The following is a 52,818-nucleotide window of genomic DNA, read 5'->3' on the forward strand; positions in this document are numbered from 1 at the left end:
GTCGTTAACGACCGTCCAGATTTGACCGTCTTTATTGAAGATCCTACTAAATTTTGCAGCAGGAATGGAAATATAATCTCGATTGGGCTTGATATCTAGCGCAACGTTTAGTTCTTTTCCATTGGCAATAAAGCTGATGTTGCCCCTTTGTTTATTGTTGCCCGTTTCTTTATTGACTTTATCCCAATCGATACTTACCCATATCCGCTGCTCCCTTTTACCCAATTCGGGCTTTAAAGTCCCTTTGCATTGAGATAACTTGATCCAAGGCTCAGTTTTAGCGGTCCAGTTTAGGCTTTCAGCTGCGCTGAGGAAAACATCAATAAAGTAGGATGGATTGGTTTGTGGGTTAAATGCGGGTAAGGTAAAACCAGTGGCGGGCCTAGTTACCAATGAGGAGTCTTTACTTACAAAACCCTCTGGGGCAATACTCCAAACACCTGATGGATCAATTATTGTTGCTGACAAATCTGGTGCTTGATAAACCGGTAAATTACGCGGATTCATAGACATCATGTTCTTCCATTTACCTGCGCTCAAAACTGTATTGTAATACTGCGTTTCCTTTACAATATCCTCATAAGCTTGTTTAGATAACCTTGCATAATCTGCAGCACTTGCCCTATTCTGTTTGGCATACAGCATTGCTTTGTCCCGGTAAAGAAACTTCATATTCATCAGTGAGGCCCCTACTACTGGATAATACACCAATTGATAAAAAGCGTCTACATCTTTGCCCCTGATTTTTGTACGTAACGCTTTCACCCTTTCCATTAACTGTTCGTAATTATCTATCCTACGTTGGGCTTCATCTCCATAATAAAAATGGTTGTAGTTTGTATAATTAATTTTGGTGGTCGGTTCGGTTTGGCTCCAACCCATAAATTCAGGCTTACGCTCAAAGGCAAATTGGTAGTACTGCCACAATATCTCAGCTATTTCAATAGCCTTGTCGGCACCAAAAATATCAGCCGCCCATTGTTGCATATAAGTCTTCGAATAATTGCTGTCCTCGAAAGGCTTGGCTTGATAAGCCATATCCAAAAACAGCTGCATATTGTATTCAGCAGGTTTAATATCCCCTACATTTAAAACCCATAAACGGTTTGACTTTGTTTGATAGGCCTTCATCATTTCTTCGCGGATCAGGCCCGGATGCGTCGTGCTCAGCCAAAGGTAATCGTGCGGTCGCCCCCAGTAAGAAGCATGGTAATAAATACCAGAACCGCCAGATCGTCCATTTTCCTTTTCATTATTTAGGCGTTGTATATAACCGTAATTGTCATCTGGCCAAACTAGCGTAATATCTTCCGGCAACTTAATTCCACCGTCGTAAATATCCAATACCTCTTTGTACACCGTAAACACTTGTGGAATAGCTTTCACATTAGGGTTGATATAAGTTTGAAGCAACTGACGTTGATCCCCGATAATCCTTTCCAACAAAGGGATAGCCTCCTTTACTGTTTTCACTCCTTCCATTGCCCCATCGTGCATACCGCGCATCCCTACTGTATAAATCGCATCGTTATTCTTGCTCTCTTTTACCCGCGTTTTCCAATAGTTGTATACCCCATCTCGGTTACTCAAGTAATTAAAATCACCCATGGTTTTCTTCCATTCGCCCACATTATTCCTTAACATAGGTTCAGCATGTGAAGAGCCAACTACAATCGAATAATCTGCAGCAGCCTTTTCATTACCCGGATAATGATAAAAGGCTTTGGTGCTGGGATGCATAGCTGGCCAGATCAGATTGGCTTTCAGCCGAAGTAACAATTCAAAAATACGTGCATATGTTTTTGGGCCGATATCCGCAGTTTCAGGTTCAAAGGTTTTTGCCGCCCATGGCTGTAAGCCCCAATCTTCATCATTTAAAAATATGCCCCTGTATTTTACTGATGGGGGTTCTGAAACGATAGCCCCTTTTATAAAAATATCCTTTTTAAGTACCGGATTAACATCAGCCCACCAATACCAGGGCGAAACACCAATTAGTTTAGACAACTCAAAAACACCAAAGGCTGTACCTCTTGGATCACTTCCTGCAATCACTAAAGCCTGCTTTATACCTGGCTGTGGATCATCAACTACCGAAATACTAAAAGTTTCCCATTTGGCAGTCAAACCATCTACTTTTATCCTTTTACGGAGTACCAGTTGGTCTATCAGCTTTGATTTCCCAAGGGTTCCGATCAAGACAGCAAAAGAAACACTTACACTCCCGGTTACATTTACCTCAGGTAACAAACCAGTAACCAACTTCAGATCATTTTTTAACGCATTGGCCGCGATGTTTACAACTGTTGCATCTGTATTATCTATATAAATCCCAGCAGCTTTACCATTACTTACCAAAGGGAAGCCCCCTATCATGGCTTGATCTGAAACTTTGATTTTTATATCAGGATTAAGCTGAGCACTGACCGAATAATGGATCCATAGTAGACATAGAATGAGGTAATATTTTCCAGAGCAGACTATTTCCATTTAAATGGCAAATACCAATTATCCATACTCATTAGCTTTGCTCTTACTGTAGAAGCTTCCGGATTGCCATCTCTTAACAATTTCTGATAAACACGTTCCGCTAAGAATGAAGGATCATTTCTACGTCTTGCCACACGTACAAGATCGGCCCAACGGTTACCTTCAAATGCAAGCTCGAGTCCACCTTCATCCACAAGTTTCGCCTCCAGCCCTGTCATATCAGTTTGGTAGCTTACATTTAGTGCGACCACGCCAGAGCGACCTCTAACACCCGCATTTTTATGGTATGGACCACGGTAAGCAGTATTTGAGGCGATATATTGAGCATTAAACTTATAAGGCTCCTCATACGGAGTGATCATAGTAGCTAGATAAGCCGCTGTATTGGAAGATGATGCCAGAGAAGCATCGGCAAAAGTATTTGCAATTCCGGTATTCAATAAAGCCCAGGCCAACTTGCCTTTTCCATCCCTATTTGCAGCTTCTGCATAGTGTAAATGCAAACCAGCACCTCGCCACAAGTACCACATTCCATTTCTGGTTAATGGGACCAATGGATCGTAGTTGTAAATATACTTCATCACTACAGGTTGACCGTTAGAAACTGCATAGCTTAATTTACCACGTGCATCGTAAGGAATACCATTAGCTTGAGGATTACTGGCCCATGCATCGATGGTAGTTTGTGATGGTTTAAGCATATATTTTCCTGCACCCGTATTAGCAAATAATTCAACAAATGGGTTTACAGGATTAAATCCTGAATTATACGGCATAGCCCAGATCCACTCGTGATTCCAGTTTGCTGCCGTATTGCCCAGACAAAACATAGATTTAAAACCATAAGTAGTACTATAGCTTAAAGCAGATTCCGAATGTAGACCTCCATAATTAGTTCCACCATCCGTATACAATACGCCATTTCCATACGTACCATCATTATAGTTGACATGAAAGGTATTGAACATAAAATTGGTATTTGTATTGTTAATTTCGGTCTCCATCACATTTTTGTAGTTTCTCGCCGCTTCCAAATAATTCCCCTTCCACAGCTGCAATTCGCCTAACATGTAATACTTATTAATAAACATTCGCTGAGTATTACTGCCGTCGGTTGCGATAACTAATGAAGAACCTGTGGGATAACTATAGCTACTGATATATGGAATTGCGCTCATATCAGCGATTAATTTATCCAGCAAAAGATCTAAGCTCAGTTTTGGAAACAACGATTCATCTTTCAAATCGTTTACATTGACCAGCGCATCGGTAACATAAGGCACGGCCCCATACTGAATACCCAATTGCAAATACAAAAAGCAACGTAAGGAAACAATATCAGAGTACCGTTTCTGATAATCATCTACACTCATCAAATGCTTCTCATTCATAACATTAAAGTTTTTTAACACATCATTACAATTCAAAATGACTTCATAAAATGATCTCGGATCCGCGTAGGGATTATCAACCGTTACTGAATGTGTATTTAATTGCTTCAAATAAGGGTCAGCATTATTGGTTACATCCAATAGATCAGCACGCACTTCATTAAGTAATAAATATTGCTTGGCTAATCCCTGAAATTTCCCATAAACACCTATTACCGCAGCATCTGCGTCAGCCACAGTTTTGTAGGCATTTTTAATATCCAGCTTATCTTCTGGCGGTACATCAAACATTTTTTTACATCCTCCTAAACTAATCGCGGCTATGACTATTAGAAAAGCTAGTTTGTTGTATAGTATATTTTTCATTCTCTGTTATTTTATAATTCCTAAAGTCAACTTTACTTATAAACCTATCCGTACTCCTAATTGAAATGACCTAATTTGTGGCTCAACCGGCACATCTACTCCTTGAGTATAAATACTTCCGGTAGCACTAAATTCAGGATCATACCCAAGGTATTTGGTAAGTACAAACAAGTTATTCCCAGTAGCATAAACCTTAACGTATTTAAGTGCTTTAGTTTTTAAAGGAACATTATACGCCAGGCTTAACATCCTCAATCTAAAATAAGACCCATCTTCAATCCAACGATCTGAAAATCTGGAATTCCCCATAGGATCGTTTAATGTTGCCTTTGGGATGTCGGTAACCTGTCCATCCATTTTCCACCGGTTTAAAATGGCTATACTTTGATTGTTGTAATTTTTTTCGGACTCCAAATTAGCACGGGTAAAATTGTACAAATCATTACCGTAACTAAAGGTAAACAAGGCATCCAACGACCAGTTTTTATAACTAAACTGGTTACTAAAGCTTCCGGTGAAGTCAGGATTAGGATTACCAATAACGACACGATCATTCTCGTCAATTACTTTATCCCCATTTACATCAGTAAAACGAATATCACCCCCACTAAAGGCTACAGGATTACCCAGAGCTGTTTTAATTGAATATCCTGCAGATGCAGCTTCAGCATTGGTTGCATAAACTCCGTTTGTTTTATAGCCGTAGAAAAGATTAGCTACTCTTCCTACTTGAGTAATATAGCTTGCATCTGCATAGGAATTGATCAAACTTCCATTGTTATTAGGAAGTGATAAAACTTTATTCTTATAGGTACTATAGATAAGACCTGTATTCCATTTAAATACCCTATTAAGGATTCGGGCATTTATACCAACATCAACACCATTGGTACGCATTGCCCCAGAATTTGTAACCGAAAAACCAAGTCCACTAACAGTTTGTGTTGGCTCATAAATAAGCATTTTTGAAGTTCTGTTGTTGTAAACATCCACGGAAAAAGATAAGTTCTCATTTAAAAATGAAGCATCTATTCCGAAATTTGCTTTGGCTACTCTTTCCCATTGCAATTCAGGATTACCAAAATTTCCTCTTACTAAACCAGATAAACCGAGCAAGTTTTGTTTTACATAATATTGACGTGCTGTATAATTTCCGATATCATCATTAGCCGTAAGTCCATAGCTTGCCCGAACTTTTAGCAGTTCGATAAATCCCGCGTCAGACATAAATTTTTCTGAAGATACCAACCAGCTTGCAGAAACAGAAGGAAGCACAGCGAAAGGTGCTCCACCAATTTTAAATCCTTCAGTTGCCTCGTTACCAAATCTGGAAGAACCATCAAGCGATACATTTACATTCAAGAAGTATTTGCGATTATAATCATATTCTGCCGTTAAGTAATTATTTAACCACCTATACTTCCCAATTTCTCCACCTAATTCTCTTAAAGCAGCAGAACCATTTCCAATACTGATCAGCTGATCCGTAGCAGAATTATAAGTTCTGGCATAATCACTTTCCGTATTGCTAGAGATGTATCTAAATCCAGCTGTTGCAGAAATGTTATGCTTATCAAAAGTTTTGCGATAACTTATTCGGGTATCACTATACAAACTATAAATTCTTTGGACCTGAGCAGATAAGCGACTATCCGCTATTGCACTTCTAAGTGTATCATTTGAAACACCTTTCTTTGGAATGAAGTAGCTTTCTCTTTGCTTATCATAAGTAACCCCAATTAAAGAAGAGAAGTTTAAACTCTTGTTAAATTGATAATTAAAATTAACAGATCCAAAAAATCTATAATTCTTTGTAACAGCTTGTGCTGTATTAATTAAAGAACGTGGATTACTGACCCCAAAAATATCTGCGTCACTTAGACTCGGTGAAACATTATTACTTGCATCTACCTCATTTGCCCTTAAAAAAGGTGACTTTACCAGTGCGGAATAGATTGGACTTGTCTTCGTAGAAAGCCCTTGATCCTTTAAATTCTGTTCGGCATATGTAAAAGCAAGATTAGCATTCGCTGTAAGTTTTTGAGTCAATTTAAATTCAGCGTTGAAGCGGGTATTGTATTTAATTAAATCAGTACTATCTACAACTCCTTTATTTTTCAAATATCCTATAGAGAGCGCATATTTCGCAATATCATCTCCACCGGTGATCTTTAAGAAATAATTTTGATCATAGCTTTTTCTAAAAATTTCTTTCTGCCAGTTTGTATTGTTATGATAGGTATAATAATTTGAGTTCGGATTGTCATTCATAAACGGTAATGCAGATATCTGTGCACTCGTATAGCCCCCACTTTGCAGGAGTTCCGAAAGATATAGTCTATAGCTATCAGACTGCATAACAGGTAAACGCTTAGGTTCAAGATTTAAACCACCATACATGGAAAAATCAATCTTTGTTGCTAATTCTTTAGCATGATTGGTATTAATGAATATGATGCCATTTGCAGCTTTGGTACCATAAATTGAGGCCGTTGCATCTTTAACTATCGTGAAGTTATCAATATCTTTAACATCGATATACTGAAGCGGATTGTTAACATGACCTCCAATCAGACTCGAACCATAGCTATTGTTGTCATAAATCATCCCATCGACTACAATTAACGGCTGATTTGTCGAATTAATGGAGTTAAAACCTCTTATCAATAAATTAGCTCCAATACCCGCTGTTCCTGATCGACGAATCGCATTTAAACCAGACACACGCCCTTGAAGGTAAGTATCCGGCGTTTCTGAATTTAAATTCCAGCCTCCCTGGGTATTAACAGTGTTCACAGCTCCAGTAATATGGCTTAGTCGCTTCGAACTAAATGCAAATGCAGCTTCATCATAAAAAGAAGTAAAAGAATCTTCGTGCAACCTAATGTTTAGTTCTTTACGACCTTTTAATGAAATTTCCTTTTCCTGAAAACCGATTCCAGAAACCAAAATGATGGCATTATAATCGGGAACAGTCAAAGAAAATCGGCCCTTTTCATCCGTCAGCGCAGCAGAGTATCCCTCTACCCGAACATTTAATGCAGATAGCGGTTTTCCGGTAGATGCATCTATAATTATCCCCTTAAGTTTTGGACCTTTAGCTTTTTTATTTAGAACAACTTTTACAGTATCTCCGGGAATATGAAGTGAATCGGATTGCTGCGAGAAACCTACTGATGATACAGCCAATAACGTCAGCATAACCGGTAAACTTTTAAAGAGTGTGATTGATTTAAACATAATATAGTTTATTTGGAATAGCCGCGTCTTAATTATTGGATTACTGGAACTAATTTTACATAGTCTAACAGCAAAGTATTTACGTTCACAGATGTACTCGCTGCAGCAATAAGTGACATGGTTACATTGCCATATTTACTAACCACGCAATCACCTAGATAACGCTCTGAATAGGCTAATGCATTAGCAATCGGGTCGGTAGAGGCAACTGACACAGGTTTATAGCCTAGGTCTGTCAGAATATTAGAACTATAAAAGGTGACCTTTTGGTTAAAAGTTACTGCCTGAGGGTCTCCGGTTGTACCAGCAATGGACCTCCAATAAACTTTATAGGTAGCGGATGGAATATTTCTTAAACGGTAATTAGCTGTAAATCCAGATATGGATAACCTGTAAACCTCTAAACTCTTATAAGATACTCCATTGTAATCTGATCTGATTGGATAAAATATATTTCCGGACGCCCCACCTGCACTAAAGCTACTCACATTTTCACCTTCCACTGTAATTGGTGGAATTTTTTCTGATACAGCGAAATTCATACTGTTCATGACATACACCCAACCGTTACTCGCTTTGTAAGATGCAACAATTGCATTTTTATCAATTGGAATCTTTACATTATTTACCGAAATCAATTGTGAAGGTAAAGCGTTTAAAGAATAAGCTCCGCTAACAGCCAGGTCTTTCACTAAATTCCAGGAAGTTAAGTTAGCTGTCGTACTATCTACGTCAAGACTGGTTGTATAATAATACTTATTGAGCTTAGCTTGCTCTGCGGAATAAGCTGCATCAGTTAATAGGAAAAAAGTATACTGCTTTTGTTCATTACTTACGTTTTGTACACTAGTTAAAAATCTATTTGTCGTTACCAGTCCGGTACCAGGTTTTAAAATTGGTTTCCCTGTTGCCGGATCATAACCTATTACTGTTGCCAATGTAGTATCCTGCCCCGTTTTGTTCAGTGATAATAGATAATTCTTTTGGTTTAAGCCTGAAGTAGTACTATTTAGATATTCCCAAATACTTAAACGTACGGGAACAGCAGCACTAATCACATGAAGTATACCATTTTTGGCGTACTGATTTGCAGTGCTGATCGTTGCATCATCGAAAGTAGTTTTGGTAAATGGGATGTATTTGCCGTTAAGCATTAGTATACGCTGAGCAGTATCGGCCGGGACACTGGTAGCATAGGTCAGGTTACTGATGTGGTTCGCTACAAAACTTTTAAGTTTCAGACTATCGTTTACTATCGAAGCATCCAGGTTTTGTAAAGCAGCATTAGTAGGTGCCCATATCGTATAATTTTTAGAAGAATTTATAACCTCGGCATAACCGGTTTTGGTTAAAAAAGCACTAAACAAGGAAAGATTTGCATCGGCATTGATTCTATCCATCAAGCTCAAAGTCAAGCCTTCACCGGAAACCATCCCTCTTTCCTCCCAGGAATCTTTACAGGCGGTTAATATGCTTAAACTAACAAGCATCATTATTAAAAATCGGGTAGTATTACCTATCATATATTTTTTACTTAAGGTCATTTAATTTTTGTATTAAGCGGCTGAAAATTCAACCATCAGCCGCTGAACGGTTTCTTAAAATCCGCAAATTTTTGCATCTGAACTTGTCTTTTTGAACCTGCAGCCCTTTTGATCCTGATCGATTGGGATGAAGTGAATCATATCCAACCAGGTAAGGGCCCCGTATGTACCATTCACACAGGTGAAGCGTATGGTTTGATAACCAGTAGTAGTGATATCTGCTACCCCTAATAAACGCCCAGCGTTATTTTTTGTTCCATTGGGCTGTTCGAAGGAATACCGTTTATACCCCTGAGCTAGCATGAGATTATCAGAGTTAGGATCACTTAAACTAACCCCTGAAGCATCCAGATAGGAAATCATGGAGGCTATATTTGGTAATGTCTGTTCATTTGCAGTTCCTACATTCATTGTTGCCTGTAAATTGGGGGCCTTAGAGCTTTGCGCTCTATAACACAACCACACTTTATACTTACCCTTCACCAACATTGGGGTTTTAAACTGTACCCAAGTATGCCGACTCGAAACCTGACCAAGTTGAATTGCCAGGTAGTCGTTGTAAGCAGTATAAAAAGTTGTTCCTGTTAACGAACCATCAACAACATAACTTGAAACTGTTGTAGCACTTGCATTTTGAAATGTAATTCCGGCACATAGGCTTTTATTTCCAGAGGTATTGATATCTACGATTTTACCTAACTGACGAAAAAATGATGTTTGTGCACGCAACTCTGGCTGCTCACCCAGATCGAAGTATACGGCATCAGGATTACGTACCTTAATTTTAAAATATTTAGAAGCATCATTTACCACCCCATTTTTCGCAGAAATATCACTATGGTTTCTGATCAAAGGCACTCCTACTTCTGTAACATCATTAAAAGTAACTTCATTCAGTATCACATCCTGGCTACTTTTTTTGGTAACAATTACTTCATTCGGTGCTATTGTAGGAAATGACTCTGCACTCACCAAATCAGCCATATAATTTGCTCCCGGTAAAACATGGTAAGCCACATATAACCATAAACTATCGGCATGATCTTTCGGATTATTCTTTGTGGACAGCTTTAGCCGAAGTTGTTCGTAGCTCGTAAACCCAGCTACTCTTAAAGCGCTATCACTTTCAGCAATCGCAGTTAAAAATCGGCGAGTGGTATCAATATTATTGATCGTATTTAATGTATCGTATAACCCCGTAGCTTTCAAAGCCTGGGTAAAAATAGAATAGCGAGAATTGCCTTCAATAATTTGAGCAACTGTTTTGGATGCCGGGACCAGAACATGATCTAAAACATGGATGATCCCATTTCCAGTTCTTATGTTGGCTTGCAATATATTAGATTGTTTATTAATTGTATACCTTGTAACTCCTCCTGTATTAGACGCACCAGTAATTAAATACTGCCCGTATTCCGTAAGGCGCAATTTGCCATCAGTAAATTTTGATGTTGAAATGGTATCTGAGATCAGGTGAAACTTTACCATATCCTTCAATGCATTTACATCAACCTCTGCAACAGCTGATTTATTCAATGTTTTTAACCACAAATTTACAGCGTCGTTAGTAGGCGCAAAGATGGTATACGAACCATAAGCACCCAAAAAACCCGACGAACCTGATTTCTTAATGATCTCTGAGAATAAGGAGAATTTTTCAGGATAAAGATCCAAGTAGCCGGTAATATTCACATCACTAGTAGTAGCCAGTGTCATGTGCTCCCTTTTACATCCTAACAAACCAACAACAAGCATCAACAAAATGCCAATCATCGTGTACATTTTTTTAACTGTCTTTTTCATAATCTTTATTTTTGATTATTTATAAAAATTGTTTTGTTCCAATGCTGGATCAGTATTAATTTCATTCTGGAAAATAGGGAAGTAATGGCTGTCCACATCTTGGTAAATTGCTAACGCGGACTGTTGTCTCGCTGCGGGTACGGAACGTTCAACTACTCTTGTAAAAATTTCATTTAGTCTTTGATAGTTACTTCTTTTTGCATTTCGCAGTAAGTCAAACCAACGTTTTCCCTCAAAAGCAAATTCTCTAGCTCTTTCATTGAGTATATAGTCAGAAATACCAGTAGCGTCTGTGACATCAGGCGTTTCTTGAGTTATATTTGGCGCGGTAGCTCTGGTCCGTATTTTAGCAATGATGTCCAAAGCATCCTGCCCCCGATTAACCTGAGCACAAGCCTCCGCTTTCATCAGCAAAATATCAGCGTAACGATAGGCAAACCAATGTACATAGGATGGATTATCAATAGAGTACTTTGTGATACTCGAAGAAGTAGGATTATATGCAGCATCCTCACCTCTGATATCCACTACAGGATTAGCAGATTCATCAGGAGCAAAGAATTCAGCTGAAGTGGCGGGACCAGCAATAAATTTTTTCTTTGAAGCTGTTAAGAAACTATAAAAAGGATTTGCAGCCCCCAATGCATCAAACTGGAATTCAAAAATACCTTCCGATGAATTTCCATTATAGAATAATATATCAGCCCATCCACTCGAATGTGGCACTAATGCGAACTGACCTGAGTTAATGAGCTTATCACATTCTACAATGCTATTATCATATTGTTCCATCCACAAATAGACATCAGCAAGAATAGCCTGAGTAGTATATTTAGTAACCCTTCCTTTATCGGAAGCACGCGTACCATAAGTGTTTACTGCATTGATTTCTGCTGTCTTCAAATCTGCTACGATCTGAGCCAAGATAATTGAAGCAGCACTTTTAGGCAAATTTTCAAGCTGAGCATCGGAAGAAGTTGATTTCAGCTTTAAAGGCACATCTCTAAAAGCACGTACTAAATAAAAGTACATTAGACTCCGAACAGTAAGCGCCTCCGCCACGTAAGCATCTAGACTACTTTGGGTAAATGTTTTATCCTGACTCAATACCTGTGGAGCAAAATCAATTACGGTATTACAATTATTAATGACCCTATAAACAGCGCCCCAATTTGTTAAAGTATTGGTTGGAAGAATATTAACATTAATGATATCCTGTTCATCGGTATTAACCCCTGCACCTGCCGCAATCATGTCACCCCGAATTTCTCCCCAAGTAAACAAGTTGTAAATCAACCCCGCATCTAATAAGGAGGAATAACATCCTATAACAGCAGCTTTCACATCTTCTTTAGTTTTCCAATATTTTTGACGGATAATACCATCCTGAGGCTCGAGGCTCAAATATTTTCCGCAGGATGAACTGATAAGTATCATTAGAACTATCAGTGATTTGTAAACATTCGTTTTCATTTTTTCCTTTGTTTATTGCTTAAAATCTGGCAGATATACCAATAGTCATTGTTTTAATAGGAGGCGTCATTGAATTATCAATAGCTACAGAGAAAGGTCCACTGATCTTTGTCGTCACTTCCGGATCCTGCCCTGTGTACTTAGTTAAAGTGAGGATATTTTCTGCAGTCACATAAACACTAAGTCCTTTCATGTTAACACGCTTCAAAAAGTTCTTCCCCAAATCGTACCTTACAGTAACCGTTCTCCATCTAAGGAATGAAGCATCCTCTACATATCGGCTAGAACCTAGCCAATTGTAGTTATTCGTAGAACCATATACAGCTCTCGGAATATCGGTTATATCGCCCTCGGCTTTCCATCTTCGCAATACAGCAGTACTCTGATTGTCGTAAGAAGACATATTTGTGGTGGCCATTTTAGTTCCGTTAATAAGATCGTACCCGGTACGGAAACTAAAAAAAGCACTGACCTTAAGATTTCCATTAAAAGTAATACTCGGGCCAAAACCGCCGGTATACCTTGGATTGCTATTACCCAGGTAAACAATATCTTTATAATCAATACTTCCGTCGTGGTTGATATCTTCGTAAATAGCATCACCTGCCTGAAACTGATAATTGATAGAAGCATTATTTGCGTAAAACTTCATATACTTCTTCTGGCCATTTAGTCCTACAATATCATTTCCATCTGCGTCTTTGGCTACTGTAGCCTCAGTGGTTGCATACACTCCTTTAAATTTAAATCCATAAAAAGACCCGAAAGGATTACCTACCTGTAGGTATTCTTTGTAAGTCCCATTTGTAGTGATTTTTCCATTATTTTCAGCCGGATACAATGGAGATATTTCACGGAGCATATTTTGATTTTGTGCAATATTAAAAGCAAAATCAACACGCCATTTTTTGTTTTTAATTAAGGTACTGTTCAAGCTAAATTCCCAACCTTGATTATCCATTGTTCCCACATTCATATCTACTGAATTGAAACCGGTATAGTTAGATAAGGCAAGATTTTCATAAAACAAATCTGTGGTCCTGTTTCTATAAACCTCCACATCTATATTTACCCGATTATCGAACATGTTCAGATTCAGTCCAATATTTTTACCAGTAACTGTTTCCCATCGCAAATTGGTTAGCTCCAGATTAGAGGAAGAAACACCTGTCTCACCCAAATAGGTATAATCATAAGTATTATAAGTATTGTAAAAACGGTAATCCTTTTTTGGCGCATTACCTGCCTGCCCATAACTGGCCCTGAAACTCAAATCGTCTATAAATTTAACCCCCTTCATAAAAGGTTCTCCAGAAAGTCTGTACCTTGCAGACACTGAAGGAAATAATCCATATCGATTATTGGGACCGAAACGAGAGTTACCATCACCTCTTAAACCAACATTGATCAGGTAACGATCTAAGAATCCATATTGTGCACTGATCAAGGCACCCACGCTGCGTGTTTGCGAAACTGAAGAATAGAGCCTCAAATCGAAATTTGCTGTTCTCCCCCCGCTAGTTACATCAGAAAGTTCAGAAGAGGGCGAATTTGCACTCATTGCCTGTTGACTTACATATCTACTATCGTTACTCTGAAGTGATAACAGCCCCTGAAAAGTATGTTTACTACCAAGTACCGGCGTATAAATTAAATTTGTTTTGGTAGTAACTGTAAACTGGTCACCATCTACATCTGAAGCACGGTTAGAAATGGTCTCCGTAACTGGCCTTCCTGTAACAATTTGAGGTAAAAAAGTTGTAATCTTTGAGTTATTAATATCGAACTGAACATCCGAAGTAGCTGTTAATACCCCAGGAACAACATTATATTGAACATTAAAGTGAGGAGTAACGCGATCTCCCAATTGATAATTTGAAGCTTGTAGGGCCATAGATACTGGATTATAGGTGCCCCCCAATACATAATTCCCACTTCTCAGGTAATAATAAGCGAAGCCCTGGGCTGTTGTTGCTGGTGTAAAGTAGTTATCGGTCAGATTACCATATTCATCATATTCGTATATACTTTGATTGGGCATTTTAATATAAGCAGCTTGTCTCACCCCCAAATCTTTGGACCCGGTATAAAGCTGATTATTGGAAATATGCGTATAAGAGACATCGGTTCTGAATTTTATTTTTTCTGACACGGTATAATCAAGGTTGATCCGGGCAGTAATACGTCCCAAATCGGTTCCCTTTGTAGTACCTTGCTGATTGAAATATCCCAGGGAGCCATAATAACGAGCGCGTTCTCCTCCACCTGAAATAGAAACATTATGATCCTGCAGATAACCAATCCTTGTAATTGCATCTACCCAGTTTGTATTGTTGCTAAAATTGTAGTAGTTGTAAGGATCATTCTTATCATATTGAAATTCTTTAGCAAATTCTGTAGTCGAGAAAATCTTGCCAGCATTGTAATATTCTTCAGATATTAAGGTAGAATATTGATTACCATTAAGCAGAGGAATTGCACTTGGTTGCTTTGAATAGGATCCTTTAAAGGTGTATGTAATATTAGGTTTACCGATTGTACCACGTTTTGTAGTAATAATCAACACTCCGTTGGAGGCTCTTGATCCCCAAACAGCTGTGGCAGCTGCATCTTTCAAAACACTGATTTCCTTGATATCTGAAGGAGCAATATTTAACAGTTGCGCATAATTATTTTCATCGGAACTGGCGAAATTAAAATCCTCAGGGATCTCTGTTTCATAAGGCATTCCATCAACTACAATCAATGGATTGGTAGCTCCATTAATTGAAGAAGTCCCACGGATACGAATTTGCATCCCTGCCCCTGGATCTCCTGAAGTTGCAGCAATATCCACACCTGGTAATCGACCTTGTAAAGCTTGATCAATAGACGCTGACTGCATTTCCTCCAATACCTTGGCGTCTATTGTTGCAACTGCGGTTGTTCGATTACGCTCATCCACTCGCATACCTGTTCCATTGTCCGTACCACGTTTACCACCTATCACAATTTCATTAAGTGAGTTATTACTTGGTTTAAGAGAAACATTAATCGTTGTTCTCCCGTTGATTACAATACCTCTTTGGGTTTCATATCCAATGAAGGAAACCATAATTTTATTAGCTGGATTCGATATTTTCAGTGCAAAATTCCCTTCTATGTCTGTAGACACTCCACCTACTGTCCGGTTATCTTTATCAACTTCTACTACAGAAGCGCCAATAACCCCAGTTTTATCCTTCGCGTCGGTTACTTTTCCTCGGATGACAACAGCTGTCTGCACCTGCGCGAATGATGATCCTGCCAGTATTAAAATAAAAGCAAAAACAAGGTAAATGTTCTTAGTAAAAAATCTTTTCATATATCTGCTATTTCAGGATAATTAATACTCAAATTTTAAATAACGATCCAGTTGATGGATAACTGCCCGATTGGACAACACATTACTGTTTGATATCACTACGTTAGCAAGCGGAGCACTGCTCTTCATATCTTTTACTTGCATACTATTCAAACTATTGGTTATGGTTATATAGGTATCATTACCATTTGAATCCTTAAACAGCGTTTTATAAAGGCCTGACTTTAACCCATCAGGAACAACTGTGTTACCAGAAATAATATGATATTGAATAAATCGACTTACTTTAGCTATATCGTTTACATTGGTAGGCGCAAAATTCGGAACCCCTGTACTTATGGTACCTGGAAGGACCTCGTCCTTTACTGCCTGAACAATAGCTGCATTATTAGGAATAAACACGGTATAGTTGACGCCTAAAGGGACACCATTTATTTCAAAAGTGCCCGCATTATAGAGCTGACTGCTTTTGAGGTACATTGCAAAATTGTAATACGGATCCGTTGAAACGGTACCCTTTGCAATAATGTGCTGGCTAACCTGTTTTGTGGTAAATGATAGAAATTTATTCACATAAAATGCGTAACCATTGCTTGCCTTTCCATCTGCACTACTCATTGCGCTATTTACCGTAACATATTGTTTAGTAACATCAGTGCTATCTAGGGTACCAGAAGAATAGATTTTAAAATTATCATACTTGATATACTCTCCATTCAGCGTTTCGACGATTCCTGAACCACCTGAAAGCAGATTACTCATTTCACCATGCGCAGCAGGAATAACCGCCTGTTGCAGGACACGTTTGAAATCACCATTAGCCGGAATGGTTAATCTTCCAATAACAGTAGAAGAAGCAAGATAATTTGGGTTGTAATTATACCCAGACGCAATTAGTGTAGCATCGCTCATCAGAATAAGATGCGCTTTGACCTTTGAATTTTTAACCGATGTGTATAAACCGTATTCGTTTAAGAATGTAGATGTGGTTAGATAAGCAGGATTTAAATATGCCTTTCCGAATACTGTAGAAAACACATCAGGATTTTGAACCTTACTCACTCCATAAAACAAACCATTACTTAATAACTTTTTATCGAGGATATCACCATTTGCATTAAACTGTGGAACTTCCCCTGTAAGTACTGCTGTAGCATTTGCAAACTTGCTGGGCCACACCATACTTTTATACATGTGAGCATTCAAAAAATCAATCAAAATCTGTTGGTTATTTAAAAATAAATCTGCCATCGTTTTTCCGGGGTAATACTTGAGCAATACATCCCTTTCATAGGCTAATAACTCTGCATTTCTTGGTACAAATAGAGAGTAAGCCCCTATTTGCGAATTATTCGCCGCTCCGGCCTCTTCGGTAAAAGATTCGTTGTTTAGAGAAAAACCTAATGATGCATTATAGTATTTTACGTAGACGGAATCTGATTTACCAGATAATACCTGATATCTGTGTGTCGCTTCGTTACTAGGCGAATAAGTCACAAACAGATCAAGCAACTTTTTAAACTCACTGTACTCATCTTTAGAAGCAACGTATTGATCCAATGTTTTAGGCGGCTCAATTACATGATCAACCTCATGAATTACCCCATTTTCTGCTACAATATCTTTGTTCTTAACAGCAGCATTCATGATATTAAAACCTGTGTAAGCTGTATTTGGAAAGAAATAATTATAATCTGCTGCACCAAGTGAAGCTGTAGACATGGCATTAGAAATAAAATACGTGATGTATTTATTATTAAAATTGGTATTTATATAAGTTCCGTTACCATTCGAAGAAATAAGCTTTACACTTTTCCCATTTACCTTACCATCATATACAAAATCATAGTAAGTAGTACGGCGTCGAAAACCAAGATTAGGTTTCCATCCTGTTGCGGATAAATAATCTCCTAAATGATCTGTTTTATTAGCATCATAGGCGAGGGCGTAACGTACAAGACTGGTGGCTGCAGAATCAGAAAGTTGTTCTATCCCGGTTAGGCCTTTCTCCTGAAAGTAAGCTTTGAATGCATCATCATTTGGAGCAAATAATGTCCAAAAACCTGCCGTTCCTAATATTTCCTTATATCCAGCTTTATCAATACAAGCCAGGAAACTGCTGAAGTTACCTCGGGCCTGCAGCTGCTGGTATATAGGGTCTCCCAAAGTTTCGGGACGACCGTAATAAGCATCAAATTCCTTCTTTCTGCAGCTGGCAAAGGCTACAATAAGCGTTAGAATGACAATTAAACGTTTTTTGAAAAGTTTATCCATAGCATTTTTCATTGAAAAAACGCCTTAATAACTAACTGATTAGTAAGCAACAAGAATCTGAAATCAACAATAAACCTGCGCAGACGCGTGTTGATTCCAAGAAAGAAAGTAGAAGTTTTTACATACAGTTTTATTTGGTTATTAACGGCTGTTGACTCGTGTTAGGTTATTGGTTATTTGGTTATTTAAATTAAATTTAGCTGATCAGCGATCTTGCGGCAACCTGCCTCATCCTGCTTTAGCTTTTCAAATCACTTAATTTAAAGCACATACAATAAATAATCGTTCTATAGACGTTTATAAGCCGTTTTTCATTCAAAAAAAAATGAAAGTATTCTTATATTTTTTTCGAATGAACTGAAACTTTGCTGGTAATAGGGGGATTTTTACGCAAAAGAACCGACAAATATTTATCGGTTCTTTGCATCATTTGATATGATCTTATCAAAATAAAAGGAGAATAGGACAACAAAGCCTAAAGAGATGCAATTTTTAGAAATAAGGGGTAATCGTAACCGGGCCAATCAGCCCAGATGGCATTACCGACCAATTTGAAGCGTCAAATGGTTTATAGTTTATATTCACAAAATTGATCTCATGATAGTTTCTCCACTGGATCTTTTTCTGATCCATATAACGAATGCGATTGGCCATCAGATTAACCATTTCAACTTTAATGGTATTGGTCCCCACTTTCAAATACTTGCCTATACGAGCCTGAAAAGGAAGACTCCATAAGATGCCAACTTCCTGCCCATTGATCCAAACCCTGGCACTTTCATCAACCTGATTCAGATTTAACAGGTACTCTTTGGCAGTTTTCCCTTTTAGCGTAAAACTACTGGTATATACTCCTGTACCCGAAAAATCCTGAAGTTTGGGATCGGCAAGACTAGTCCAGGAAACCAGCTTATCCAATTTTTGATCAGATGGTAATTCTGGTCCTCCAGTAGTAAAATGCAAGGACCAGGCATTATTTAATTCAACTTGCTCCCCAGGTTTATTCAAGTACGTCCATGTTGTAGTACCAGAAGGGCCTTTTTCCATTACCTTAAGGATCATTGCTTCGCCAGAACGCATTTGCAGCCTTACTTTCAACTGTCCATCTTTAACACTTGTTGCTGCAAGTCCTGATGCCCCACTTTGCGGATCCATGATCAATACACTACCATTCGCATTAATTGGTAATTCCGTATCCACATCATTATCGGTATGGTTAACTATATAATAGTATTTACCACCAACAAAGCTTCGACGGATAAACTGCAAGCCCGTATCGGTTAACTCTTCCCGCTCAACGGATTTATAAGCTAAAGCTTTTTCCACGTCCGAAGCCAACAATACTACTCCCTTACCCGTTTTAAATTGCTTTACACCATTTCCAACATCCGAAAAACTCAATTTGGACAGCATGATTTTCAGTTGCGTTCTGCGTTCCTCCAAGTTGTTTAAGCCCGGAACATCCTTTGGCAACTCCTGAAAAATCACAGTTGCTCCATCATTTGCCAACTGAATCGCTTTACTTAAGGTTTCCAGACTAATCATTGTACATGCTGGAATCACCAAGACTTTGTAAGCTGAACCCTCATTCACCGTATTTACCAGTCCATTCTGAGTGGTAGATTGCGCCAATAACCGATCCGATGCAAAATCAAAAGAGTAACCAGACTTTGCCATCCCTTTCGCTAATTTATAAAATGCTGTAGGGTGCAACCACTCATCGATATTATGTACTTTAACAGCCAAATCCATCCCTTTTGCAACATTCCATACATCATATACCGGCCAGTAAATTAATAGTTCATTATCGGGTTTACCCGATTGAAGGATAGACTGGCAACGGGTAATGTAATTGGTTAATCCACCAAGATGTGGCCACAAGCTATTACTTGGTGTAAACTCTACAGAAGCATAAAAAAGCCAGCCCGGCCAAACTGCGTCTTCAGGAGAATTAGTGGTACCGTGAAAAAAGATATGGTTCACGCCTGAAAGAAACAACTGTTCCGCCTCAGGCTTACATTGCGAATAGGAAGTTTTAAAATGCTCAGTTAGCCAGGTAAAAGTTTCAGAAGAAACTAGTTTTTTACCTCCTGTATGTGCTGCAGAAGAAGCAAACTTACACATCATCGGATCAGGATCTACATTCCTAATGTCCGCACTATCTCTGCGAAGTCCAGGGATAGGGAAATAACTAGAGCCAAAGGTTTCCGTCTCCGGAATATCTACCGCAGCATAAAGATCCAGCAAATTCCCTGGAGAACCATGGGATTGATTCCTGGTAATTGATTGATAGCGATGTGCCCAATCCGTCCAGTTATGGGTAAAATTGAACAGCAACAAATCACTCATCGTTTCTCTGTAGTCTGATTTCAGACGGGCAACGCTTTCACTGGTAGAATCTTCCCCTACCAACTCCATCAGATACTTTTTTAAATCGTAGCCTCTGTTTTTTTTAAATTCATCAAAAAAGGTTGGTGTCCAGTTTGCCCCATAAACTTCGTAGCTGTCGTTAAAGAAGGCTCTTACTCCCTGTGATTTATTCCCAAAGGCATTGTCAAAGCGGCTCAAATAATTCGTTACCGAGTTTTTATCCAAATGGTCTACTGTAAGCCCTTCGCCCCCTGGCGCTGCACGTTTCACTGCCTGACGGGTTTTACCCACAAAGGCGGCATACAATTGCCAGTTTCCCTTTCCAGCTGTCCAGTTCAACCCTCCATTGGCATCAACTTTATCAAATAAGTCCAATAGCTCTCCATTACTTCCATAAGCAGTAACAGCCTGTAATTTGGCGACATCCTGTCTTGCTTCTTTTACTTTGATCGCTTCTGTTAGCTTTTGACCTGATTTCAGTTCATACTGCTGCACAATTAGTTTTGTAGCTGCATCCTCAGGTTTCACCATCGGACCACCAAAAGGCCAACCTGTTCCGGTATTCATATCAACGCCCATACCTAGTGCATTGGATTTTTGAACCGTATAGCGAAGCATTTCCACCCATTTTGGAGATAAGAAATCAATGTACCGTTTCTCAAAACCCACAGCCCCATATATTGGTGTAATTTCCACCCCACCAATACCAGCTTGCTGATATTGAGTCAATACTTTACTGATATTATCTTCCCCTACCGCATTCCCCATCCACCACCAGCGAGTCCAGGGTTTCATCTGTTTCTCAACCCTCGGCCAGGGTGCTGATGGCTTAATATTGTTTTGTGCCACTGCGCCATCAAATAACAATACACCAATGACCAATGCAGTTAGTGTTGATCTTAACTTCATCATTTAATCCAGGTGAAACACCTGCTCCAATCTTACACTCACCGGCGAATTATCCGGATTGGTTTCCATAATATCGGCCATATAAGCCCACCATTTTTGCACAATCGCTGTAGTACCCAGGTCTTGTGATGACGCCCCATCCTGTTGCTGCACCGCAAACAAGGTATTGGTTTCTTCATCCAGAAAAATAGAATAATCACTTACTCCATTCTGCTTTAACAAGGCTGCCAAGTCTGGCCATATTTCATCATGTCTTTTTTTATATTCCGCTTTAGCACCTGCTTTAAGCTTCATTTTAAATGCAATCTTCGACATATTTATCTAGTTTATTTGAATAACCATAGTTGCTGTATTTCCATTTTTTGATTTTACCCAAAGTAACCGTGCTGCGGTATCGTAATACCAACCCGGAGATTTTTCAAGATCGGCTTTATTGTTCAATTGTTTTAATCCTTCACCATTTTCAATCACAGCTTTAGGTTGATTGGCTAAGTTCCAGTGAACTTTAGCTAAATAAGTATGAAATGTAGGTTTAAACGATCCTGTAGGTTTTGCAATAGTCAATTCTAAAGCATTTGCAGATTGCGCCGCAGTGATACGGGTTAAGGCAGAGCTTCCTTTTTGATAGTTTAAACTTAATCCATCATCTTCATACAGGTTATAAGCCAAGGCTCCGTGCGGAAAAATATCCAACGTAATTAAATCTATTGCTTTTTCACCACTGTATAACATTTCTGGCTGCATCGGAATAATTCCGCCGCCCTTTACAAACAAAGGAATAGTATCTAATGGCGCAACGACATTCACATAGCTGGCACCACTGTATTGCTTCCCTGTCCAATAGTCAAACCAAGTGCCTTTTGGCAAATATACCGTGCGGGTAATGGCACCTTTAGTTGTTACCGGAGCCACCATTAAGTGATCGCCAAGCATATATTGATCTGCAATCTCATAAACATTTTCATCATCCTGGTGATCCAATACCAATGCACGCATCATTGGTACACCACTTTGATATTGCTGATGCATACCCGTGTACAAGTAAGGGATCATGCGATAACGCAATACATCATATTTTTTAAAATTACGCAAGGCATCTTCTCCATACTTCCAGGGCTCTTTATAACCTGGATGGTCCATTCCGAAAACCATGGCAATTGGGCTGAACATGCCAAACTGTACCCAACGGATGTACAACTCAGGATCTGCCTGATGCTCAAAACCACCCATGCAATGTGCCCATGAGCCGATGCCAGAAAGACCAATATTTAATCCTGCCTTGATTACAGGGGCGAAATATTGCCATTCACTAGGCCAATCACCTGCAAAAATATATGGATAACGTTGAATTCCGGAATATCCCTCCCTGGTTTGATTTAAACCTCTCATCCCGTTAAACTTCTGAAACTCTTCAAAGGGTGCTTTGGCATAGGCTATAGGAAATACATTGTGCAGACGCTCTGCATCTTTACCTGTTGGACCAATCTTTTCACTTTCATTCGCCAAAGCGCCAAAGGCACTACCTTCATCTGTCTTTAAAAACTTTGCACCTATAGATGCGACACGTTTCACTCCATTATCCCACCACCAATCAACGGCCTTTTGATCGAAGAAATTAACAAACTCGCCGGGCTTTCCATTTTCAGGATAAGTATAGCCCTTTTCTCTGGCCTGATCGAGGAGGTTCAGTTTTTTGGCATTGTCAAATCTGGGACGGATATGTAAGCCGACCATCTTATAGCCCATCGCATAAATACTATCGAACATAGATTTTGGATTTTTAAAGGTTTCGCGCCATTCAAAAGAAGTAGCGCCCTTACCACCATTCTCACCAAATAGTCGCCAGGTAGAATCCAGCCAAAGTAAATCGACAGGAATCCCCAGTTCTCTATATTTTTTAGCCAATGCTACTACGTACTGATCAGATGTCAATGCTTCATGACTCCATGTGCCCCCACTATAAGTGCCGGCATGTAGACCTAAGGCAAACTGGGGCAACATAGGCGATTTGCCCGTGATGTCCGTATAACTGCCAAGGATCGTTTTAAATGTTGGTCCATAAATGAAATAATAATCCAATTCTCCATCCACAGCTTTAAAGCTATACTGATCTTTTTTGCTTGCTCCCATATCCCATTCTGTCGCAAATGTATTGTGAAAGAAAATACCATAACCTCGCGTACTCATGAAGAATGGAACTGGGCTGTAATTAGCTTCTAAAATATTATAAGCACCAATAGCGTGTGGCAACCCCTTACCTCTGCCTACATTCAAAGTTACTTTCTTACTTCTACGGTCCAGAAAATCCATACGTTCCCCAAAGCCAAAGAAATGCTCATCAGCCGCTAGTTTTTTATTGGCGCTTACCGCATCTCCTTGCTTAAGCAAAGCAGTCTGTTCATCTTCAGAAAGAAGCTTACCAGTTTTATCAAAAACGATTATGCGAAAAGGAGCCTTGTACACTTTAATGTTCAGACTACTTGTACTCAGCAAAAAGTGATCATTTTTATCTATCGTTTGGACAGGTACAATCGGCCAATCGTAGCGACTCACCATCAGCTGTTCATTTACTTCAAATTTTCCGCTCCAACTGGCCCTAACCCTAAATACACCGGGAGCACAAAACTCAAGTTTTACTTGTGTACTTGTGGTAGAGAATGAAATCTCATTTCCTTCTTTTTTAAAGCCAGATTTGTAGCTGCCAGCACTTTGGCCATTCACTAGAAATGGAATAAGCAACAGAAAAGCCGACTTTATGATTTTTTTAAACATGATATAATTTAAGCGCTGACGTTTTATTTTTTCATTTTATAAACTTCTGTACCTGCCAACAGGAAACAGCCTAATCCATAATCTTCAAAATCGGGCATACTTGTATAGCTTACAGGCTGACCATCCTTAGGCTCCTTACCTGTTCCCTGTAAATAACCCAGGAAACCATTGTTATGCACTGCATCTTTCGTCATGGCATTCCATGCCTTTACAATGATTGGTTGATAAACCTTTTGATCTAAAAGTCCTTGATTTACACCCCAGGCCATTCCATAAACAAATAGCGCTGTACCAGATGTTTCTTTACCTCCAAAATGGGTTGGATCATGCAGACTTACATTCCAAAATCCATCGGTACGTTGAATTGGAACCAATGCTTTGATCATTTCCTGATATGTTTTTAAATACTCCTCTCTATGTGGCGCATCTTTAGGCATAATCTCCAATACTTTTACCAATGCAGCAACGACCCAGCCATTACCTCTCGACCAGTAACAATCTTCAGCATTAGGCTCTTTATATGGTGGCACAAAATCCTTATCTCTCCACCATAAACCGTCCTTAGCATTATATAAGCCACCACCCTCTACATTTTTCGAATGCATATACATTTTATACATATACTCGTAATAGGCAGGATCATTATACAATACACCTAGTTTTGCGAAAACAGGCATTCCCATTTGCAACGCGTCAATCCAGGTCCAATCGTCAATTTTACCTGATTTCATCATCAGGTCTATCGAAGCCTTAATGTCTTTAATTCGCTCAGGCTTTTTGTCCATGTTATATAAATCGATATAAGTCTGACCACAGGCTTGATTATCGGCATTGCGTGTCCCAATACCATCTCTTAGCCCCCATTTATGCTTCTCACCCCATTGTACCGCATAATCATAATAAGCCTGATCAGGTTTGAGCTGATATAAACTCATCAGGCCTTCATAGTATACGGCTCGCGTCCAGATGTTACTTGGGCGTTCTCTATTGGTAATGATAGATTTGCCAGCATCTGGCCATTTGTTCATAAAGTAGGCATTGGTAAGTACCAATGATTTTAACACTTCTTTTTTTGAAGGAATTTTTTGAGCAAAACTGGCTTGTACAAGCAATCCAAATAGTGTCAGGGCAATAGCAATCTTCTGTTTCATTATCATTAAATATTCTATCGTATTAAAAAATATTAAAGCTTTTTGGTGCCAGCTTTCTGTTTTAACTCATCCGGACTATCCTTGGTATAGGTGTTGAACATTTCTTTGGAAGGACTTTCAAAAAGATCTTTTACCATTGCAAATGTGATTTCGGACCGGGGACTAAATTTGTCTGACTGCATGTATCGCTGTAAACTAAAGAACAGCTGTTTCGCAGCTGGCGATTCATCTTTTCCAGGTCCCAGGTTGGCACTTGAAACGATTAGTTTCCCTTTACCTACTTTTGCTTCAAAAATCAATGCCAGGCGTCGGTTCAAAAACCAGGTATCAATAGGTTGTACGATTGGCCTAAATCCCGACGGAAAATCTTCAAGATTCATTACCTGCGCTTTATTTACAATTTCCCACCATTGCATATCACTGTGATCATCGGTTGGAAATTCCGAGAATGCGGGATGCTTCGGATCACATAAAAAACCCAGGGTATGTGGCGGACGCATTTTAAACCAAGAGGTATTCCAAAAAACAGGAAGAAAAGTTTGTACGACTTCTTTCCCTTTAACAACCGTTCCAGCTGCATTCAGAAATACATTTCCTCCTTCATCCAGTATTTTTTTCGCCTGATCATCTAATGCGCTACAATAATAAAAGTCTGTCTTATATTGTGGTAGTTCTGCTGGATAAACCCAAAAATCCCAACTGTTGACAAACAGAGTTCCATCTATCATTACCTCCAGTTTTAAATGACTTGCCTTTTGAACCTGTGCAAGTGGAAATACAATGTCGCCTATTCTGATGCAATTGGTGATGTCCAGCGTCTTAGGCTCAAAAGCCCCTTTGCCGATTACAGTCTCGGCTTCATCCTTGATCCTCCAGGATAACCTGGCATTTTGAATTGGCGAAGCCCCATAATGCGCAACTTCAATTGCCGCATCAAAATTTTCATTGTTCTGAAATACGAACTTTGAAATCCTGGCAAGGGGCACAGTACTGTTACAGAACTGGCGAAACTCCTTTGGTGTAACATAGCCTTTCTCGTCCCAAAACGCATCCAACACTCCTACAAGTGCGGTCCCCTGTCCTGGATAATCATTTAGGGACAAAAGTTGAAAACCACTGTAACCAGGCGTACGTAAAGCTTTTTCTATTTCATTTTTATAACAAAGAACCTGTAACTTACCACTAGCAATTAAAAAAGCTTCGGCCTGATCGCTCATATCATGATCTTTAAGATCTTCCTGAAAAAGCTCAAAATTTTTAGCTCGGTATACTCCGGTATATTTTTTTATCTCTTTAAAATTAGGAAACACGCAATATTGCCCCATTTCATGTGCCACAAAGGGCACTGTAAACTGTGAGATCTGCTTGCGATAATCTGAAATGCTCTCCGGTCTCCTTCCCCAGTCAAGCCCCCTTGCTCCTGCCCGAACCATAAATTCGTTATTCTCTATGACTGGCCAACTACCGCCAACCGAAGCACCGGTGTACAAGCGTCTCGAATCTTTTGCTTTCCAATAATTATTGAATTTGCTGAGGTAAGGCACTTGTTTTCCGCGTGGTTCATTTCCATAAGCGAGCATACAAAAGGAAGCGTAATTGCCATAGTTTTTCGCCATTCTATTGGTTTCATCATAAATGAACTGGTCGATCGGTTTGCCGTCACCTATGGATGAGCCATGATTTGCCCAGCTTGGTCCTTCCGGCTGCAAGTAAAAACCTAACTGGTCCGCAGCAATAAAGGCCGCTTCTGGCGGGCACCAGGAATGAAACCGCATATGATTTAATCCATGTGCCTTAGAGATCCTGAAGATTCGTAGCCAGGAATCGACATCCATAGCCGGATAACCCGTTAAGGGAAATTCACAGTTATTTACTGTTCCTCTCAAAAATACTGGTCTGCCATTGATTTCGAAATTACGGCCTAGGGCTTTAAATTCCCGCATACCAAATTGCACCTGTTTCTGATCTTTTTTACCATCAGCAGTCACTATAGTTGCTATTAGTGCATATAATGCTGGATTAAACTCATCCCAGGTTAAAATCTTATCCCCCATAGGATAGTCGATTTCTAAGGATCCCTTCCCATCAACTATTTTAAAGTCGACCGTGACAGGCTTAACCTTCAAATTCGTCTTCGTATTAAAACTATTAGCACTTAATGTTATTTTTCCGGAAATCGCGCTAATAGCTCTCGATTTCAATTGAATTTTAACTTTTGCCAATTTCCTCTTCAGATCAGGATAAACCTGAATATCATCCATATAAACCGGTGCAGCGGCCCGAAGTTCCATTTTGCCGACTATACCGTTCCAGTTCCCTTGTGTATGGTCTGTTAAACTATGGGAATCCTGGCCCACATTAATGGCTTTAATCGAATTGTCTATCCGGATAGTTAATATATGTTTACCAGGCTTCAGGTTAACCGGAAGTTCAAAATTCTGTGCGACAACAAAGGTATACTGAGGATTACCCAACTCTTCATCATCAAGCCATACACGGGTTTCGCTATGCGGATACTCCAGTGAGAGTAGTACACGTTGCCCTTTCCAGTTGGCGGGAATATTTACTTCTTTTTGATACCAGGCCGCCCCCGTATAGTGTTTAGCTGGTGTTAACCAAAAAGGTATTTTTATATTCCCTTCGGCTCTATATTTCTCTAATCTTGGATTGTAATACCAGGAACTATCATAAATACTACCCGTCCATTTAGTTTTTAAAGTGATTTCATCACCTTTAAAATTTTCAGCCATAGATCCCGGAAGGTTTACAGATTCGGGTAATACCGTAGCAAACCATTTGTCTTTTAGCCCAACATCACCAGCATCAATTTTAAATCTCCATTTGCCTTTTAAAGAAATATTTTGCGCTTTTAACGTTGACGAAAGCACAAAAACCAGACAGAAGCAGGCGATAATATATTGAACAAAAATATGTCGTTTCAAAAGCATGGTTATAAGAGACGGAAGGTTTCCGCGGGTTAATATTTAGTTAGGTACGATTATAGGTTTAAATGCTTTAACGGGCAACCTGTCCCATCCTGTTAAAACACTAATCTTTTAGGTATTTAAGGAGCGTAGAGGTTTTCAATGCTTTTACCCCTTCAACTACCGATGCTGCATTTACTTTAGCCCCCAATTCATTCGTATGTGTATGATCTTTTTCTGTGAAAAAGGCGTCTACCTTTTCCGCAGCCAATCCTGCGTACTTATCTTTTATGATCTTATTGAGTGGAATAAAACCCACCTTTTCTGCATTTGCTACTTCCTCAGCCCAGGTCGCATAATTATCCACCACCAAGGTCATCACTCCATTTCTTACCGGATTGCGTGGAACTGGAGAACATACAATAGCTGTTGCACCTTTTGCTTTTGCATCATTGATAAATTTACGTAGATACCAACCGTAGGTATAAACTACTTCTTTCTGTTTAGTGATGGGGTTATAGATTTCCTTACTTTCCAGCCCTGTTCCTTTGATGGTTCCACGAGCACGAGCCGTATCATCAAGCGGACTACCATCATTATGACCAAATTGCATCAGAACAAAGTCGCCAGGTTGCAGCTTTGTCAATACCGCATCCCACAACCCCTTACTTTGAAAAGTACGTGTACTGGTGCCACCCAAAGCGTGATTTTCAACATTGATTTTATTTAGGTCAAAAAAATCAGCCAAATAACTGCCCCAACCCCATAAAGAGCCATCCCCCTTTCCTTTTCCATTTTTAACCGTGGAGTCGCCGATTAGATATAAGGTAGGCTTGAGCAGGTATTTATTTAAGGGGCAATCCTTAAGTTCTTTTATACCTTCAACCACTGATAATGCGTTAAATTTTGCACCTGCCAGATTGGTATGGGTATGATCTCCCGGAAAAAATGCTTTCACAGATTCGGGACCCATCACATCGTATTTATTGGCTACGATCCTATTCAGATCTATAAAATAAACCCCTTCTTGTTTAGCCACCTCTGCAGCCCATTTACCAAAACTATCACCAGCGCGTAGTACTTTTCCATCTTTAAACTGGTTACGTGGAATCATAGAAATGACGATTGGTATAGCACCCTTTGCTTTTGCTTCCCGTACAAATTTGCGAAGATACCAGCCATAGGTATGCACTGTTTCTATGGTACCATTAGGCCAGGTAAGCACTTTCGTTTCCTCACCAGTTCCCTTCAATACACCACGTCGCCCCTCTTTGGTAGTATCTGGGACACTTCCATCATTATGACCAAATTGCATGGTTACAAAGTCACCAGGTTTTAAGGATTGTAGTACTTTATCCCATCTTCCCTCTGAAAGGAATGTACGGGTACTGCGCCCCGCCATCGCGTTATTTTCTACATCTATTTTTGTGGTATCAAAAAGATCCGCAATAGGTGTTCCCCAACCCCAGGTTTCTTTATTTGAATTGCGAACGGTGGAATCACCGATGACATGTAAAACTGGTTTTTCCATCTTCTTGAAAGCAAATAGGACGGCCATACACAACAGGCCTATTAAGATGATATTCTTGTTCATGGTTTATTTTTTTATTGGTTCTATCAATACAATATTAGGTTTTGGCGCCTTCTTCATCCCATTCCCGAAATAGAAGCCAGTATGGGGAGGTTGGTTATAGCCCACGTTTTGCCAGGCGATACTCAACCGATATTGCGGGTCGTGCATGAAAGTATAATTTCTATGTGTTGTGGGAATAGTCGTTGTATAAATCCGCAGGCTCTGGTTGTCATAAGCACGAAAAATTACTTCTTCCCTCCAGTCTCCAAAAAGATCTGCGCTTAAAGCGGGAGTTGATTTACTGCCATTGTTGGACACACAACCATTTGCCGTAAACAAACGTCCTCCATTGTATTTATCAATGTGGTTACCATCCAACAGCTCACGTGAAAGATCTGCGTCCCACCAGATTAAAAAATTAGTCGAACGAGGTTGATCTCCAATTCTGTTTCCTTTTATATCATGCAACCCATTTGATCCTGACCACCACATTTGTGCGCCAATCCTGGTATTGTCGATATTTTCAGCAACGCCACGGCCCACATCCTCATCTTCAGACCCCTTCCATAAAATTTCACCTGTACGGGCATCATAAACGGCCGCTCCAGGCCCTTTTGTGCCTTCTTCGATTTCATGGACGCCGAAAACTTCCAATCCTGGGCGTTCAGGATCCAAATCACTGACATGCAGAGCATCACCATGCCTTAAGACAGTCGTATATAAACCTTTGCCATTGTCATCCACGCACATCGAACCATAGATAATTTCATCCTTTCCATCGCCATCTACATCGGCAACAGAGAGCCCATGATTACCCATCCCTGAATAAGGGTTTCTACCATCTTTTGAATCAAATACCCAACGTGAAGTAAGCTTTCCGTCACGCCAATCCCAGGCAGCCAAAACAGTGCGACCATAATAGCCACGACACATGACTACACTCGGATGTACACCATCCAGATAAGCTATACAGGCGGTAAAACGATCTACCCGGTTACCAATCTTGTCATTTTTGCCGTTGCCACCTTTTCCACCCCAACCAGCAATGTCTCCGCGTTCAGGGATATAATCCACAGTGGCCAGCGCTTCACCTGTTTTACCACTAAAGATGGTGAAAAATTCCGGACCGGATAAAATCCTGCCATTGTCATTACGCCAGTCTTTTGTCCCATCCCCGATTACTTTTCCCAATCCGTCGATTGTCCCATCTGCCGTTTTACAAGCAAACTCAGCGATGCCATCACCGTCCAGGTCATACACCATAAACTGGGTATAATGTGCTCCTTCTCTTATATTTTTCCCCAGATTGATCTCCCATAAAAAAGTTCCATCCATTTTATAGGCCTGGAAGATTGCGGGGTCAGTTATTCCATTGAATGAATTATCCCGAGCACGGCCGGTTTGATGCAATACAATATCATACTCACCATCACCATCCAGGTCCCCCACAGAAATATCATTTGGTGTATATCCTTTAGGGGTACGTAAAGGTATGGTCAGGTATTGCTGTATAAGAGAATTTGTGGGTAATTTGAAAGCTTGACTGGCCGCTCGCTCCTTCGCATTTAATACCGGCCTGATGTAATAACTATAGCTTTGTGCAGCAGGCGCATTGCTATCCACATAGTTTGTACCAGCTGTTAAAGGCAGCTCGTTTAGTTTAACAGCCGGTTGAATTCCCGTCTGCCTGTACAAATTAAAAGCAAGGTCTTCAGGGTCTGTACCCAATATCCGCCAGCCAACATATACAGTGTCCTCCGCCTGCCGTACAGCAATCACTCCACGTCCCAATTTTTCCATTTGCCGTTGAGCAAAAAGATCATTCCGGAAGAACAATATCAGCATGACAGGAATTATATATTTAAAAAAACTTCGCCCGAACATATTTGATTTTTTGTTGGAGGATTCAGAAGGTCATTCCAAATCTCCCGGTTAACTGATTTGTGTGTCTTAATAGTACGCGGGGACAAATTGGAAATAAAAAAGAAAATAGGCAACCTGCCCCCACCTGCTCTACAAAATAACCTTAACTAGGCTATAAATTAAATCCATTGTAACCTCTCGACAGCAAACTACAATAGTTTTGTTTACCAAACAACTCTGCTCCCTCCTATGAACAGGATGGAGCAGGTTGCATCATTAGTGGAATAAACCTTACGTTTAAACCTCATAAAAAAACAAATTATATTTTCCAGCAGGGGGAGTAATAAAGTATGAACAACTTAGAAAACCAATCTGATCAAGCTTTACTTGAGTTGCTCAAAGAGGAAAACAGACAGGCTTTTAATGTGCTCTACAACCGATATTGGAAAAAACTATATAATACCGCAAATAAACGGATTAAGGATCCTGAAGCCGCAGAAGAAATCGTGCAAGACCTTTTCACCAGTTTATGGCTGAACCGCCATAAAATCAACATACATACTTCTTTTGAAAGTTATCTTCATAGCGCTGTACGCTATCTGATCATCGCCTGCTTCCAGAAGCAGATGAACAAACTCAGGTTTGAAGAAGACTTTTCAAAAGTGAATACCATTGCTGATACCACAACAGAAGATTCTATTGTAACGAATGACCTGCTCGGGCTGCTGAACCGAAAAGTTTATACCTTGCCTGAAAAATGCCGCTCGGTCTTTGAACTCAGCAGGAAAGACCATAAAACCAATAAAGAGATCGCTGCAACCCTTGGAATTTCCGAGAAAACAGTTGAAAACCACATGACTAGGGCATTAAAGATTCTTCGCCTGAGCTTCACCTCTCTCTGTATTACAGGAACGATTTTGGTTAATCATTTCCTAGCCTCTTAACAACCTCCTGCATAGCTCCATAAGGGCTCCGTCTTTATTTTTTTAAATATTTTACTATCCGTTGGGGGCTAGGCCCAAAAATACTCACTACATATATAACCAATATATAAACCAATTTATTGAAACGGGTATGAAGATCTCATCCAAACTTATTGATAGCTATTTAAATGATACCTGCACGGCCCATGAGCGCGAACTGCTACATGAGTGGTTTAACTCATTTGAAAACGATGATGAGCCCCTATCCTACTTATCAGCCACACAGCAGGAAGAATTAAACCGAAGAATGCTCCATAAGATCGATGAAAACATTCTCTCCCGGGAAATTTCCAGCCAGAAAAAGCCTAAACGTTTCAATTATATCGGCATTGGCATGGCAGCAACCTTATTCATGGTGCTTGGTTCTTTCCTGTTCCGTACAGAAAAACCAGCTGTCTCAAAAAAAATTAATCTTCCTACTGCTTCAGAATTAGTAATGGTGCGTAACCCTTCTAAAATCATGAAGAGACAGTTGCTTCCCGACGGGACATCCATCTGGCTAAAGCCAAATTCTAAAATTACCTATGCTAAAAATATTGCCGCGAGTAAATTCCGTGAGGTCACACTTAGCGGCGAAGCTTTTTTCGATGTAAAACGCGACACTTTACATCCTTTTATCATCAAAACAGGCCATATCAACACCAAAGTACTTGGAACCAGCTTTAACATCAAGGCTTATGATGGCGCTGATCAAGCGGAAGTCTCCGTAATAACTGGTAAAGTGCTGGTATACCTGGATAAACGATTAAAAGATAAAGGCACCAGCGAAGTCTATTTACTGCCCAATCAGAAAGCTGTTTATTCCAAGACAACGACAGACCTCCATAAAGAAAATGACAGGACACTTAGAATATGGGAAAAAGATACTTTTACTTTTAATGACACCCCGCTGTCAGAAGTCGTTAACATACTGGAGCAGCATTTCAAGGTAAAAATCGAAATTGAAAATACAGAAGTCAGAAAGTATACCCTTAAGGCCGACTTCAATAAGCAAAACCTTCCGGATATCCTGGAGCTGCTTAGTAAATCCATGGATCTGAATTACGAGATTTCTGACAAACAGGTAAGGATCAACGAAAATAAATAACCGCAGCATCGGCTGTAACTAACCAAATAAATTCGGAGGATTAATCATGTGAACGAAAAAAACGAGCCGCGTAGTTAATATAAAAAAAGAGTAGAGAAGTGGTGGGCACTTCTCTACTCTAAAATCCTGATCTGACGCATTAAACAAAGCGCCAGATCGTTAACTGTCTTATTTCTGGAAAATAAAACCATATTAAATATATGAACTTTAATTTAAAAGTCTCTATTGACTTACGTTATATTATGAGAATTACATTGAGCCATTTAATTCTATTTTTCGTATTTACGGGTGTAACCTATGCTTCTCCATCTAAAGCACAAGGGCTGTTGAATACCACTATTAGCATGAATGTAGGCGATATAAGTTTGCGGGAAGCGCTGACAGCCATCGAGAAAACCGCCAAAACAAAATTTGTCTACAGCAATACCCTGATCAATGCCAACCAAAGGGTATCGGTAAATGCTAACGGAGAAAGGTTATCCACCATACTAACAAAGCTGCTGACCGGTAACGGGATCACTTTTGAACTCTTTAATGAGCAAATCGTACTGGGAAAAGCAAAGGCTTTTCCGCCGGGGCTTACAAACGCACAAACCATTATAGCCGATGTGGTCATTACCGGTAAGGTAACTGACGAAAAGGGGCAGGCTTTACCGGGTGTAAGCGTAAAGATCAGCGGAACTACAATTGGTACCACGACCAACAGCACAGGAAGTTTTACATTAAGTGTACCCGAAGATAAAGCCAATGGTAAGCTGCAGTTCATTTACATCGGCTTCGAAAGTCAGGAAGTGGCCATCGCAAGTAAAACGAATTTTGCTATAAAATTACTGGAAGAGAAGAAAACGCTGAGTGAAATAGTGGTTATTGGTTATGGAACGCAATCTAAAAGCAAGTCTATTGGAGCAATTTCCAAAATAACTGCTGAGTCTATTGAAGAAAGACCGATTACCCGTGTTGAACAAGCTTTACAAGGCCAAATGGCTGGGGTAACGGTACGTAGTACCTCCGGATCTCCTGGTAGCGACATCACGGTGAATGTACGTGGTGCGGCTTCTATTACAGGTTCAACTACGCCCTTATACATTGTAGATGGCGTGCCATTAGATAACTTATCAGGTATTAACCCGTCTGACATTGCGTCTATCGACGTATTGAAAGATGCGGCATCCGCAGCTATTTACGGAGCAAGGGGTTCTAACGGGGTAGTGATGGTGACTACCAAAAAAGGTAAATCAGGAAAACCAGTGTTCAACATTGCAGCGTATACTGCTGTGGCAACCGCTGAGAAAAAAGTAGATGTGATGAGCCCTGATGAATGGATCACATTCAGCAAAAAATATCTGGACAGACTATGGGTAAATGCAACAAATCAAAGCGGCAGTGTAAGTCAGGCTGATCGGATTGCTTATGCCCAGTCGCTAGCCCCCCCAAACACAGTTTATCAAACCAGAGATCAATTATTGGCAATTAGGACTGCTTATGGCATTTACGACCCTTATTGGGGAACCAGTGCGATTGAACCAATTGACTGGCAGGATGAACTATTACGTTCAGCGCCGGTTAATGACCTTCAGCTAGGTGTATCAGGTGCAACTGATGACATTAATTATTCCATTTCTGGAGGTGCATACAATCAAAAAGGAATTATTGTTGGATCAGGATATAACCGTTATTCATTAAGAGCTAATGTGGAAGCAAAATTGAGCGACCGCGTAAAATTAGGTTTAAGTCTGGCTCCTTCAATTGGAACCATTACAGGTGCGAATGTAGATGGGAAAGATAACGCCGTATCACGTGCATTAAGTTTCCCAGGCTGGGTACCTGCTGGTTCAGGAAAGATGGCAGGTTCCGATCCGTATAAATTTTACGACGGATGGGGTCCTGGAGCAGATAACGTGAGCCCATATGTACAAGCCGTATACAATGAGCGAACAAATTCTGATTTCCGGATGAATACCGCGTTAAACACCACGGTTAAAATTATTGACGGTTTAAACGCAAATGGATTATTGGGATGGAACTATCGCAATAATTCACAAAGAACCTATAGCCCTACCTGGATTCAAGGTACTTGGAATAAGGTTGCACCAGGTGCATTGTCAACTTCAAGAAAAACAGGACTTTTTTACAACAGCCTACTTTACCAGGGAACATTAAATTACAACAAGGAGCTGGGTAAGCATTCTATTGACGGTTTATTGGGTGTTTCACAGGAGACTTACAAAGAGGAAAGTAGCGATCAGGGATATACGGGTTTTCCAAATGACAAAACCTATGTGTTTGATCTGAAGAGAGGAACTACAATAAATCAAAACACCATATCGGCCGCGAGTAATGCATTAATTTCTTACTTTGGACGTGTACAATATTCATATGATAACCGCTATCTATTTTCTGCATCGCTTCGTCGCGATGGTTCATCCAAATTCGGACCAAACAACCGTTGGGGTACTTTCCCTGCACTTTCTGCAGGTTGGGTAATCAGTGCAGAAGATTTTGCAAAAAGTTTTGAGTGGTTAAGTACTGCAAAGGTAAGAGCAAGTTGGGGACAAACAGGTAATGACAGGATCGGAAGTTCAAACTTCCTTTCTAATATGGGCGCTTTAAATTATCCACTGGGAGAAACGAACCAAACGGTAAATAATGGTTTCGTAGTTGGAAATATTGCCAACTCTAACCTACGTTGGGAAAAAACAGATAGTTATAATATCGGCTTAGACCTTGCTTTTATCCAAAACCGAGTTGCCCTATCAGTTGATGCTTATTTCAAGAAAACATCTGACTTGCTACTACAAGCCCCAGTCTCATTAACCACTGGTTTTAGCAGTATGCTAGACAATATTGGAAATGTAGACAACAAAGGGGTAGATATACAGGTAAATACCATAAACTTTGTTGCACCAATAAAATGGTCGACTTCATTTAACGTTTCTATAAACCGTAATAAAATCACTGAATTAACCAATTCCAATGCTGATATTAAACTGGGACTAAACAATACCATTATTCAAAGGGTAGGCTCTCCTGTAAACTCTTACTATTTATTAGATGCGCAGGGCGTACTGAGAGAATCTGACTTTACTCAAGATGCTAATGGTAAATACACCATTCCTAAACTGCCAATCCTGACCGGCCAAAAACCGGGCGATACCAAATATAGGGATGCCAACGGAGATGGAAAAATAGATGCAAATGACTATATCGTTGCAGGAAACTATCAGCCTAAATTTGAATTTGGAATTACAAACAGTGTATCTTATAAAAACTGGGACTTGTCAGTTTTACTTCAGGGACGTGTTGGTGGTGATCTGCTTTCTATTGGATCTCGCGGATGGAATAGAGCTACTGGGGATACCAGGTACAACTACATGGAAAGCTGGTTGACTAAAGCATACTGGTCTGAGGCTGAACCAGGTGATGGAAAAGTGTCTGCATTTTATTCCATCGGTAGTGAATATGATACCAACTGGATGTACAGCGCTAGTTATTTACGCATTAAAAACGTAACACTTGGATACAATGTACCTGTGTTGAAAAAGGTTTTCAGCAGCATCAGGTTATATACCTCATGTGACAATGTATTCATGTGGGATTCCTACTACCCTGGCTATTCTCCTGAGGGAGCTACGCAGGACAATGCATCCTCTGACTGGGGTTCATATCCGCTGGCCAGAACGATATCTTTCGGATTATCAGCTAAATTTTAATCTACCATTTAATTTAAGAACATGAGAAGTTATAAAAAATATATGGTTTTATTTTTCAGTTTGGGAACAATGGCTTTCCAATCCTGTAATAAAACAATTGATATAGCCCCGGTTGAAAATAATACATCTGGTGCATTTTACAGCAATGAAATAGAAATCAAACAGGCAGCATTAGGAATTTATGCAAGACTGGGAAGAAACGGAACTAACACTGATTTCGCAACCGAATATTTTTGGTTAGCTTCTGAAAACAGGTCAGACTTGTTTTATTTGGGCGGCGAGACTTCCGCACAAAATGACCAGCTTGACTTAAGAAAGTATTTAATTACTTCAAATACAACAATTGTTTCTACAATTTTTGCGCGCTTGTATCAGGTAATCAAAGAAGCCAACAACTTACTTTATTACACTAAGGAAGGTGAATACATGCGTTACCGTGCAGAAGCAAAATTTTTAAGAGCATATGCGTATTCTGAACTGGCCAGATCATTTGGCCCTACGGCTATCATTACAAAACCTATAGAAAATCGTGAAGCAATACTTTTACCTCGCGCGCCACTGACTGAGATTTACGCACTAATTATCGACGATTTAAATTATGCCGCAGCTAATCTGGCGAAAACTTACACTGGTATTGACGCTGGCCGTGTTGGAAACCTTGCAGCTAAAGCGTTACTGGGTCAGGTTTATATGACTATGGCTGGATATCCAATGAACGATGCGACCGCATATGCAAAAGCAGAGACAGCATTTTCTGGTATTATAACAGATGTAGCTCCTCGATTTGGTCCAGTATATGCTAACCTTTTCACAGTAGCCAACGAGAATAAATTTGATTTGTTTTCCATTCAATTTAGTTCAGGAAATGTCGGTACAGGCTCAAGCTTACCAGGTTACATTACCAGTTCTTCCTCAACAGGCAATCCATTTCCAGAGTGGATGTACAACTCATATACACTTCAAGGACAAGACATTCGGGTTGACACACTGTTAATCAAAGAAATGAAACTAGCTAAAGACCTCAGATTTAGGGCAAGTATTGACACTGGGTTTTATAATGCTGTTTTGAAACCAGATGGAAGCAATGCCAGTATCAGGGTAATTGTATTGAAGAACATCGTAACTAAGTTTCTGGAAAAAGATCCAGGAAATGATAAAATAAAAGCATGGAATGATGGCCCTAGAAATTTCCCGATTATCCGTGACGCTGATGTTTATTTATTGTATGCAGAATCCCTGATCCAAAATGGGAAAGCAGGCCAGGCTAAAGAATACGTAGATAAAATCAGAGTACGTGCCGGATTAACTGCATTATCCGCTGCGCCAACAATGGCAGACATCAAACGGGAAAGAAGATTTGAATTTATAGGTGAAGGTCGCAGGTATTTTGACTTGGTGAGATGGGGTGAGGCTGAAGCCATAAGCACTTTATCAGCTTTTAAGACACACTACTTTTCGACGTCCAATGCGGTGGCACCAACAAAAAGAGACTTGTTACTTCCAATTCCTCAAAACGAATTAAAAACACGCAACAACTGGCAACAGAACTTCAATTATTAATTGAAATTTACCCCAATAAAAGAGGCGGATTCCTGATCAGAAATCCGCCTCTTTTATTGAGGTGATGACTAAAACTTATCCGTTTTCCTGACCTGTAATTTCTCAAAAGAAATCACATCCGACCGGGAAGCCCAGGCTTCATACAAAGTATTCAATTCTTTTACCTTAGCAGGATTTTGACTACTCAGATCATTCAGTTCAGAACGGTCTTTCAAGAGATCAAACAAATGCCATTTGTTATCCGGATAGTTAGAAACCAGTTTCCAGTTTCCTTGTCTTACGGCACGGTTTCCTTCATGTTCAAAGAACAAAGCATCATGTCCTTTCCAGCTTTGACGTTTAAATAAAGGCACTAAACTCAGGCCAGTCGTTGCTTTAATTTTCTGGTCTTTGTAAACAGTGGGGTACTTCCCTCCTGCCAGATCCAGACAAGTCGCCATCATGTCAATGATGTGCCCGGGTTGTGCAACTGTTTGACCAGGTTTAACCACAGCAGGCCCATAGGCAATAAAAGGAGTTGCAGTTCCACCCTCATACTCCCAATGCTTGAACATGCGGAATGGGGTATTGCTCACATTTGCTCCTGGAAATCCATAAGCTGTAAAAGAGCTTGGATCACTGGAGAGCTTTTTACTACTTTCATAAACTTCGGGTAAAAAGCCATTGGCATTGATGCTTTCGTTGCTGGCACCATTGTCTGACAAAAACATAATCACCGTATTTTCATCCTGTCCCAATTCTTTTAACTTTTTTCTGATGCGACCGATATTTTGATCCATACGGTCTATCATTGCTGCATACACGGCCATCTGATCATCCCAGCGAACTTTCTCTTCCTGGCTTAATGTATTCCAATCAGCAACCTTCCCATCCCGTGGCGAAAGTTTGATTTGAGGGTCAATAATCCCCGCAGCCTGCATCCGTTTAAAGCGCTCGGTTCTTAATTTGTCCCAACCCTGCATGTATTTACCTTTGTACTTTGCAATGTCTTCAGGTAGTGCCTGCAAAGGCCAATGAGGGGCCTGATAAGCCAGGTACAAAAAGAAAGGTTTACCTGTGTTTTTATTCTGTTCTATAAATTCAATGGCATAATCCGTATAGGCATCTGTCGAATAATAATCTTTTCCAGTCCTAAACTCCTTATCATCCAGAGCTATAGTTAACTTTTGATTTTGACGATAAGGATAAGGTCCGAAATAACTCCCAGCACCATCAATCAGACCAAAATAACGATCGAAACCACGTTTACGTGGCCAATGTTCTTCTGCCTGACCAACATGCCATTTACCTGCCATTAGTGTTGTATAGCCATAAGGTTTCAAAGCCTCGGCAATAGTTACACAGTTTTGGTTCAGATAGCCTTGATAGGCAGGTTCTTTACGGGTATTCATCATATCCCCTACACCGGCCTGATGCTGGTATAAACCTGTAAGTAAGGATGCGCGGCTCGGGCAGCAACGCGACGCATTGTAAAACTGCGTCATCTTTAAGCCCTTGGCGGCCATTTCATCAAGATTAGGCGTTTTAGTTTCAGCGCCAAAACAACCAATATCCGAATAGCCCATGTCATCGGCTAAAATCACAATAATGTTCGGTTTCTTTTTTTTGGGATCAATAGCCCCTTTGGCAAAGGCATTGCTGAAAAATAAAACTATTACAAGCAGACTAATTTTGTACATCGTCATATCTATTTAACCTGGTATTGTGTTCCTCCTGCTATTGGCACCCCATTGGTTGTAATTCCTTCTGCTCGGATAGAAATAGTAGCCTTAGGGTCGGCGTTTAAAAAGCTTAGTTTGGCTTCCCCCTGCTCATTTGTGCTTAACAAAGGAGCCCAAAAGATAGTTGTCCGAAGATCTTGTTTAGCCCCCGTCTTATCCTGAAATGATGGATTGTAAAACTCACGCGCCTGATAATAACCGGGCAAGGTTGTATTTAAAATATCCAGGCTTGAACCCCTAAATGCTTCTTCTTTCAAATCCAAATTTATCACATAGGCATCACCGCCACCATTCCTAATCAGGTGCCGCACAGTAATCTTATTCACCTGATTCATAGGTAGACTATAATAATCGAGTCTCCCAAAAATATCTTCTTGTTTGTTGACAATAATGCGGGGTACTGCCTTTTTTCCTGCCGAAATAAAAGCGATACCATCAGTGGTATCTGAAAGCGAGACACTGCCGGGAACTTTAGTGATTAAAAAATGTTCAAGGCTCTTAAAATCGTAATCTGCTGCTGTGATGTTATATACCAGATCGGGATAGCCAAAGGACATCAAGGTTTCATCCCGTAACACCAATGTTTTTTTATCCCCGCCATCAATTACCACCTCTTTTAAGTTAATCGCTTCATTTGATTTTGCGATACGATTATAGGCCATTCGTCTGGCTGCTTCGAGATCAAATGCAGATAAATCGGGCAGCATTAAGTCGCCTGCTCCTGCATTAACTTTCAACGGGTCCTTAAAAAGTGAATCCAGCATTATCCAGCCGGCCTTTTTCCCTTTCGCATCTTTTGAGGATAGCTTGAAAGGTTGGTTGCCAAACCAATTTAACCCATCCAGAAAATAGCGGCCATCTGCCATACTTTTGGTCATGTATATTTTACTATCCTGGAGCCCGTCTCCAAACAAAGTAATATTCATATCCGGAAGTGCCTTGCTCCCTATTTTCTGTCGTACTTTCCCTGAAATCGTAATTCCAGGTTCAGGCATATAACTCATTACAGGCTTTGCATCTGCCAGTTTTTTCCATAAATAATTCCGCCATCCCTGGGTCATCAGTAAAAGATCCAGTTGTTTTGACCTTCCCGAATTCTTTTCATCAAAATACCTTGCCGGATCCTGTATATTACCTTTAATTTCAGACTCCAACCACAAATAAGAAGCAATGTTACTTTCGTTTCCTGGCACTATAGCATCCACAGCAGCCAGCGATAAATTGGCTTTAACCGGTTTACCTTCTCCATCTACTACTTTTACCGTTAAATTGACTTGTTCTTGTGATTTATAACTTACTTTATCAGATAACACCGATAATATAACAGGCTTACCCGGTACATAGATCAGCCTTTCACAATTTGGCCGGCCCTGATCATCCAGGATGGTGATACTTGTAATACCTTGTGGCATGCCCTGTAAAGGAAACAACATGGAAACCTGTGCCTTAGCCAATTTGATTTGCTCAGTATACAATATACTTCCCCCATGCTTTACGGAAACGATTAAGTCTTTATTCTTAAGTTCGTTTAACATGGCTTCATTCACAGAAATTACGGCTTTAATATTGGCCGAGTCTGTAAGCACATGCAAAGAAATCCCTTTACTCAATGCATCAGGTATTGCCGTGCTAAACTTCTTACCATTTGCATAGCTTCCTTCTACCCGATATTTAACACCGGCCTCCGGTTTAATGGTAAATATACCCAGCCCCAAATCGGTACTTTCAAAACCACCAATTTCGGCTCCATTACCAGCAATCACCTTCCCACTTACGCGGATTCCATTTCCCTGTTGATCAAGAGCCTTAAAAGCGACAACGCCGTTAACCCCCTGTACCAAGGACCCGCCCTCTGGAAATAATTGAATAGACTCTTGAGCTGTAGCTGCCACCAGACTTTTCTTTTTAGAAAGGGGACTGGAAATGTAAATCTTCTTTTGAAAAATAAAAAGGTCGTTAAAGTTTCGCATCCAATTGGTGTATGCCCTTAGCTGATACGAGCCTCCGGGAATGGAGTCTTTGATTTTAAAATCACCTTTGCCTAAACCCTTATCTAAACGGATTACCTTACGATCTATGATTTCAGCAGTAGGCGAGATCAGCTCGACATAAAGGTTATTACTTGTTGCCGTTAAATTGGCACTTCTACCATTAACCAGATAAGCATTAAACCAAAGATCTTCTCCGGCACTGTAAAACTCTCTATCTGTATGTAGATAGGTTTTTTCGAAAAACCACTGAACAGTCTTTGGAGCGATACCCACTGGTTGGACTTTTTCCTGCGCCCGTCCAACTACAGGAGCACACAGTAGTAAAGCACAGTATACTAAAGACCGTTTAAAACTCACATTGAACTGATTACCTACCATTATGATATGATTAAAGCTTTACGCCAACCGAATTGATGACTTCTGGTTTAGTTTTGTCCGCCGTCTTGATCACGACATTTTTAAATGTCCAGTTTTCCGCATAATCAATCGTTCCGGCAGTAAGGCCATTTACATCTATGTTGACGAGCTTAAAGTTCTTTAAAATGGTTGCTTTAAAGCCAATTGCATTAATCGCTTTCTTGGCTTCCGTAGCTTTAACATTGTAAACTGTTACGTTTTGGATTCTAGGAATACCCTTAGATTCTGGGGTAACCCTGTTTAACAGCTTTGTCCAATGTGCTGGAATAGAATCAGGATTGTAACCTGCCGGAAGTGTAGAATAGCTGTAAGTTGGGTTCCAATTTGGATTGATCTGGATCACATTACCTACTCCATGCATGGTGATGTTACCGAAATAGATATCTTCTACTGTACCACCACGTGTCCGGGCCGATTTAATATTTAAAGCATTCCCCGTACCGTACCCAACAAGATCGGTAGCCCATACGTGGCGAATGCCCCCCGAGGTTTCGCTACCGAGGGTTAAAAGTCCAGCGCCCTTTCTGGCTACACTATTCCGTATCACAACATACTCTGTTGGACGATTTACCCGAAGGCCATCCCAATCGCGTCCAGCCTTTAAGCAGAAATTATCATCATTGCAGTCGATATCACAGTTTTGCACCAAGATCCATGACGAGGAATCAACGTCAATGCCATCGGTACTTGGTCCATGGCCGCCCACATTGTTGCGAATGGTAATGTTGTCTACAGTTACATATGAAGAGTAAAGTACCTGCACGGTCCAAAAACCGGCCTGTTGCGCATGAATGTCTCTTAAAATAATATTTTTTGAATCGGCAATTAAAATGGTTCTTGGTCTTTTGGCATCATAATCTACAATCCAGCGTAAGCCTTTCGGATCGTAATCTTCTTTACGGATCTTCCAATAATGATCCCAAAACACCTTCCCTTGTGCGTTAATTAACCCTTCGCCACTGATACCTGCATTTTCCTGATTCAGAATATTTAACAAGGCAGCCGGCCATTTCATTTCTATGCCAGCTACACGCGTATCTATCTCCTTGTAATCTTTAATATTTTCGCTGCCCAATAACTCAACGCCTTTGTCAATCCTAAAGTTGACTCCTTTTTTAATAAATACGGAGCCTGTAAGGTATTTCCCCGGACTGAATATAACTACCCCACCGCCTTTCGCTGCACAATCATCAATCGCTTGCTGAATGGCTTTGGTGTTTAATGTTTTTCCATCGTTTACGGCACCATACTTAGTTACGTTGAACGTGGTTTTCTTAAAAGTAATGGCTTTTGCCCCAACTTTTGAAACCCATTCTGGAGCTTTAGGTTGAGCAAATAAGGAAACTGAAAAAAAGAATAAAGCAAAAAATAGCAGATTGTTGTAAAATCTCATAGTGATTGAGGGTATACTCGGTTAAGGTAAAAAATTAAAGCCCTTTTAATATTATAGCAATTGGATAAACATAAAAAGTAAAAGGGTAAACAGCAACCTGCCTCATCCTGCTATTTTGTTTTTACATCATCTTTTTAAAGCCCTCCCACTTTACTTTCCAGGTTCCATCTTTAGGGAAACCGGGACTTTCAACAGTGTTGCCATCCCAGCCTGCGCACATCATCGCAATAGCCGTCAGCAAGCCCCCGTTACCGGGCAGGTACAAGCGCAAGCGATCATCCTGATAATTATGTCCGTTAACCAAATAAGTGTTTGTTTTAACATTCATCAACAAGGCATCAATCGCTTTCTCTGGCATATTTAAACGTGCAGCAGTCATGGCAGTCATCGGGAAATCCCAGCCCCAGGTATCATTCCAACTCCAGGTATCCCAAACAAGATTAAAGGTATTTTTCATGACAGCCTTATCCAACAAGCTGGTTTCCGGTAGCATTCCATATGCACCTAAAACAGAAGGATGATCTGTTTTATATTCTGGATTAGTGTAAGAATCTGTTGCACTCTCTGTTGCCAGATAAACCCCATCCTGCTTTGGCAAGGGCGATAATTTAGCGATCACATCATCCCATTTTGCATTACGTTCCATGCCTAAACGACTGCGCCATTGTTGCGCAGTTTTTAAGGCCCATTCCCAATAAGCCAATTCGTAAGTCGGGTTAAATGTAGTTTCGGCTTTAAAGCGTTCTTGGGCAGGAATTAAACCCGGTCCTAACACATAGCGCTCTTTATCCACATCATAATGTGCAAAAGAGGCCATGAAATCGGCTGTCTTGAAAACCAGATCCTTATATTTTTGGAGTGTTTTCTGATCAGGATGAGCCCTGTATTCAAGCTCTGTAAATGTAATGATATGTGGCTGTTGCCAGATCAGCATCGCTCCTACCGACGAAGGAGATTCATTTCCTTTATTGTCTGTCATTTTTTGCCATCGTACACCATCAAAACCTTGACGTTTGGCTAGCTTGGCAGCCTTATCTTTCACGGTAAAATACCAATCCACGCTTTTACTCAACAATGCAGGTCTGCCCCAAAGTGCAAAATGCACACCATGCCACCAGTGCATCTCCAGATGCGGTTTGCCAAACCAGCTGTTGTAAGTTAAGCCTGTTTCTTGTGGGGGAAAATCTCCCGCACACTGGATTTTAGTAAGATATAGTGATAAGATGATCCTACGCTCCAATTCAAAAGCACGCTTATCAATGCTGCCACTAAAATCAACCGCAGCACCGCTTAACCAAAAGGCTTTCCATTTATTGATGCTATTGGCTTGCACCGCAGCAAATAAAGGCACGCCATATTGACTTTTCTTAGCGCTAAAAAGACAGCTAAAACTAAAGTCGTTTGTTTTTTTATCAGGTATAATGGTATAGTAGTGCTTTGATTTCTCGACAATACGCGCTCCAGTTTTCCATGAAAAAGCGGCAAAATAAGCGGCAGAATCAAGTTGATGTTTAAGAACTGCACCATTCTGGTTGCTGTTGATAATGGATGAAGTATGCTTTTCAGTATCTTCCCAGTTGTTACCAACATCCACCCAATCACCCGTAGGATAAGGGAAACGCAACCTGATTTTTAACCGGCCCAATTTAATCAGGTCAGATTTAACTGTTGTGGCAATCAGGTCTTGATCCTGATGCCCCACTGTAATTACAGTTACCGGAATACCCTCAAAGGTAAAGGAACTTCTAATTTCTCCTGTCCATGGATCTAGCATTTGCTTAATATCTTTGATATCAGCAGGCATGGCAGGGTCGCCATTGGCTTTGCTCAACTCAAAACCTATATTACCTAATTGTAATCGGTGTACATTTTGCCGGTAATAATTAGATGCGTCTTTAGTCCGTTGCGTCTCATTCAACTGAACCGTATAAGACACTTTACGCCCGTACTGATCGTAATACTTATAGGTTTCTTCAAGCCTATAGTTGGCGGTATCTTTAAAACTATCCCAAGCCCATTCTGATTGTGTCCCCAGTGGTACACCTTTTTCATAAGCATCCGGAAAAGTTTGCAGGCCCGTTGCATCCACCGTAAAGGCAAACTTTCCATTACCTACAGAAAGTGAGGATAAAGAATCAATTTTATTAATCAATACCTGATGTCTTTGTACCAATCCCTGACGGTTTATCTGTGCGTACAAACTGGTAAATGGACATAAAAAGGTAAGCAACATTACTGCTGCAAGTTTTCTTCCAAAAAATAGCATCTTCATATTCTTATCGTTTTACTAAGCTATTGATGTATAGTTCAAGGTTCGTATAACCTGTTCCGCTAATTTTAGTCGCATCGGCGGCATTACGATGGTCTAGTTTATTTTTCTTTTCCCAATCGTCAGGGATACCATCTTCGTCTGTGTCCTTTACATTTGAGCGGATCTCTTTTGGCAGGTCTTGTCCACCTGCATCCGCTTCTGTTTTAAAAATCGCACCGCTTTTACCCAGACTTTTAAAATAGCCAATGATCCTATTGTCGACAGCATCTCGTTTTAAAGAAGAACCAGCCTCTGCCATAACCATTTTGCAAGCTTCAGCAGCCATGCCGATCTTAACATTACTTTTTAGCAGAAGGGTAGGTTCTTTGAGTAGCGTAGCAGTTTCTTTTATAAAATCTTCATCCCTAATCAAACGTCCGTTTAGCTTGCCATCTTTATCAAGATCAGCGTAGTTATCTTTATGAAATACGTGGTCTGTTGCAGAGAACATACTCAAAAACTCATTTGTAGAACTTGGGCCTGCAATGAAATAGTTACCTACAATATCCTGGTAGTGATTGGCACTGGAATGCCCTCCCACAAATCCACTTTTACCCCAGTTGTAAATCACATTGTTGATAAACTCAATACTTGCCTTAGCTTTTGGATTACGGCTTTGGTTCCCTGAAAATAGAGAATGATGTATGGTGACATTTTCAGGCACTTCCAGGAGAGCACCAAAACGTTGCGGATCTATACTTTCTGCAATCATACAATACTGTAAGGTTACATTCTTGCTTTTCTTGATGTGCAGGTTATCCCATCTACCCCATTCAATCGATACGTGATCAAAAATGATGTCCTTTAAATCGTCAGCAACTACGGTACATGATCCTTTAGACATATTGATGCTTCCCCTAAAACGGATATAGCGTACAATTGTACTGTCTTTGAAAGAAACGCCGTTGCCGTAAATGGTTATGCCCTCGCCCGGTGCAGTTTGACCAGCAATGGTAGTACGGGCTGCAACGGAGATTTTAGCTCCAATTTTAATTACTCCGGAAACATCGAACACCACAGTCCTGCCAGATTGGCTCACGGCATCACGAAAAGAGCCTTTACCGGAATCATCGAGATTGGTTACCCGATAAACTGTACCGCCACGGCCGCCAGTTGCAAAGCGGCCAAAGCCCTCCGCTCCCGGAAAAGCAAGCTGTTGTGCATTGGTCAAAAAAGTTGAGAAAAAAGAGAGAATTAAAACTAAAAAAGTACGTTGCATTTAATGTGTTTTTATAGGGTGATCAATAGGTAGAATCGTGTTATTTGAGTTTAAAGGGTAAGTACCAATTGGCTTTGTTAGACAAACGTGAACGCACAAGTGCAGCAGATGCGCCATCACCCGCAGCCTCAAATTTTGCAGCAATTTTATCTGCAAGGTAATTCGGTTCAGTAGTTTGTCTGCGCAATGCTATACGCAAGAGGTCTTGCCAGCGGTAACCTTCGAAGGCAGTTTCCAGTGCCTCCTCCTGGATGATCTTATTCTCCGTATCTACAATTGCATTAGTAGTCAGAATAGGCACATTTTGATTAACAGCTCGGCCTCTGATCCCTTTATTCCGATACCAATTACCTCTGAAAGCGTTTGTAGTTGTGCCATCAAAATCAAATGGATAAGTATCCGGAACACCATTATAGGTAGATTTTGTTCCGAAAGTTTCATAAATACCAGCATTAATTAAAGCACCTGCAAGCACACTACGATCTAACCTATTTGCGGCTTCAGCAAAGCGCATGTGCATTACCGCAGCACGATAAACAATCCAAACCCCCGTTTTTTCAAAAGGCAATGCAGAAGTGTAGTTCATGGTATATTTTAAAACTTCAGGATCCTCACCGACCATACCATACGACATATTTCTACCTCGTCGATCCGTCAAACTGCCATCAAGTCTTACTTGATTATTCCAATTGCCCATTGATAGCGCTGAGGGCTTAACGAGGTAATTGCCTGATGTTGAAAACAGCGTCAGCAATGGGTTTCCAGGTGCAAAACGACCACTGAAAGGCAGTGTCCACATCCTTTCCCAATTCGTAATCCGATCTGCCAAAGCACCATAAAAAATCTTCGTCCAGGGATTGAGCACCGCCGTAGTTTTAAGCGAGTGATCTGCGGAATTGTCATCAGACACCCTATAGGTATCAAAAATATCCACCTGTTGATCAGCGCTGGTGCTACTATTGGTTCCGATTTCCATCACCTCCCTGTAATACTTTGCGGCAATTAAATAATCGCCTTTCCACAGGTGAAGATCGGCCAGGAACGATTTTCTCTGGATAAAAAACTTAAATACGCCATCCCTAAGGACATACGAGTCCATCGGCAACATCAACGTTGGACTCGCAGCAGAGGTATTCTGATTGAGGTATTCTTTGGGTATAGCTTCAGTTTCGGCAATAAGCTGAGTCAGCAAATCCTCAAATAACAATTTTGGAAATTTACCTTGATCCTTAAGGTCATTGACATCACTTAGTGCATCTGTTACGTAGGGTACACTACCATAGTGGATACCAAGCTGTAGATAAATCCAACTGCGTAAAAACAAAATATCAGTATAGCGCTGATAAAACTGGGTATTATCCAGTAATTTTTTACTGCGCATGATTTCAAAATTCTTCAACGCGTCATTGCAATTCAAAATAACTTCATAAAAAGGCTTAGGGTCAGCATAGGGGTTATCTTCTACTACCGTTTGTGTGCCTAACTGTCTTAAATAAGTATTGGCATTTCTAGTTACATCCAGCAAGTCTGCCCTCAGCTCATTAAGCAGGATATAGCGATCGGCCAGACCTACAAATTTCCCGTAAATCCCAAGTACGGCAGCATCTGCATCATACACATTCTGATAGGTTTGTGATGATTCTAAAGCATCTTTAGGTTTAATGTCAAACATTTTTTTACAGGAAGCCATAGTGCTCAGCCCTAGGACAATCAGTATAGATTTTCTTATTTTAATGGATAATTTCGTGTTCATATTCCTTCTTCTAAACTAAACTACAGACCAATTCTAACACCCAGTTGTACTGACTTTGTTCCGGGCTCCAACCCCGTATCCACTCCTCTTGCGAATACACTACTACCTGCACTAAACTCAGGATCATAGCCCTTGTATTTAGTGAGCGTAAGTAAATTATTGGCAATGGCATACACAGTTGCAGACCTAAAGAAAGCAAGCTTAGGCAGTTTATAACTTAAGGCTAAGGACCTCAATTTCAAATAAGAGCCATCTTCAATCCAGCGATCTGAGAATCTTGAATTTCTGGATGGGTCGTCCCAGGAAGCACGCGGTATATCGGTTACCTGCCCATTCACACGCCATCTGTTTACTACAGCCAGCGTTTGGTTGTTGTATCCGTTCATGCTCTCCAGCGCGGCGCGTGTCCCATTGTAAATATCATTTCCATAAGTAAACGTAAACAAGGCATCCAATGTCCATTGTTTGTAAGACAGTTTATTACTGAACGATCCGGTAAAATCAGGATTTGGGTTGCCAATTACCTGTCTGTCATTTTCATCAATGGTACCGTCTCCATTTGTCTCCACAAAGCGCATATCCCCACCTTGAAAAGGAATAAAGTCACCATCAACTGTTTTATTACTTAAACCAGAAGCCAGCGCTTCCGCATCAGTGGCATATACCCCTTTTGTTTTGTATCCATAGAATAAGTTAGCAGCTGAACCAGGTTGGGTAATAATCGTTGCTCCAGAGAAATTAGTAATCAGATTTTGGTTTTCACCAAGGCCGATCACTTTATTTCTATTGAGCGCATAAGTAAAGCCCATGTCCCATTTCAGGTTATTTTTATTGATCAATCGGCCACTTACCGCGAGCTCAACACCCTTATTTTCCATGGTTCCGCCATTTCGCAATCCATAATCAAATCCAGTAGCCGTTAGCATAGGTTCGTATATCAACATATCCGATATTTTATTGCGATATATATCCAGACTGATATTCAATCTTTCTTTCAAGAATGAGGCATCCATACCAACATTTAATTTGGCATTTGTTTCCCATTTCAAAGCAGTGTTGCCAATGTTACCTCTAATCAAACCTTGTCTACCCAGAAAGTTCTGAGAAACATAATAGGTCTTAGCACTATAATTACCAATCTCATCATTACCAGTTAACCCATAACTTGCACGTAATTTAAGGCTCTCTACAAATGCATTATTGGCCATAAAATTTTCTGAAGAAACAAGCCATGAACCAGCAACAGAAGGTAATACGGCAAGCTTAACGCCATTTAAAGTCAATACATCTGGGATTTCCTTTCCAAAACGAGATGAAGCATCTGCAGCTACATTAAATGATAAAAAGTATTTACTATAAGCCTCATAGTTCACATTAAAGTAGGTATTTAACCAGTTCCATTTCCCCAGTGCCCCACCTACAATCCTTAAGGTACTTTGTCCACTTCCCAAGGTTACAAAATCATCACTGGCCGTATTATAAGTTGTACCATTATCCAATTCGGCACTGCTGCTCTGGTACCTAAAACCCAGGTTTGCACTCAGCTTACTAAAGTGATTCAGATTCTTTTGGTAAGCCAACCTGGTATCTGTATTTACGGCAAACAAACGCTGTACACCAGCCGCGACCTTATTATAACCCACTGCTGTTGGCAATAATACAGGTGTGATTCCCAGTTCTGGAGTAAAGTAGTTTTCTCTTACTTTATCATAGGTAACTCCAATTATAGTACTGATTTTAAAGGATTTGTTAAGTGTATAATCGAAACCAACAGAACCAACAAACCGGTAATTACGGTTTACGGCCTCTACGCTTTCGGCCGCTGCAACTGGATTACTTAGGCCGAAAATATCGGTATCTGAGAGGTTTGGAGAAAGTACACCTGATTCAGATATTTCATGTGAGGAGAGAAAAGGTGATTTAACCAATGCCAGGTATAATGGATTCGTGGAATAAGCTTGCCCCTGATCTCTGAGATTCTGCTCACTTCGGGTAAAGGCCAGGTTTGCTTGTGCTTTTAATTTTGCTGAGAGATTTAAATTGGCGTTAAAACGAGTCTGATATCTTGTTAGATCGGTCTTATGGGTTAAGCCCTCATTATTCAGGTATCCTAGTGACAAAGCGTAAGTAGCAACTTCATCTCCCCCTGTTACTTTGAGGTAATAATTTTGGCTGGTCCCGCTACTCATTACCTTATCCTGCCAATTGGTATTTTGATGGTAGGTATAATAGTCCGGCCCAGAATTATCATTCATATAAGGCTCATCCTTGATCATCGCGTCTGTATATCCCGGACGAGTTCTCAACATATCCCCCAAAAATATACGGTAATTGTCGGCCTGCATTACTGGCAAATGACTTACTGTTCCATTGTATCCACCGTAAGCCGCAAAATCCAATCTGGTTGCTACATCCTTTGCCCTACTTGTAGTAATTAAAATAACACCATTGGCACCGCGCGTTCCGTACATAGAGGCACCATCTTTAAGTATCGTGATGTTATCAATATCTTTGATATCAACATTGGCTAAGTGGTTGGTCTGGTGACCAGAAATGATAGAACTGCCATAAGTATTGATGTCATAAAGTACACCATCTACTACTACAAGTGGCTGATTGGCTGCATAAAGAGAATTGTAACCTCGCAAGTAAAGATCGGCACCAATATCTGGAGTCCCCGATCTTCTAATCGCCTCCAAACCGGCAACCTTTCCTTGAAGATAAGAATCTGGTGTCTCATTGCTACGCTCCCAAGATCCATTAGGGTTAACGGCTGTAACTGCGTATGGTGTTCTATTTTTGAGAACAATTCCGAAAGGAAGCAACGCAGCATCGTAAACAGAAGTATAGCTCTCTTCATACAAAGCCGAAGAGATGGTTTTTCGTCCTTTCAGAGCTTCTTCTTTAGACTGATAACCTTGCCCCGAAATCACCACTACCGCACGATAATCAGGAACGCTGATTTTATAATGCCCCTTTTCATCAGTCAGCGCAGCAGCATAGCCCGTTACACTCACGTTAATTCCCGGCAAGGGTTTTCCTGTAGCAGCATCAGTAACTACACCATTAATCTGTGGTCCGGTAGCCCTTTTTACAACCGCAACTTTCTTTGTGCTTATGGTGTCCGTTTCCTGAGCAAGCAAAGTATTACTGAATGCGAGGAAGAGTAGGCACGGTAAGAACATAT

Annotated in this window: 26 protein-coding genes (1 of these 26 running past the window's edge); 4 read left to right on the top strand and 22 right to left on the bottom strand. The window is 40.3% G+C overall.

Annotation, left to right across the window (positions count from 1 at the left end; all coding sequences use genetic code 11):
• From BLS35_RS22305 to BLS35_RS22375, 15 genes are all read right to left on the bottom strand, one after another.
• Positions 1 to 2,490, bottom strand: partial view of a glycosyl hydrolase 115 family protein gene (locus tag BLS35_RS22305; protein WP_090785644.1) — the 5' portion only. It extends 393 nt beyond the left edge of the window; 2,490 of the gene's 2,883 nt are visible here — the first part of the coding sequence; its start codon is at positions 2,488 to 2,490; its stop codon lies beyond the left edge, outside the window.
• Complete coding sequence (locus BLS35_RS22310; protein ID WP_132226017.1) at positions 2,481 to 4,247, bottom strand: RagB/SusD family nutrient uptake outer membrane protein; 1,767 nt, start codon at positions 4,245 to 4,247, stop codon at positions 2,481 to 2,483. Before BLS35_RS22310 ends, BLS35_RS22305 begins: the two co-directional genes overlap by 10 nt.
• A 36-nt stretch (positions 4,248 to 4,283) precedes the next feature.
• Entirely contained in the window at positions 4,284 to 7,487 is a 3,204-nt protein-coding gene (locus BLS35_RS22315; protein ID WP_090785646.1) for a SusC/RagA family TonB-linked outer membrane protein, read from the bottom strand.
• Positions 7,488 to 7,519: 32 nt separating this feature from the next.
• Positions 7,520 to 8,980, bottom strand: coding sequence for a fasciclin domain-containing protein (locus BLS35_RS22320; RefSeq protein WP_217634949.1), 1,461 nt, complete (start codon positions 8,978 to 8,980; stop codon positions 7,520 to 7,522).
• A gap of 105 nt (positions 8,981 to 9,085) precedes the next feature.
• A complete protein-coding gene (locus BLS35_RS22325; protein ID WP_090785648.1) occupies positions 9,086 to 10,834 on the bottom strand; it encodes a fasciclin domain-containing protein in 1,749 nt (582 codons plus the stop codon).
• A 15-nt stretch (positions 10,835 to 10,849) separates the two neighbouring features.
• Positions 10,850 to 12,307: a RagB/SusD family nutrient uptake outer membrane protein gene (locus BLS35_RS22330; RefSeq protein ID WP_090785649.1), complete on the bottom strand. Its 1,458-nt coding sequence runs from the start codon at positions 12,305 to 12,307 to the stop codon at positions 10,850 to 10,852.
• A gap of 19 nt (positions 12,308 to 12,326) precedes the next feature.
• Positions 12,327 to 15,650, bottom strand: a complete 3,324-nt coding sequence (locus BLS35_RS22335) for a SusC/RagA family TonB-linked outer membrane protein (RefSeq protein WP_090785650.1) — start codon at positions 15,648 to 15,650, stop codon at positions 12,327 to 12,329.
• Positions 15,651 to 15,671: 21 nt separating this feature from the next.
• Positions 15,672 to 17,924, bottom strand: coding sequence for a fasciclin domain-containing protein (locus BLS35_RS22340; RefSeq protein ID WP_165973342.1), 2,253 nt, complete (start codon positions 17,922 to 17,924; stop codon positions 15,672 to 15,674).
• 492 nt (positions 17,925 to 18,416) lie between these two features.
• Positions 18,417 to 21,206 (bottom strand): glycosyl hydrolase, encoded by a 2,790-nt coding sequence (locus BLS35_RS22345; RefSeq protein WP_090785652.1) that lies wholly within the window; start codon positions 21,204 to 21,206, stop codon positions 18,417 to 18,419.
• A complete protein-coding gene (gene rhaM, locus BLS35_RS22350) occupies positions 21,207 to 21,518 on the bottom strand; it encodes an L-rhamnose mutarotase (RefSeq protein ID WP_090785653.1) in 312 nt (103 codons plus the stop codon). It lies immediately after the preceding gene.
• A gap of 6 nt (positions 21,519 to 21,524) precedes the next feature.
• Positions 21,525 to 23,975, bottom strand: coding sequence for a glycoside hydrolase family 31 protein (locus tag BLS35_RS22355; protein ID WP_090785654.1), 2,451 nt, complete (start codon positions 23,973 to 23,975; stop codon positions 21,525 to 21,527).
• A gap of 23 nt (positions 23,976 to 23,998) precedes the next feature.
• Complete coding sequence (locus tag BLS35_RS22360; protein ID WP_090785655.1) at positions 23,999 to 25,126, bottom strand: glycoside hydrolase family 88/105 protein; 1,128 nt, start codon at positions 25,124 to 25,126, stop codon at positions 23,999 to 24,001.
• 32 nt (positions 25,127 to 25,158) lie between these two features.
• Complete coding sequence (locus BLS35_RS22365) at positions 25,159 to 28,074, bottom strand: exo-beta-1,4-galactosidase (RefSeq protein WP_090785656.1); 2,916 nt, start codon at positions 28,072 to 28,074, stop codon at positions 25,159 to 25,161.
• A 100-nt stretch (positions 28,075 to 28,174) separates the two neighbouring features.
• A complete protein-coding gene (locus BLS35_RS28240) occupies positions 28,175 to 29,644 on the bottom strand; it encodes a rhamnogalacturonan acetylesterase (protein ID WP_090785657.1) in 1,470 nt (489 codons plus the stop codon).
• A 3-nt stretch (positions 29,645 to 29,647) separates the two neighbouring features.
• The gene (locus BLS35_RS22375) at positions 29,648 to 31,468 is read right to left on the bottom strand and encodes a rhamnogalacturonan lyase (protein WP_090785658.1); all 1,821 of its coding nucleotides are present in this window, start codon (positions 31,466 to 31,468) and stop codon (positions 29,648 to 29,650) included.
• A 368-nt stretch (positions 31,469 to 31,836) separates the two neighbouring features.
• On the opposite strand from BLS35_RS22375, the gene BLS35_RS22380 reads away from it, so the two are divergent.
• From BLS35_RS22380 to BLS35_RS22395, 4 genes are all read left to right on the top strand, one after another.
• Positions 31,837 to 32,430, top strand: coding sequence for an RNA polymerase sigma-70 factor (locus BLS35_RS22380; RefSeq protein ID WP_090785659.1), 594 nt, complete (start codon positions 31,837 to 31,839; stop codon positions 32,428 to 32,430).
• Between the two features lie 130 nt (positions 32,431 to 32,560).
• Positions 32,561 to 33,556: a FecR family protein gene (locus BLS35_RS22385; protein ID WP_090785660.1), complete on the top strand. Its 996-nt coding sequence runs from the start codon at positions 32,561 to 32,563 to the stop codon at positions 33,554 to 33,556.
• A 200-nt stretch (positions 33,557 to 33,756) separates the two neighbouring features.
• The gene (locus BLS35_RS22390; protein WP_254779050.1) at positions 33,757 to 37,266 is read left to right on the top strand and encodes a TonB-dependent receptor; all 3,510 of its coding nucleotides are present in this window, start codon (positions 33,757 to 33,759) and stop codon (positions 37,264 to 37,266) included.
• A 21-nt stretch (positions 37,267 to 37,287) separates the two neighbouring features.
• Positions 37,288 to 38,826, top strand: a complete 1,539-nt coding sequence (locus tag BLS35_RS22395; protein WP_090785662.1) for a RagB/SusD family nutrient uptake outer membrane protein — start codon at positions 37,288 to 37,290, stop codon at positions 38,824 to 38,826.
• A gap of 68 nt (positions 38,827 to 38,894) precedes the next feature.
• Here the strand turns inward: BLS35_RS22395 and BLS35_RS22400 are convergent, their stop codons facing one another.
• The 7 genes from BLS35_RS22400 to BLS35_RS22430 form a co-directional block, all read right to left on the bottom strand.
• A complete protein-coding gene (locus tag BLS35_RS22400) occupies positions 38,895 to 40,505 on the bottom strand; it encodes an arylsulfatase (protein ID WP_090785674.1) in 1,611 nt (536 codons plus the stop codon).
• Between the two features lie 8 nt (positions 40,506 to 40,513).
• The gene (locus tag BLS35_RS22405; RefSeq protein ID WP_090785663.1) at positions 40,514 to 42,916 is read right to left on the bottom strand and encodes a hypothetical protein; all 2,403 of its coding nucleotides are present in this window, start codon (positions 42,914 to 42,916) and stop codon (positions 40,514 to 40,516) included.
• A gap of 10 nt (positions 42,917 to 42,926) precedes the next feature.
• Positions 42,927 to 44,348 (bottom strand): glycoside hydrolase family 28 protein, encoded by a 1,422-nt coding sequence (locus BLS35_RS22410; RefSeq protein ID WP_090785664.1) that lies wholly within the window; start codon positions 44,346 to 44,348, stop codon positions 42,927 to 42,929.
• 121 nt (positions 44,349 to 44,469) lie between these two features.
• Positions 44,470 to 46,620 (bottom strand): hypothetical protein, encoded by a 2,151-nt coding sequence (locus BLS35_RS22415; protein WP_207909133.1) that lies wholly within the window; start codon positions 46,618 to 46,620, stop codon positions 44,470 to 44,472.
• A 4-nt stretch (positions 46,621 to 46,624) separates the two neighbouring features.
• Complete coding sequence (locus BLS35_RS22420) at positions 46,625 to 47,878, bottom strand: pectate lyase family protein (protein WP_090785665.1); 1,254 nt, start codon at positions 47,876 to 47,878, stop codon at positions 46,625 to 46,627.
• A 40-nt stretch (positions 47,879 to 47,918) separates the two neighbouring features.
• Complete coding sequence (locus BLS35_RS22425) at positions 47,919 to 49,631, bottom strand: RagB/SusD family nutrient uptake outer membrane protein (RefSeq protein WP_132226018.1); 1,713 nt, start codon at positions 49,629 to 49,631, stop codon at positions 47,919 to 47,921.
• A gap of 20 nt (positions 49,632 to 49,651) precedes the next feature.
• A partial coding sequence (locus BLS35_RS22430; protein WP_090785667.1) for a SusC/RagA family TonB-linked outer membrane protein occupies positions 49,652 to 52,818 on the bottom strand: 3,167 nt, incomplete at its 5' end.

Source organism: Pedobacter sp. ok626, from assembly GCF_900100435.1.
Taxonomy (GTDB): domain Bacteria; phylum Bacteroidota; class Bacteroidia; order Sphingobacteriales; family Sphingobacteriaceae; genus Pedobacter.

What these genes read in the sequence shown, in the direction of transcription:
- BLS35_RS22310 (WP_132226017.1), bottom strand. Translation starts at nt 4,247, where the DNA reads ATGAAAAATATACTATACAACAAACTAGCTTTTCTAATAGTCATAGCC.
- BLS35_RS22315 (WP_090785646.1), bottom strand. Translation starts at nt 7,487, where the DNA reads ATGTTTAAATCAATCACACTCTTTAAAAGTTTACCGGTTATGCTGACG.
- BLS35_RS22320 (WP_217634949.1), bottom strand. Translation starts at nt 8,980, where the DNA reads ATGATGCTTGTTAGTTTAAGCATATTAACCGCCTGTAAAGATTCCTGG.
- BLS35_RS22325 (WP_090785648.1), bottom strand. Translation starts at nt 10,834, where the DNA reads ATGAAAAAGACAGTTAAAAAAATGTACACGATGATTGGCATTTTGTTG.
- BLS35_RS22330 (WP_090785649.1), bottom strand. Translation starts at nt 12,307, where the DNA reads ATGAAAACGAATGTTTACAAATCACTGATAGTTCTAATGATACTTATC.
- BLS35_RS22335 (WP_090785650.1), bottom strand. Translation starts at nt 15,650, where the DNA reads ATGAAAAGATTTTTTACTAAGAACATTTACCTTGTTTTTGCTTTTATT.
- BLS35_RS22340 (WP_165973342.1), bottom strand. Translation starts at nt 17,924, where the DNA reads ATGGATAAACTTTTCAAAAAACGTTTAATTGTCATTCTAACGCTTATT.
- BLS35_RS22345 (WP_090785652.1), bottom strand. Translation starts at nt 21,206, where the DNA reads ATGATGAAGTTAAGATCAACACTAACTGCATTGGTCATTGGTGTATTG.
- rhaM (WP_090785653.1), bottom strand. Translation starts at nt 21,518, where the DNA reads ATGTCGAAGATTGCATTTAAAATGAAGCTTAAAGCAGGTGCTAAAGCG.
- BLS35_RS22355 (WP_090785654.1), bottom strand. Translation starts at nt 23,975, where the DNA reads ATGTTTAAAAAAATCATAAAGTCGGCTTTTCTGTTGCTTATTCCATTT.
- BLS35_RS22360 (WP_090785655.1), bottom strand. Translation starts at nt 25,126, where the DNA reads ATGAAACAGAAGATTGCTATTGCCCTGACACTATTTGGATTGCTTGTA.
- BLS35_RS22365 (WP_090785656.1), bottom strand. Translation starts at nt 28,074, where the DNA reads ATGCTTTTGAAACGACATATTTTTGTTCAATATATTATCGCCTGCTTC.
- BLS35_RS28240 (WP_090785657.1), bottom strand. Translation starts at nt 29,644, where the DNA reads ATGAACAAGAATATCATCTTAATAGGCCTGTTGTGTATGGCCGTCCTA.
- BLS35_RS22375 (WP_090785658.1), bottom strand. Translation starts at nt 31,468, where the DNA reads ATGCTGATATTGTTCTTCCGGAATGATCTTTTTGCTCAACGGCAAATG.
- BLS35_RS22380 (WP_090785659.1), top strand. Translation starts at nt 31,837, where the DNA reads ATGAACAACTTAGAAAACCAATCTGATCAAGCTTTACTTGAGTTGCTC.
- BLS35_RS22385 (WP_090785660.1), top strand. Translation starts at nt 32,561, where the DNA reads ATGAAGATCTCATCCAAACTTATTGATAGCTATTTAAATGATACCTGC.
- BLS35_RS22390 (WP_254779050.1), top strand. Translation starts at nt 33,757, where the DNA reads ATGAACTTTAATTTAAAAGTCTCTATTGACTTACGTTATATTATGAGA.
- BLS35_RS22395 (WP_090785662.1), top strand. Translation starts at nt 37,288, where the DNA reads ATGAGAAGTTATAAAAAATATATGGTTTTATTTTTCAGTTTGGGAACA.
- BLS35_RS22400 (WP_090785674.1), bottom strand. Translation starts at nt 40,505, where the DNA reads ATGTACAAAATTAGTCTGCTTGTAATAGTTTTATTTTTCAGCAATGCC.
- BLS35_RS22405 (WP_090785663.1), bottom strand. Translation starts at nt 42,916, where the DNA reads ATGGTAGGTAATCAGTTCAATGTGAGTTTTAAACGGTCTTTAGTATAC.
- BLS35_RS22410 (WP_090785664.1), bottom strand. Translation starts at nt 44,348, where the DNA reads ATGAGATTTTACAACAATCTGCTATTTTTTGCTTTATTCTTTTTTTCA.
- BLS35_RS22415 (WP_207909133.1), bottom strand. Translation starts at nt 46,620, where the DNA reads ATGAAGATGCTATTTTTTGGAAGAAAACTTGCAGCAGTAATGTTGCTT.
- BLS35_RS22420 (WP_090785665.1), bottom strand. Translation starts at nt 47,878, where the DNA reads ATGCAACGTACTTTTTTAGTTTTAATTCTCTCTTTTTTCTCAACTTTT.
- BLS35_RS22425 (WP_132226018.1), bottom strand. Translation starts at nt 49,631, where the DNA reads ATGAACACGAAATTATCCATTAAAATAAGAAAATCTATACTGATTGTC.